Source organism: Rhizobacter sp. Root1221 (assembly GCF_001425785.1).
In the GTDB taxonomy this organism is placed as follows: Bacteria; Pseudomonadota; Gammaproteobacteria; order Burkholderiales; family Burkholderiaceae_C; genus Rhizobacter.
This window is the reverse complement of the sequence record NZ_LMDI01000030.1, coordinates 1-54,661: the sequence shown is the minus strand read 5'-3', so window position 1 is coordinate 54,661 and position 54,661 is coordinate 1. Positions and strand designations below refer to the sequence as shown.

58 protein-coding genes, 1 tRNA gene and 2 pseudogenes are annotated in these 54,661 nt (G+C 66.2%); 20 read left to right on the top strand and 41 right to left on the bottom strand.

Annotation, left to right across the window (positions count from 1 at the left end):
- Positions 1–48: 48 nt before the first annotated feature.
- The 8 genes from ASC87_RS20230 to ASC87_RS32025 form a co-directional block, all read right to left on the bottom strand.
- On the bottom strand, positions 49–795 hold the full coding sequence (locus ASC87_RS20230) for an ankyrin repeat domain-containing protein (RefSeq protein ID WP_162255184.1): 747 nt from the start codon (positions 793–795) through the stop codon (positions 49–51).
- 908 nt (positions 796–1,703) lie between these two features.
- Positions 1,704–2,072, bottom strand: coding sequence for a VOC family protein (locus tag ASC87_RS30900; RefSeq protein ID WP_082568792.1), 369 nt, complete (start codon positions 2,070–2,072; stop codon positions 1,704–1,706).
- Between the two features lie 841 nt (positions 2,073–2,913).
- Positions 2,914–3,432, bottom strand: coding sequence for an O-acetyl-ADP-ribose deacetylase (locus ASC87_RS20225; RefSeq protein ID WP_056666383.1), 519 nt, complete (start codon positions 3,430–3,432; stop codon positions 2,914–2,916).
- Between the two features lie 184 nt (positions 3,433–3,616).
- Positions 3,617–4,135, bottom strand: a complete 519-nt coding sequence (locus ASC87_RS20220) for a DUF3658 domain-containing protein (protein ID WP_056666379.1) — start codon at positions 4,133–4,135, stop codon at positions 3,617–3,619.
- 97 nt (positions 4,136–4,232) lie between these two features.
- Positions 4,233–4,580 carry a hypothetical protein gene (locus tag ASC87_RS20215; RefSeq protein ID WP_157604157.1) on the bottom strand — a complete coding sequence of 116 codons (348 nt, stop codon included), beginning with the start codon at positions 4,578–4,580 and terminating at the stop codon, positions 4,233–4,235.
- A gap of 727 nt (positions 4,581–5,307) precedes the next feature.
- Positions 5,308–6,018, bottom strand: coding sequence for a hypothetical protein (locus tag ASC87_RS20210; protein ID WP_157604156.1), 711 nt, complete (start codon positions 6,016–6,018; stop codon positions 5,308–5,310).
- A gap of 120 nt (positions 6,019–6,138) precedes the next feature.
- Entirely contained in the window at positions 6,139–6,600 is a 462-nt protein-coding gene (locus ASC87_RS20205) for a hypothetical protein (RefSeq protein WP_056666374.1), read from the bottom strand.
- A gap of 323 nt (positions 6,601–6,923) precedes the next feature.
- Complete coding sequence (locus tag ASC87_RS32025; RefSeq protein WP_200954438.1) at positions 6,924–7,160, bottom strand: hypothetical protein; 237 nt, start codon at positions 7,158–7,160, stop codon at positions 6,924–6,926.
- 1,066 nt (positions 7,161–8,226) lie between these two features.
- On the opposite strand from ASC87_RS32025, the gene ASC87_RS20200 reads away from it, so the two are divergent.
- Together ASC87_RS20200 and ASC87_RS20195 are read left to right on the top strand one after the other, a co-directional pair.
- Positions 8,227–9,234: an integron integrase gene (locus ASC87_RS20200; protein WP_056666405.1), complete on the top strand. Its 1,008-nt coding sequence runs from the start codon at positions 8,227–8,229 to the stop codon at positions 9,232–9,234.
- A 114-nt stretch (positions 9,235–9,348) separates the two neighbouring features.
- Positions 9,349–9,612 carry a DUF1488 family protein gene (locus tag ASC87_RS20195; RefSeq protein WP_235582225.1) on the top strand — a complete coding sequence of 88 codons (264 nt, stop codon included), beginning with the start codon at positions 9,349–9,351 and terminating at the stop codon, positions 9,610–9,612.
- Between the two features lie 5 nt (positions 9,613–9,617).
- On the opposite strand, the gene ASC87_RS20190 is transcribed toward ASC87_RS20195, so the two are convergent.
- The 4 genes from ASC87_RS20190 to ASC87_RS20175 all read right to left on the bottom strand — a co-directional run bounded on the left by ASC87_RS20190 (position 9,618) and on the right by ASC87_RS20175 (position 15,797).
- Positions 9,618–10,499: a pirin family protein gene (locus ASC87_RS20190; protein ID WP_056666369.1), complete on the bottom strand. Its 882-nt coding sequence runs from the start codon at positions 10,497–10,499 to the stop codon at positions 9,618–9,620.
- A gap of 22 nt (positions 10,500–10,521) precedes the next feature.
- Positions 10,522–11,751, bottom strand: coding sequence for a bifunctional glutamate N-acetyltransferase/amino-acid acetyltransferase ArgJ (gene argJ / locus ASC87_RS20185; RefSeq protein ID WP_056666367.1), 1,230 nt, complete (start codon positions 11,749–11,751; stop codon positions 10,522–10,524).
- A gap of 150 nt (positions 11,752–11,901) precedes the next feature.
- A complete protein-coding gene (secA, locus tag ASC87_RS20180) occupies positions 11,902–14,649 on the bottom strand; it encodes a preprotein translocase subunit SecA (protein WP_056666361.1) in 2,748 nt (915 codons plus the stop codon).
- A gap of 176 nt (positions 14,650–14,825) precedes the next feature.
- Positions 14,826–15,797 (bottom strand): M23 family metallopeptidase, encoded by a 972-nt coding sequence (locus ASC87_RS20175; protein ID WP_056666358.1) that lies wholly within the window; start codon positions 15,795–15,797, stop codon positions 14,826–14,828.
- Here ASC87_RS20175 and ASC87_RS20170 point away from each other — a divergent pair.
- A complete protein-coding gene (locus ASC87_RS20170) occupies positions 15,781–16,125 on the top strand; it encodes a DciA family protein (RefSeq protein ID WP_235582224.1) in 345 nt (114 codons plus the stop codon). The genes ASC87_RS20175 and ASC87_RS20170 overlap by 17 nt on opposite strands.
- Before the next feature lie 272 nt (positions 16,126–16,397).
- Here ASC87_RS20170 and ASC87_RS20165 read toward each other — a convergent pair.
- The 6 genes from ASC87_RS20165 to petA form a co-directional block, all read right to left on the bottom strand.
- Positions 16,398–16,473 (bottom strand) — tRNA-Thr (locus ASC87_RS20165).
- A 31-nt stretch (positions 16,474–16,504) separates the two neighbouring features.
- Complete coding sequence (locus tag ASC87_RS20160) at positions 16,505–17,062, bottom strand: ClpXP protease specificity-enhancing factor (protein ID WP_056666353.1); 558 nt, start codon at positions 17,060–17,062, stop codon at positions 16,505–16,507.
- Positions 17,063–17,095: 33 nt separating this feature from the next.
- Complete coding sequence (locus ASC87_RS20155) at positions 17,096–17,707, bottom strand: glutathione S-transferase N-terminal domain-containing protein (RefSeq protein ID WP_056666350.1); 612 nt, start codon at positions 17,705–17,707, stop codon at positions 17,096–17,098.
- 144 nt (positions 17,708–17,851) lie between these two features.
- Positions 17,852–18,622 carry a cytochrome c1 gene (locus ASC87_RS20150; protein WP_056666348.1) on the bottom strand — a complete coding sequence of 257 codons (771 nt, stop codon included), beginning with the start codon at positions 18,620–18,622 and terminating at the stop codon, positions 17,852–17,854.
- A 26-nt stretch (positions 18,623–18,648) separates the two neighbouring features.
- Complete coding sequence (locus tag ASC87_RS20145) at positions 18,649–20,049, bottom strand: cytochrome bc complex cytochrome b subunit (RefSeq protein WP_056666344.1); 1,401 nt, start codon at positions 20,047–20,049, stop codon at positions 18,649–18,651.
- Positions 20,050–20,085: 36 nt separating this feature from the next.
- Positions 20,086–20,685 (bottom strand): ubiquinol-cytochrome c reductase iron-sulfur subunit, encoded by a 600-nt coding sequence (gene petA, locus ASC87_RS20140; protein ID WP_056666341.1) that lies wholly within the window; start codon positions 20,683–20,685, stop codon positions 20,086–20,088.
- Between the two features lie 223 nt (positions 20,686–20,908).
- On the opposite strand from petA, the gene mscL reads away from it, so the two are divergent.
- Together mscL and ASC87_RS20130 are read left to right on the top strand one after the other, a co-directional pair.
- Positions 20,909–21,334 (top strand): large conductance mechanosensitive channel protein MscL, encoded by a 426-nt coding sequence (gene mscL, locus ASC87_RS20135; RefSeq protein ID WP_056666337.1) that lies wholly within the window; start codon positions 20,909–20,911, stop codon positions 21,332–21,334.
- 166 nt (positions 21,335–21,500) lie between these two features.
- Positions 21,501–24,101 carry a DUF1631 family protein gene (locus tag ASC87_RS20130; RefSeq protein WP_082568797.1) on the top strand — a complete coding sequence of 867 codons (2,601 nt, stop codon included), beginning with the start codon at positions 21,501–21,503 and terminating at the stop codon, positions 24,099–24,101.
- A 42-nt stretch (positions 24,102–24,143) separates the two neighbouring features.
- On the opposite strand, the gene pdxA is transcribed toward ASC87_RS20130, so the two are convergent.
- The gene (gene pdxA / locus ASC87_RS20125) at positions 24,144–25,163 is read right to left on the bottom strand and encodes a 4-hydroxythreonine-4-phosphate dehydrogenase PdxA (RefSeq protein ID WP_235582223.1); all 1,020 of its coding nucleotides are present in this window, start codon (positions 25,161–25,163) and stop codon (positions 24,144–24,146) included.
- On the bottom strand, positions 25,160–25,912 hold the full coding sequence (locus tag ASC87_RS20120; protein ID WP_056666328.1) for a Nif3-like dinuclear metal center hexameric protein: 753 nt from the start codon (positions 25,910–25,912) through the stop codon (positions 25,160–25,162). Before ASC87_RS20120 ends, pdxA begins: the two co-directional genes overlap by 4 nt.
- Positions 25,913–25,929: 17 nt before the next feature.
- Here ASC87_RS20120 and ASC87_RS20115 point away from each other — a divergent pair, with 17 nt between their 5' ends.
- Positions 25,930–27,105 carry a Do family serine endopeptidase gene (locus ASC87_RS20115; protein WP_056666396.1) on the top strand — a complete coding sequence of 392 codons (1,176 nt, stop codon included), beginning with the start codon at positions 25,930–25,932 and terminating at the stop codon, positions 27,103–27,105.
- Between the two features lie 603 nt (positions 27,106–27,708).
- Here the strand turns inward: ASC87_RS20115 and tatC are convergent.
- The 10 genes and pseudogenes from tatC to ASC87_RS20070 form a co-directional block, all read right to left on the bottom strand.
- Positions 27,709–28,482: a twin-arginine translocase subunit TatC gene (tatC, locus tag ASC87_RS20110; protein ID WP_056666324.1), complete on the bottom strand. Its 774-nt coding sequence runs from the start codon at positions 28,480–28,482 to the stop codon at positions 27,709–27,711.
- Positions 28,483–28,581: 99 nt separating this feature from the next.
- Positions 28,582–28,749: pseudogene (tatB, locus tag ASC87_RS33825) on the bottom strand (twin-arginine translocase subunit TatB); the annotation flags it as partial.
- An 89-nt stretch (positions 28,750–28,838) separates the two neighbouring features.
- A pseudogene (gene tatB, locus ASC87_RS33820) lies at positions 28,839–29,061 on the bottom strand (Sec-independent protein translocase protein TatB); the annotation flags it as partial.
- A 40-nt stretch (positions 29,062–29,101) separates the two neighbouring features.
- Positions 29,102–29,332 (bottom strand): Sec-independent protein translocase subunit TatA, encoded by a 231-nt coding sequence (gene tatA / locus ASC87_RS20100; protein ID WP_056666319.1) that lies wholly within the window; start codon positions 29,330–29,332, stop codon positions 29,102–29,104.
- 67 nt (positions 29,333–29,399) lie between these two features.
- A complete protein-coding gene (locus tag ASC87_RS20095; protein WP_056666315.1) occupies positions 29,400–29,750 on the bottom strand; it encodes a histidine triad nucleotide-binding protein in 351 nt (116 codons plus the stop codon).
- 15 nt (positions 29,751–29,765) lie between these two features.
- Positions 29,766–30,143 (bottom strand): hypothetical protein, encoded by a 378-nt coding sequence (locus ASC87_RS20090; RefSeq protein WP_056666312.1) that lies wholly within the window; start codon positions 30,141–30,143, stop codon positions 29,766–29,768.
- Positions 30,140–30,496 (bottom strand): phosphoribosyl-ATP diphosphatase, encoded by a 357-nt coding sequence (locus tag ASC87_RS20085; RefSeq protein ID WP_056666308.1) that lies wholly within the window; start codon positions 30,494–30,496, stop codon positions 30,140–30,142. The genes ASC87_RS20090 and ASC87_RS20085 overlap by 4 nt, the downstream gene beginning before the upstream one ends.
- Positions 30,493–30,882, bottom strand: coding sequence for a phosphoribosyl-AMP cyclohydrolase (gene hisI / locus ASC87_RS20080; RefSeq protein WP_056666305.1), 390 nt, complete (start codon positions 30,880–30,882; stop codon positions 30,493–30,495). Before hisI ends, ASC87_RS20085 begins: the two co-directional genes overlap by 4 nt.
- Positions 30,883–30,908: 26 nt before the next feature.
- The gene (locus ASC87_RS20075; RefSeq protein ID WP_056666301.1) at positions 30,909–31,343 is read right to left on the bottom strand and encodes an NUDIX domain-containing protein; all 435 of its coding nucleotides are present in this window, start codon (positions 31,341–31,343) and stop codon (positions 30,909–30,911) included.
- On the bottom strand, positions 31,340–32,215 hold the full coding sequence (locus tag ASC87_RS20070) for an ATP-binding protein (protein WP_056666296.1): 876 nt from the start codon (positions 32,213–32,215) through the stop codon (positions 31,340–31,342). Before ASC87_RS20070 ends, ASC87_RS20075 begins: the two co-directional genes overlap by 4 nt.
- A gap of 196 nt (positions 32,216–32,411) precedes the next feature.
- On the opposite strand from ASC87_RS20070, the gene ASC87_RS20065 reads away from it, so the two are divergent.
- The 3 genes from ASC87_RS20065 to ASC87_RS20055 all read left to right on the top strand — a co-directional run bounded on the left by ASC87_RS20065 (position 32,412) and on the right by ASC87_RS20055 (position 35,478).
- Positions 32,412–33,041, top strand: a complete 630-nt coding sequence (locus ASC87_RS20065; protein ID WP_056666292.1) for a triacylglycerol lipase — start codon at positions 32,412–32,414, stop codon at positions 33,039–33,041.
- A gap of 143 nt (positions 33,042–33,184) precedes the next feature.
- On the top strand, positions 33,185–34,501 hold the full coding sequence (locus ASC87_RS20060; RefSeq protein ID WP_056666289.1) for a peptidyl-prolyl cis-trans isomerase: 1,317 nt from the start codon (positions 33,185–33,187) through the stop codon (positions 34,499–34,501).
- Complete coding sequence (locus tag ASC87_RS20055; protein ID WP_056666286.1) at positions 34,498–35,478, top strand: lipase secretion chaperone; 981 nt, start codon at positions 34,498–34,500, stop codon at positions 35,476–35,478. The genes ASC87_RS20060 and ASC87_RS20055 overlap by 4 nt, the downstream gene beginning before the upstream one ends.
- On the opposite strand, the gene slmA is transcribed toward ASC87_RS20055, so the two are convergent.
- From slmA to argB, 3 genes are all read right to left on the bottom strand, one after another.
- Positions 35,475–36,128, bottom strand: a complete 654-nt coding sequence (gene slmA / locus ASC87_RS20050) for a nucleoid occlusion factor SlmA (RefSeq protein WP_056666283.1) — start codon at positions 36,126–36,128, stop codon at positions 35,475–35,477. The two genes, ASC87_RS20055 and slmA, sit on opposite strands and share 4 nt — an antisense overlap.
- Before the next feature lie 30 nt (positions 36,129–36,158).
- The gene (locus ASC87_RS20045) at positions 36,159–36,845 is read right to left on the bottom strand and encodes a pyrimidine 5'-nucleotidase (RefSeq protein WP_056666280.1); all 687 of its coding nucleotides are present in this window, start codon (positions 36,843–36,845) and stop codon (positions 36,159–36,161) included.
- 143 nt (positions 36,846–36,988) lie between these two features.
- Positions 36,989–37,930: an acetylglutamate kinase gene (gene argB / locus ASC87_RS20040; RefSeq protein WP_056666277.1), complete on the bottom strand. Its 942-nt coding sequence runs from the start codon at positions 37,928–37,930 to the stop codon at positions 36,989–36,991.
- Positions 37,931–38,039: 109 nt separating this feature from the next.
- Between argB and ASC87_RS20035 the strand changes: the two genes are divergently transcribed.
- Positions 38,040–38,528, top strand: a complete 489-nt coding sequence (locus ASC87_RS20035) for a phasin family protein (RefSeq protein ID WP_056666274.1) — start codon at positions 38,040–38,042, stop codon at positions 38,526–38,528.
- Positions 38,529–38,539: 11 nt separating this feature from the next.
- Here the strand turns inward: ASC87_RS20035 and ASC87_RS20030 are convergent, their stop codons facing one another.
- The gene (locus ASC87_RS20030) at positions 38,540–39,124 is read right to left on the bottom strand and encodes a hypothetical protein (RefSeq protein ID WP_056666271.1); all 585 of its coding nucleotides are present in this window, start codon (positions 39,122–39,124) and stop codon (positions 38,540–38,542) included.
- A gap of 76 nt (positions 39,125–39,200) precedes the next feature.
- Complete coding sequence (locus ASC87_RS20025; RefSeq protein ID WP_056666268.1) at positions 39,201–39,665, bottom strand: YqaA family protein; 465 nt, start codon at positions 39,663–39,665, stop codon at positions 39,201–39,203.
- A gap of 110 nt (positions 39,666–39,775) precedes the next feature.
- Here ASC87_RS20025 and dusB point away from each other — a divergent pair, with 110 nt between their 5' ends.
- The 6 genes from dusB to ruvC all read left to right on the top strand — a co-directional run bounded on the left by dusB (position 39,776) and on the right by ruvC (position 44,973).
- The gene (gene dusB, locus ASC87_RS20020; protein WP_056666265.1) at positions 39,776–40,822 is read left to right on the top strand and encodes a tRNA dihydrouridine synthase DusB; all 1,047 of its coding nucleotides are present in this window, start codon (positions 39,776–39,778) and stop codon (positions 40,820–40,822) included.
- 31 nt (positions 40,823–40,853) lie between these two features.
- Complete coding sequence (locus ASC87_RS20015) at positions 40,854–41,090, top strand: helix-turn-helix domain-containing protein (protein ID WP_056666262.1); 237 nt, start codon at positions 40,854–40,856, stop codon at positions 41,088–41,090.
- Positions 41,091–41,237: 147 nt separating this feature from the next.
- Entirely contained in the window at positions 41,238–42,821 is a 1,584-nt protein-coding gene (gene purH / locus ASC87_RS20010; RefSeq protein ID WP_056666259.1) for a bifunctional phosphoribosylaminoimidazolecarboxamide formyltransferase/IMP cyclohydrolase, read from the top strand.
- A gap of 21 nt (positions 42,822–42,842) precedes the next feature.
- Positions 42,843–43,463, top strand: a complete 621-nt coding sequence (locus ASC87_RS20005; protein WP_056666255.1) for a lysophospholipid acyltransferase family protein — start codon at positions 42,843–42,845, stop codon at positions 43,461–43,463.
- Complete coding sequence (locus tag ASC87_RS20000; protein WP_056666252.1) at positions 43,463–44,428, top strand: phosphatidate cytidylyltransferase; 966 nt, start codon at positions 43,463–43,465, stop codon at positions 44,426–44,428. The genes ASC87_RS20005 and ASC87_RS20000 overlap by 1 nt, the downstream gene beginning before the upstream one ends.
- Complete coding sequence (gene ruvC, locus ASC87_RS19995) at positions 44,425–44,973, top strand: crossover junction endodeoxyribonuclease RuvC (protein WP_056666249.1); 549 nt, start codon at positions 44,425–44,427, stop codon at positions 44,971–44,973. The genes ASC87_RS20000 and ruvC overlap by 4 nt, the downstream gene beginning before the upstream one ends.
- A gap of 53 nt (positions 44,974–45,026) precedes the next feature.
- Here the strand turns inward: ruvC and ASC87_RS19990 are convergent, their stop codons facing one another.
- From ASC87_RS19990 to ASC87_RS19965, 6 genes are all read right to left on the bottom strand, one after another.
- Positions 45,027–45,575, bottom strand: coding sequence for a hypothetical protein (locus tag ASC87_RS19990; RefSeq protein WP_056666246.1), 549 nt, complete (start codon positions 45,573–45,575; stop codon positions 45,027–45,029).
- Between the two features lie 143 nt (positions 45,576–45,718).
- Positions 45,719–46,396, bottom strand: coding sequence for an ABC transporter ATP-binding protein (locus tag ASC87_RS19985; protein WP_056666244.1), 678 nt, complete (start codon positions 46,394–46,396; stop codon positions 45,719–45,721).
- Positions 46,389–47,645, bottom strand: coding sequence for a lipoprotein-releasing ABC transporter permease subunit (locus ASC87_RS19980; protein ID WP_056666241.1), 1,257 nt, complete (start codon positions 47,643–47,645; stop codon positions 46,389–46,391). Before ASC87_RS19980 ends, ASC87_RS19985 begins: the two co-directional genes overlap by 8 nt.
- 67 nt (positions 47,646–47,712) lie before the next feature.
- Positions 47,713–49,596, bottom strand: coding sequence for a 1-deoxy-D-xylulose-5-phosphate synthase (gene dxs / locus ASC87_RS19975; protein WP_056666239.1), 1,884 nt, complete (start codon positions 49,594–49,596; stop codon positions 47,713–47,715).
- Positions 49,596–50,516 (bottom strand): polyprenyl synthetase family protein, encoded by a 921-nt coding sequence (locus ASC87_RS19970; protein ID WP_056666235.1) that lies wholly within the window; start codon positions 50,514–50,516, stop codon positions 49,596–49,598. The genes dxs and ASC87_RS19970 overlap by 1 nt, the downstream gene beginning before the upstream one ends.
- Positions 50,513–50,755 carry an exodeoxyribonuclease VII small subunit gene (locus ASC87_RS19965; protein ID WP_056666233.1) on the bottom strand — a complete coding sequence of 81 codons (243 nt, stop codon included), beginning with the start codon at positions 50,753–50,755 and terminating at the stop codon, positions 50,513–50,515. Before ASC87_RS19965 ends, ASC87_RS19970 begins: the two co-directional genes overlap by 4 nt.
- A gap of 239 nt (positions 50,756–50,994) precedes the next feature.
- Here ASC87_RS19965 and ASC87_RS19960 point away from each other — a divergent pair, with 239 nt between their 5' ends.
- The 4 genes from ASC87_RS19960 (at position 50,995) to ASC87_RS19945 (ending at position 54,360) form a co-directional block, all read left to right on the top strand.
- Entirely contained in the window at positions 50,995–52,107 is a 1,113-nt protein-coding gene (locus ASC87_RS19960) for an aromatic ring-hydroxylating dioxygenase subunit alpha (protein ID WP_056666230.1), read from the top strand.
- A 7-nt stretch (positions 52,108–52,114) separates the two neighbouring features.
- Positions 52,115–53,008 (top strand): DMT family transporter, encoded by an 894-nt coding sequence (locus ASC87_RS19955; RefSeq protein ID WP_056666227.1) that lies wholly within the window; start codon positions 52,115–52,117, stop codon positions 53,006–53,008.
- Between the two features lie 5 nt (positions 53,009–53,013).
- Positions 53,014–53,850: a sulfurtransferase gene (locus ASC87_RS19950; protein ID WP_056666224.1), complete on the top strand. Its 837-nt coding sequence runs from the start codon at positions 53,014–53,016 to the stop codon at positions 53,848–53,850.
- Between the two features lie 75 nt (positions 53,851–53,925).
- On the top strand, positions 53,926–54,360 hold the full coding sequence (locus tag ASC87_RS19945) for a universal stress protein (RefSeq protein WP_056666221.1): 435 nt from the start codon (positions 53,926–53,928) through the stop codon (positions 54,358–54,360).
- The last annotated feature ends 301 nt before the right edge of the window (positions 54,361–54,661 follow it).

Sequence of the window (54,661 nt, the reverse complement as noted above, 5' to 3'; positions counted from 1 at the left end):
GCTTTGGGACGTCCGCTCGATGGATGGGTTAGAACTCTCTGTCGCTTCTCAATTCATTTCGGTGGCGCCGAGCTCTACAAGAACTCTCTTCGCCTGCGGGCGATCCTTTGCGAACCACAACACCGGTGCACCGCGCTCTGTTCGAGAGTTGACGTCGGCTCCGCACTTGACGAGGTACCGAATGACCTCCGGTGTGCCTTGGATCGCCGCGACATGAAGTGGTGATATGCCATCAGCGATTTGCTCGTTGATATCGAGCGTGGCGCGGACATACAGCTCCAGCCTCCTCATATCGCCCCGAGCGATTGAGTCAACGAAACCGTCCGGGATGCTCTTGAAGCCGAACTTTATGACGGTGAAGAATGCGTTGTCAAAGTCGGACAATTCGGCACCTGCCTTCACCAGCTTCGCAATTCTCCGAAGGCCGCTTGCTTTGTTGTCACCGCCAGCAGACGTGCGAGCAAGGGACAAAGGGCTAGACCCCATGAATGGTTGATTGACATCTACACCCCACTTGAGCAGGAGATCCAGGATCGCATCTTGGTTCTCCGTGATCGCAGCATGCAGAAGGGAAAAGCCTTCGGAATCCGTAGAGTTCGGACTCACACCCGCCTGCAGTGCCCCCAGCACCCGCGCTACGTCACCGGAGGATGCGGCCTCGACTATCGAGGGGTCAACCTGTTGGACAAGTGTTTGCTGCGTTCTCGAGCAGAGATTGAGCTTGTTTATCGGCTCACTGGCTAACGCAGTGAGCGAGAGCGTCGAAAGCAATAGAGCAAGTAAGTTCCGTTTCATGAGAGCTCTAAGAGTTCTAACGTTTGACATGAGCGGCGGCTTGACGACCGCGAAGCGGTTGGCAAGACGTCCGCTCGATGGATGGGTTAGGCCGCATTGCCGAGCGCTAACGTTCTAGCCATATGGAGCTAAGCCCTCAGTGTGCCCCACACAAGGATAAGCCAGAGCGGGAGACCCGTCAGGAAGCCAATGACAAGAAGCCTACGCGTCACTGGCCCCGATCTGGCTTGAGAAATTCCGTGCGCGAACAGCCCAGTCATCACCAGCGAAACGCAACCGAGCACGCTGAAGAGAAAGCCTCGGGAACTGACAGTCGAACCTGCGCTCACCAGTTCGAACAGTTGATGGCCAGAATGCAGGAGTCCACCGACGGACGCCAGCCCACAGATGACACACCAGATGCTAAAAATGAATCGAGTAATCAGAGTCTTTCGCCTTCGAGAACCTAACGATTTCCATTAGCGGCGGAGCGTGGTCGAAAGTTTCGGGATGTCCGGTCGATGAATGGGGTAGGCGACCGGACTGACGCACCAAGCAACAGCATCTGTGACGACGCGCAGTGTTGCGCTCGGATCGCCGACGCCAACCGCCGCATGTGAGTACAACCTTCGACCACGCGACCTCTCAAAGGTGCATTGCGTTCCTGCTCAGGCTCTACTCTACGGCACGGTTCGAACACACTCGGAAGACGTTCCTTTCAGCGAGCAGCCGTACGTTTATCGCACCACCTCGGCCGCCCGCTGACCGCCGAAGGACGGGCAGCCCACACGTGATTGCCAACAACCAAACCACAGAAACGATACAGCGCAAGCGCACGAACGTCGGCATGACTTGTTCCGCGAGCCTAACGTTTGACATGAGCGGCGGCACAAAGCCGAAGGCTTTGGGACGTCCGCTCGATGGATGGGTTAGGCCGAGCCAGGCTCAAAGAAGGTGACGAGATTGCCATCGGGGTCCAAGATCCCAAATTCCTTATTCCCCCATGGGGCTGTAGCGAGGGAGGCGTTGGGGTGAACTATTCCGTGGCCGCTACAACGCTCAAATAATTCCTCGATTCCCTGGACACCGATCCTGCATCCTGTTGCTTCTGCGATGCGCCTATCAGAGCACGCCCAGAAATGAATGCTGACCAGCCCACTAGACACAATGCCATAACTTCCTTGCTCAGCATATATTTCTGAAAAGCCGAGCTTAGAACAGAAAAACTCGACGCTTTTCTCGATGTCCAATGAAGCAAGCACAGGCGTTGCGATCACATAGCTGACAGTCTTCGGCATGTAGCAGTTCCGTTATCTGGACGCCTAACGTTTGACATGGGCGGCGCCAAAGTGGCGAAGCCGCTTTGGTGACGTCCGCTCGATGGATGGGTTAGGCCTAGCAGCCTTGTTTCAGTTGCGCAACTGCGCCACCCGATCTGGATTCTCACGCAACTCCCGCCTAGACAACGAGGAGCGGCGCATGACCTCAACGGGAACCAAGCGGACGAACGCCTGCCAATGCTCCCAAGAGGCAAGGGATTTGCCAAGCGCGAGGTAGATGTGCGACAGGGTCACGCGCTGCCTGCGTGTCGGCAGAAGATCGTCATTGCCTATGTAGAGAAAAAGGTCCCGATGTCGACGGCGGGACCCATCGAACCAAGGGTGCAACCCACATTCCATCATCCGGCGTGCGTCAGCATGGCGTCCAACCAAGTACAGGAGCGGGCCGTAGAGGTGAAGCGCTCGCCATGTCTCATCCAGCGACCAAGGGCCCCTGGATTTGTCCAATCGTCGGTAGTTCAAGCTGCTGTCCATGCGCAGTAACTGCCGCCAAGCAGTCTCATACAAGCCCTGGTCAACGAGCGCATTGAGCTCGAAGAGAAACGTAAAGCTCGTCCCCTCAGGGCCAAGCTGCCGTCTGAAGCTTTCTCTGATTCTTCGGCACTCGACTACGACTGCAGCTGGATCCAGACCAACGCTACACAGATGCCTTTGTAGAAGAATCTGCTGCTCATGCAGTCCCCGTCCTTCCGCGAAGGCATAGCGCCGCGAACCTTGCATCGTCGAAGCCTAACGTTTGACATGAGCGGCGGCTTGACGACCGCGAAGCGGTTGGCAAGACGTCCGCTCGATGGATGGGTTAGGCCGCTGGTTCACCAAGGATTCTTTCGTAGTGAGACAGGTCTTCGGCGGAGAAGCAGCAGAAGATGACCTCTTGAATGGAAACGCTCTGTGCAACGCTCTCCCGCACAGCCGCGATGGCAACCCTTGCAGCCAGCTCGATGGGATAGCCGTRGATGCCAGTGCTGATACTGGGGAACGCGAGAGAAGAGACGCCTTTCTCAGCAGCCAACTCAACGGAACGGAAATAGCAACTGGCAAGCAGCGCGGGCTCCTCATTGGTACCGCCGCGCCAGACGGGTCCGACGGTATGAATGATGAACTTCGCTGGCAGACGATAGCCCTTGGTGATCTTTGCGTCACCAGTCTTGCAGCCTCCGAGAAGGCGGCACTCATGCACAAGCTCGGGTCCTGCCGCCCGATGAATGGCTCCATCGACCCCACCGCCACCGAGCAACGACGAATTGGCGGCGTTGACGATGGCGTCAACCTCAAGCTTCGTGATGTCAGATCGAAGYGCGCGAAGTGTTGTGGCCATGTGGGAGCCTAACGTTTGACATGAGCGGCGGCGCCAAAGTGGCGAAGCCACTTTGGTGACGTCCGCTCGATGGATGGGTTAGGCCGACCGAGTTCCGTTGTCAACTCGTCCCGAACCGCAACGAAGAACAAAAGGCCGCCCGTGGCCTGTTTGATCCGATCGAGACGAGCATCGAAGACAGAAGTCATGCCACGCCTGCCCCCGGCTGCAAGAGTCGAATTTCAGAGTAACGCATCGACCAAACATTCCCTGCAACCTCCAGCTTACCGAGGTCTTCGAGTTCGTCCATCCTCGCCAGCATGTAGACAAACGGCAGATGCGGAAACGACTGCTCGAACTCAGGGATCAGATTTCCAACAATCTTCGCTACCTTCTCCCAGCGATTCGTGCACTCGCGGAGGACCAATTGGTCAACGGCATCCCCTTGCGCATCTGTTGCAGCGCGCATGAGTTCAATCTCTTCTTGGTCGGGCTCGTATGGCGCCGCGTCCTGATCGTCAAACGGCTGAATCTCCGGATACTGAAGCACGACCGGGGCTCGAACACCCGCGAGGATCTCAGCTATCGCCACAGACAACACGTGCATGAGCTTGGCTCTCTCTTCCGAATCGGAGATCTTAGCGATCGCCACTTCGACATCAGTGAGCCTTGCCAGGGCGTTCTCGCAGGCGGCGAAGACCTCTTCAGCGATCTCTCGTTCCATAGACATCGGTCCCAAGTGGCCTAACGTTTGACATGAGCGGCGGCTTGACGACCGCGAAGCGGTTGGCAAGACGTCCGCTCGATGGATGGGTTAGGCATCACCTCGCCTCCAAGCGCGAAATGTAGCGACGCAGTTGAGCGACAACTTCGCCGCCGTTTTCATCGGCTTCGCTGAGCTTCCGATAGCGACGAAGCGCCTCTCGACAGTAGCCTAGCGCCAGCTTCGGGTTCGCATCGGCGTATGCATGACACAGGTGGTATGCGGCTTCTTCATGCCCAGCCTCTTCAGCTGGAAGCCAGTACTGCTGTATGGCCAGCTCTGAATTCTTCTGAACACCCAGCCCCATGTAGTAGAGATAGCCCACGTTGTTCTGGGCACTGAGCCGTAGATACTCAAGTTCCTTGGGCAAGTCTTTTGTACCCACAACGGCCAGCCACTCCTGCAAGGCAGCTGAGTACTCCGTTTCACGGAAGTGCCTCGTCCCCTTGTAGAACCGACACTCCGGATGGTCGCTCGCTACCGACTCCAACTTGGGCTCCTGGCACGGATCGGCGTTCGCAGACGACGCAATGGCAAGCGAGACGAGTAGGATGGATATGACCGGACGCATTTGATGTCTAACGTTTGACACGGGCGGCGGCACAAAGCCGAAGGCTTTGGGACGTCCGCGCGATGGATGGCTTAGGCCAACTCAGCCGCCCGGACCTCTGCAACAAGCAAGCGCCGCCGACTTTGATTCGCGCGGGACGGCTACTCATTGTGCGAGCCGATTCGAACAGCAGACGGCCTCGACAGTTCGGCAAGGAACTCCTTGCATCTGCGGCTTCGATCATCCTCAGGCATAGATTCCAAGAGTCCGGCCGTGAGCTTTGCGGCGTGTCGCATGCTGGGTGGGTTCGGTCCATCCATACCTCCGTCCACTGCAAACTTCTCGCCCGCTGCGAGCGTCGCCGCGTTCAATGCTCTCCAAGCGGCATAGCGTCGCTCGAACTCCTGCCGATATCCGGGGACGGCTGCTGCGCATACCTGCGCCGACGACTCCAGCTGCTGAGCGAACAAATATGCGGAGAGCGCTTGATCCTGTGGGTTGTCCATTGCGAGCCTAACGTTTGACATGAGCGGCGGGACACGGCAAGCGAAGCTTGCTGTGGCACGTCCGCTCGATGGATGGGTTAGGCATTTGCTTCGAGGGCGCGGCGCTTATACAACTTCGCTGCCAACTGAAGCTTGGCAGCCTGCAGCAACTCCTCGGACGGAGCGGGGTCGGCCTTTGGGCTAAGCATCTCGGCGATGTTCGCAAAGATCTGGCTGGGCGTCATGATGAGCCCCCACGGAACTCCCCACCAGCCAAACAGTGCGCAGAAGACCACAGAACCGAAGTTCGTCTTCCTGGCGCATGAATGACAACAGATGTGAGTTCGCTTTGTCCATTCGGTGAGAACAACCGCTGACCACACGCGGTAGTACTTTCGAACTTCCGTCTTCGATGAGGATTGCTGGCATTCAGGACACGGGCTGTTCTTGATGCGGCAAGCGTGGCTGAGGACTTCTTCCGGTGAGATCTCTTCCGCGACCTCGAGCAGCCGCGCGTTTCTCAAGCAGGCCTTGCTGCAGAAGCGTTGACCTTCATCCAAGAGCGCGGAGAACTTTGCCGAGCTCCCACAGAAGTCGCACTCCTTCGTCCCATTGCTCTTTCGATACACGGCCTTTCTTGCCTGCAGCACCAGCGGCTGAAGGGTTGCCCCCTCAATGCCCCGAGCAGCCAGGAGACTGTGGATCGCTTCCCTTGCTTCGTCCGAAAGATCTGCGGTGGCGTACCGGTGAAGCAAGTCGTCAGTGGCGTCGCTCTTGAATCGATCTAGGAAGTACTCTTTCGGATACATGAACAACCCCCGCTCGTTTTTCTGAGTATGCCTAACGTTTGACATGAGCGGCGGCACAAAGCCGAAGGCTTTGGGACGTCCGCTCGATGGATGGGTTAGGCTTTGGGCAATCGAAGAAGCTCATTTGACTCGAACGAAGTACTCGCGGATGTGCAAGTTCGGCATTGCTGTTCCTGCGACGTAGATCCACATGGTGTCGCTGTCAACGAAGTGGTGAACAACGATTGAATCGCGCCCCGTAAAAGGCTCCTTCGTCAACACAGCGATCTCGGTCTGCGTGCCACCCAGCCGCTTGTACGGATGACTTTCGACCGATCCGACGAAGTTTGATTTCACGCCATCGGCAGATTCGATCGGCACATCTGGCATTCGGCTCGTAATCGTGTCTTTGGAGATCGTGAGTGTCATCTGACCCATGATCTGTTCGAGGAACAAGAATGTCTTGTGCTCGAGCTTTGTCCGCGCCTGAGCGAACGCCAGGGTCCTTTGCTTGTCCGACTTCCAGGTGCCGAGCAGCACCGGCTCGGCGTGCGAAACGCATGAGACCGCGAGCATCAGCAAGGTAGCGATGAGCCTAAGCATGTGCGCCTAACGTTTGACATGAGCGGCGGCACAAAGCCGAAGGCTTTGGGGCGTCCGCTCGATGGATGGGTTAGGCGCGTGGCGCATAGTTCCAAGGCTTGCCAGCGTACGACTCACGGTGGCTCTTTCCGTTGACGGGGCCTACGTAGAGTATTTCCTGACCGTTCTTCACGCAGACTTCCAAGCCATGCTCTTCTTCCCACGAGCAGTTACCCATGACTTGGATGAAGCGGCCGTGGAGAGAAAGTTCTGGGACTCGGAGCGATTGAAGCATTGCGAACTCCCACACGCGATCCCCTGAGGCAATGTGCGGGCCGCACTCCTCAACCTCGGCCCGCGTTGCGACGTAGTACGCAAAGACCGCTACTCTCAGCCTCGTCTCGACGGCTGGGCCATGCCGCAAGAAACTCGGCAATTGCAACCCGCTCTTGACGCTCCTGCGCCAGCGAAGCGCAGGAGGACACCGTGACCACGATGGGCGCGAGCAGGTTGGCCAGTTCAACCTCGGCGACCAAACTGCCACCGTTCTCCTCAAACTCGATCTCATCAAGGTTCATCATCACGAAACCTAACGTTTGACATGAGCGGCGGCGCCAAAGGGGCGAAGCCGCTTTGGTGACGTCCGCTCGATGGATGGGTTAGGCGGCAGGTTCGATGCGCAAGGAAACTGCAGCGATGCCAACGCGCGCAGGTGCTCGCCCTGCTCCGCTCGCAACTGACTTTGACCTGCACGACCTTCGACCACGCGACCTCCCCGGGTGCTGTTTCGGCAAGGCTACCAAGGTGCGGTTGATGTGCGGCACATGCCGCTGCTCTCCCGCTGCCTCCCGCCACACTGAACCGCCGACCGGATGCACCGGCCAGCTGCCGCTTCACTCTCTTGCTCGGGCTCTACTTTACGGCACCGGCCGAACATTCTCCGANCCTCCCGCCACACTGAACCGCCGACCGGATGCACCGGCCAGCTGCCGCTTCACTCTCTTGCTCGGGCTCTACTTTACGGCACCGGCCGAACATTCTCCGACCGGCTTATCCGCACGAGCGACCGCACGTGCATCGAGCCACACCGGCCGTCCGCTGACCGCCGAAGGACGGGCAGCCCGCGCCAATGCACGCACGCAGAGCCTGGCCCAAGCAGGTTCACAAGCAACCGCTGAACGAAGATCAGAAAGCCGAACTTCACCCAGCGGGTTCCAGAGCGCCACGCAAACGCCCCAACCAATCCACCTTCAAATCAAACCGGACTTCGCTGACGCGCGAGCGCTCGCATTGGTCTTCCCCGAAGGCCTAACGTTAAATAGCTCCCCCAATGCTAGCCCCCGCTTGCGCCTAATTCAACGGGTCCGCCGGCATTGGGCGACGGGAGTCTGGTTAGGACGTGCGGTGATCAGGGCGGCGGGCTAAACAACAGCCACTCGAGAAACGCCCAACCAGCCAACCAACCGCACGCCCGCATCGCCGGATTGTGCAGCACTCATCGCGTGCAGGTACTGCCTAAACCAGCCTGCGATAAAGCCGCCTTCGGGAAGGTGGTGGCTGCTTGGGACGTCTAAGAATGGGCGGATGAACATCCCCGTTGATGCTGGTGTCGAAGAGCCGGGCGAAGGCCTTGGTGATGAGGGCGGCATGCCCGCGGACGCCGGCCTCGCCCCCTTCATCGGCCCACCCCGCCCCCCACGCCTGCTGGACCAGTTGCGCACCCACCTGCGCACGCGGCACTACAGCATCCGCACGGAACAGGTCTACGTGGATTGGGTGCGGCGGTTCATCAAGTTTCACGGGTTCCAGCACCCGAAGGACCTGGGGCCGGCGGCGGTGGAGGCGTTTCTGTCTCACCTGGCTGTGGAGCGGAACGTGTCGGCGTCGACGCAGAACCAGGCGAAGGCAGCGCTGCTCTACCTGTACAAGCAGGTGCTGGCACTCAGCCTGCCCTGGCTTGACGACGTGGTGCAGGCGAAGGTGCCTCGTCGTCTCCCCGTGGTGCTGACGGAACGCGAGGTGCGCGAGTTGCTGCTGGCCCTGCACGGGCCGATGTGGCTGATCGCAAGCCTGCTCTATGGCACCGGGATGCGGCTGCTGGAATGCCTGCGGCTGCGCGTGAAGGACGTGGAATTCAGCCGCCGCGAAATCGTCATCCGGGAGGGCAAGGGCAACAAGGACCGGGTGACGGTGCTGCCGGAAGGCCTGGTGCCCGCGCTCAGGACGCAACTCTCACGCGCACACGCCGTGCACCAGAAGGACCTGGCCGCCGGCTTCGGTGACGTGTTCCTGCCCGACGCGCTGGCCACGAAGTTCCCGAATGCCGGACGGGCATGGGGCTGGCAATACATGTTTCCCGCGACGAACCGGGCGCTTGATCCCCGCGGCCAGCCACCGGTCGAGCGCCGGCACCACGTGTTCCCTGAATCCGTGCAGCGGGCCGTGCGCGAGGCGGCCAAACGCACCTCGTGTGCGAAGCCGGTGTCGCCCCACGTGCTGCGCCATTCATTCGCCACGCACCTGCTGCAGGCGGGCTACGACATCCGCACGGTGCAGGAACTGCTGGGCCACGCGGACGTCAGCACGACGATGATCTACACCCACGTGCTCAACCGGGGCGGCCGCGGTGTTCGCAGCCCACTGGACGCGCTTTAGCACGTTGTAGCCGGAAGGAGTACCCTGTACCTGCCCCGCCCGATGCGGCAACTGCGCCGACATCCTTCGCCTCAGCCCGGTCGTTCGGCCCGTTTGTTCACCCGGAGCCTTGCCATGACCACCCCCTTTCCCGCCTTTTTCCACCCCGATTCCAAAGCCGTGCGCTTTTCGGTGCTGATCGACGACCAGCCGGTGGGCGCGAGCATCACGCAGTCCACGCTGCACTACCGCTTCCGCCCCACGTCGGTCAACGAGGACCCGCTCGAGACGTACACCGCAAACGCCAAGCAGATCGAGGACGCCGTGCGCCGGCGTGTGGCCGAAGGGTCGCTCGAGCCGGTGATGGTGCGTGAGTTCGACCTGCGCCAGGGGGTCTGAGGAGGTCAGGCGCGCAGGGCCGGCGCCGGGATGAACTCGGTCTCGCCCGCCACGTGTCCGAGGCGCTGCGCCTCCCAGTCGGCCGCCGCCTGGGCAATGCGCTCCTTGCGGCTCGACACGAAGTTCCACCACATGTAGCGGTGCCCCAATGGTGCACCGCCGATCATCACGACGCGTGCGGCCGTGGCCGCGGAAAGCCGCGGCATGGCCCCCGCGGGAATGACCACCATGGCCTGCGCCGGCACCTCGTGCCCGTCCAGGTCGAACGGCTGGTCCACGGCGTAGAGCGCACGTTCTTCGGCCACGTCGGGCACGTCGAGCGACGCCCCGGCTTCCAGCGCCAGGTCGATGTAGACCGTGGGGGACAACGTGGGCGTGGGCGACGTGACCCCGAACGCGCTGCCAATCAGCACACGCACGCGCACGCCCGGCAGGTTGACTGCGGGGATGTCGGCGGCCGCGGTGTGCGAGAAACTGGCCGTGTCTTCCTCGTGTTCCACCGGCAAGGCCGCCCACAGCTGCAGCCCGTGGCTGCGGCGTGTCACGCCGCGCAGGTCGTCCGGGGTGCGTTCGGAATGCACGATGCCACGGCCGGCCGTCATCCAGTTGATGGCGCCGGGCTCGATGCGCTGGACCACACCGGTGCTGTCGCGGTGCATCATCGCGCCCTCGAACAGGTAGGTCACCGTGGCCAGGCCGATGTGCGGGTGCGGCCGCACGTCGTGGTTGTCGGCAGGCTGCGCCGTGATGGGACCGAAGTGGTCGAAGAAGAGGAACGGCCCCACAGCTTGGCGTTGCACCGCCGGCAGTGTTCGGCGCACCAGGAAACCCCCGCCGAGGTCCTTGCTGTGGGGCTTCAGGATCAGGGGGACGGGGGTGTCGGTCATCGGGGCTCCGGGAAAGATGTGATCAGCTACGGTAGTCGGCGTTGATCTTGACGTAGTCGTAGCTCAGGTCACAGGTCCAGACGGTGGAGGTGGCGCTGCCTCGTTTGAGGTCCACGCGCACGGTGATCTCGGCCTGTTTCATCACCCGCGCGCCGTCTTCCTCGCGGTAGGCGGGGTTGCGGCCGCCGTCGACGGCCACGGACACGTCGTCGAGGAACAGATCGATCTTCGTCTGGTCGAGGTCGGTGATGCCGGCATAGCCCACGGCAGCGAGGATGCGGCCGAGGTTCGGGTCGCTGGCAAAGAACGCGGTCTTCACGAGGGGCGAATGCGCGATGGCGTAGGCCACCTGGCGGCACTCGTCCTCGGTGCGGCCACCGTCGATCTGCACGGCAATGAACTTGGTGGCACCTTCGCCGTCGCGCACGATGGCCTGGGCCAGGCGCTCGGCCACGTCGATGACGGCAGCCTTCAGCAGGGCACCATCACCGCTGTCGAACGAGGCGATGGGTGTGTTGCCGGCCTGGCCGGTGGCCACGACCACAAACGAGTCGTTCGTGGAGGTGTCGCCGTCGATCGTGATGCGGTTGAAGGAACGGTTGGCCGCCTCGGTGACCAGCGACTGCACGAGGCCCGGGGCGATGGCCGCGTCGGTGGCGAGGAAACCGAGCATGGTGGCCATGTTCGGGCGGATCATGCCGGCGCCCTTGCTGATGCCGGTGATGGTGACGGTGCGCCCGCCGATCGTGATGCGCTTCGACACAGCCTTCGGCACGGTGTCGGTGGTCATGATGGCCTCGGCGGCCGCGGCCCAGTTGTCTTCCTTCAGGTCATCGAGCGCGGCCGGCAGGCCGGCGGCGATGCGGTCGGTAGGCAGCGGCTCCATGATGACGCCGGTGGAAAACGGGAGCACCTGTTCCGGGGCCAGCTCGAGGTGGCGGGCCAGCGCGACACAGGTGGAAAACGCGCGCACGAGGCCATCTTCACCGGTGCCTGCGTTCGCGTTGCCGGTGTTGATCACGAGCGCACGGGTACCCACGCCCGCGGCCAGGTGCTTCTGGCACAGCTGCACGGGAGCGGCGCAGAAGCGGTTGGTGGTGAACACGCCGGCCACCTGGGCACCCTCGGGCACGGTGATGACCGTCAGGTCGCGTCGGTTCGCCTTGCGCACCCCGGCCATCGCGATGCCGAGCTTGACGCCAGGCACGGGGAACAGGTCACTGGGATTCGGGGCTTGCAGGTTGACGGGCATCTCGGGGCTCGGGGTTGGAAAAGGAGGATGGCGGCACGGTGTGTCGCGCGCTGGTCAGCGTAACGCCAACGGCCCGCGAACGCAAAGGGATCGCCCATCGAAAACGGAGCCCGAGGGCTCCGTCTGGTCACACACGCTGGCGCAGGTGGTTCAGCTCAGCTTGCCGTGGCACTGCTTGTACTTCTTGCCACTGCCACAAGGGCACGGGTCGTTGCGGCCCACCTTGGGCAGCCCGCCGTCGGGCATCGTGCTGGGATCGGTTTCCTGCGCGATGCTGCCGTCTTCGTTCGGGTGCGTGTAGGTGATGTTGCTGATGGCGTCGGCACGGTCCTCGATGGCCTCGGCCGCCTCGGCCACCTGCTCCTGGCTCTGGATGCGCACGGTCAGCAGGATGCGGGTGACGTCCATCTTCACCACGTCGAGCAGCTGGCTGAAGAGTTCGAAGGCCTCGCGCTTGTATTCCTGCTTCGGGTTCTTCTGGGCGTAGCCGCGCAGGTGGATACCCTGGCGCAGGTAGTCGAGCGCGGCCAGGTGCTCGCGCCAGTGCTGGTCGATCGACTGCAGGAAGATCATGCGTTCGAACGGCAGGAACTGCTCGGCACCCACACGCTGGAGCTTGTCGTTGAAGACGTCGTGGCCGGCCTTGACCACCAACTCGCGGATGTCGTCGTCGGTGATGGTGTTGCTCTTCTCGACGGTGGCCTTCAGCGGCACGTCGAGCTGCCATTCGTCACGCAACACCTTCTCGAGACCGTCCAGGTCCCACTGCTCCTCGAGGCTTTCGGCGGGCACATACGTGCGCACCACGTCGATCAGCGTGCTGGCGCGCAGGTTGGTGACCTGCTCTTCGAGCGATGCCGCCTCCAGGATTTCGTTGCGCTGCTGGTAGATGACCTTGCGCTGGTCGTTCGAGACGTCGTCGTACTCGAGCAGCTGCTTGCGCACGTCGAAGTTGCGGGCCTCGACCTTGCGCTGGGCGCTTTCGATGCTGCGCGAGACGATGCCGGCCTCGATGGCCTCGCCTTCGGGCATCTTCAGGCGCTCCATGATGGCGCGCACACGGTCGCCCGCGAAAATGCGCATCAGCGAGTCTTCGAGGGACAGGTAGAAGCGCGACGAGCCCGGGTCGCCCTGGCGGCCCGAACGGCCACGCAGCTGGTTGTCGATGCGGCGCGATTCGTGGCGTTCGGTGGCGATGATGCGCAAGCCACCGGCAGCCTTGACCTGGTCGTGCAGGCCCTGCCATTCGTCGTGCAGCTGCTTGGCGCGTGCCGCCTTCTCCTCGTCGGGCAGCGCCGGGTCGGCTTCGATCAGTTGCACCTGGCGCTCGACGTTGCCGCCGAGCACGATGTCGGTGCCGCGGCCGGCCATGTTGGTGGCGATGGTGATCACGCCAGGGCGCCCGGCCTGCGCGACGATCTCGGCTTCCTTCGCATGCTGCTTGGCGTTGAGCACCTGGTGCGGCAGGTCAGCCTTTTTCAGCAGGCCCGAGATCAGTTCGGAGTTCTCGATGGAGGTGGTACCCACCAGCACCGGCTGGCCCCGCTCGTGGCAGTCCCGGATGTCGAGGATGACGGCGTTGAACTTTTCCTTGTCGGTCTTGTAGACCAGGTCGAGTTCGTCCTTGCGGGCCGTGGGCTTGTTCGGCGGCACGATCACGGTTTCCAGGCTGTAGATTTCCTGGAATTCGTACGCCTCGGTGTCGGCCGTGCCGGTCATGCCACCGAGCTTGCCGTACATGCGGAAGTAGTTCTGGAACGTGATGGACGCGAGCGTCTGGTTCTCGCTCTGGATCTTCACGCCTTCCTTGGCCTCGACGGCCTGGTGCAGGCCGTCCGACCAGCGGCGGCCCGTCATCAGGCGGCCGGTGAATTCGTCGACGATCACCACTTCGCCTTCCTGGACGACGTAGTGCTGGTCGCGGTTGTACAGGTGGCGTGCGCGCAGTGCCGCGTACACGTGGTGCATCAGCGAGATGTTGGCCGCGTCGTACAGGCTGGCGCCTTCGGCCAGCAGGCCGGCCTCGGACAGGATGCGCTCGGCGTTCTCGTGGCCGTCTTCGGTGAGGAAGACCTGGTGCGATTTTTCATCGACGGTGAAGTCGCCCGGATCGATCACGCCTTCGCCGGTGCGCAGGTCGAGTTCGCCGATCTGCTTTTTCAGCTTGGGCACCACGGCGTTGATGCGCACGTAGAGCTCGGTGTGGTCTTCGGCCTGGCCGCTGATGATCAGCGGCGTGCGGGCTTCGTCGATCAGGATGGAGTCGACCTCGTCGACGATGGCGTAGGTGAGGCCGCGCTGCACGCGGTCGGCCGTCTCGTAGACCATGTTGTCGCGCAGGTAGTCGAAGCCGAACTCGTTGTTCGTGCCGTAGGTGACGTCGGCGGCGTAAGCGGCCTGCTTCTGCTCGCGCGGCATCTGCGGCAGGTTCACGCCCACCGACAGGCCGAGGAAGTTGTACAGCTTGCCCATCCACTCGGCATCGCGCCGGGCGAGGTAGTCGTTGACCGTGACGACGTGAACGCCCAACCCCGTCAGGGCGTTCAGGTACACGGGCAGCGTGGCCATCAGCGTCTTGCCTTCGCCGGTGCGCATCTCGGCGATCTTGCCGCCGGTGAGGGCCATGCCGCCGATCAGCTGCACGTCGAAGTGGCGCATCTTCAGCACGCGCTTGCCGGCCTCGCGCACGACGGCGAAGGCTTCGGGCAGCAGTTGGTCGAGCGTCTCGCCGTTGGCCACGCGTTGCCTGAATTCGGCGGTCTTGGCCTGCAGCGCGGCGTCGTCCAGAACCTCGAACTGCGGCTCCAGTGCGTTGACTCGCTGCACCACCTGACGGTACTGCTTGAGCAGCCGGTCGTTGCGGCTACCGAAAATCTGGGTGAGAAGCTTGGGCAACATGCAGCGTCGGGGAAGTTGGAGGGGCAAACATGCAAATGGGCCGGGCATTGCCCGACCCACACGCGAAGAGACTACGCCCAGATGGGACCACGCCTGCCGATTGCAAGGCGCGTCACATCGGGTCGGCGGCGAAAGCCGCGGATTTTAGCACCGGGGTTCAGCAGTCCCCGGGAGGGTCAATGACTCTTGGCAGGTGTCGCGTCCGCCTGCTGCGTGGGCACGGCCCCCTTGCCCGCCAGGAACTTGGCGGGGTCCTGCTGGACGCCCTCCACCATCACCTCGAAATGCAGGTGCGGCCCGGTGGACCGCCCCGTGGTGCCCACCTCGGCCACCACCTGGCCGCGCTTGACCAGGTCGCCGGCCTTCACGAGGATCTTCGACGTGTGTGCGTAGCGGGTCACGAGGCCGTTGCCATGGTCCACCTCGAGCAGGTTGCCGTAGGCGGGATGGTAGTCGGTGGAGCGCACCACGCCGCCGGCGGCGGCCATGATGGCAGTACCGGAATCGGCAGGGAAGTCGAGGCCCGTGTGCAGCGCGGCGCGGCCGGTGAACGGGTCGCTGCGGAAACCGAAGCCGGACCCGATGGGACCGTTCAGCGGGCGGGAGTTGGGCACCATCAGCGACGACAGGCGGCGCTCGAACAGGCGCGACTCCACCAGCGTGAAGAGGTCGGAGCTCTGCTCGGCCGACGCGTCGAGCGAAGACACCAGGTCGTTGAGCTGCTGCATGGACGACGACTTGGCCGGCACGAACGGACCACCCTGGCCGCCGCCCTTCACGGGCGCGGGTTCGACCAGCTGGCGCAATTCCTCGGGCTTGACCCCGGCCAGGCCCGACACCCGCTCGCCCATGGCCTCCAGGCGCACGAGCTTGGCTTGCATCTCGCCCACCTTCTGGGCCATGGCGTCGAGGTTCTCGCGCATGAAGCGGTCGCGTTGGGCGAACTCGTCGCGCACCACCAGCCGCACCACCTGGCTCACCACCGGCCAGCCTTCGCGGGCGGCCTTCAGGAAGACCGCGTGATAGATGGTGCCAGACAGGCCCATCAGCACCACCATGAGGAACACGAGCGCCGCCGCCAGCTGCAGCCGGTTGAAGCTGAGCACGCGCGTTTTTGCCAATGTCCCGTGGGTGATCAAGATCTGCATCGTCGTTAAACTCCTCGCGGTGAAACCTCGTCGCCCCATGACCCCTGACGCCCTTCGAATCGAAGAGGCCATCAGCCGCAGCACGCCCCTGGCGCGCCTGCAGCACCTGCTGAAAGAATCACAAGCTCGCCTGGCGGTGGTGCGGTCCGTGGTGCCCCCGGCCCTGGGCCCCCACCTGAAACCCGGCCCCATCGACGAAGCGGGCTGGACGCTGCTGGTGGCCAATGCCGCGGTGGGCGCGAAAGTGCGCCAACTGCTGCCCCGCCTCGAAGACGCATTACGGGCCCGAGGGATGCAGGTTACTGCAATCAGAATACGGGTTCAATGAGGCCCCCTACGGCGCTTCGCGCCGGTCCCCCCGAGGGGGAGCCCGCGGTCGCCCGGGGGACCCGGGCTCGGCGGTGGCTTGATTTGGCGCTTCGCGTTGCTCGCTTGACGCTTCGCGTTCGCGTTCCCGGGCTTCGCTTCGCTCGCCCTGTTGCTACTCGCGTCATCCCGGCGTAGGCCGGGATCTTCAGCATTGGTGCGGGTTGTGGGCGCTTTGAACGCCCTGGGCCTTCGTTCGATCCGGTGGATGAACGTGGCCCCTTGTCTTGAAAATGGTGCCCCCGGCAGGAATCGAACCCGCGACCTTCGGTTTACAAAACCGCTGCTCTACCAACTGAGCTACAAGGGCTGAATCTGTGATTCTAGCGACGCAACTGTCACTATTTGATGCGCTTGAGCGACGGGCGGCCGCCACCGGGTGCCGGGGGTTCCGGCGTGGTGGGGCTGTCGCCCGGTTCGCCTTCGGGCGCATCGGGGGTGGTGGCCTGCTGCGGCTGGCCGTCGGTGCTGGCCAGGCGCAGCCCGCCGCCTGAGGCCGGCGCCGGACGTTCAGCGGCGGCCGGGGAGGCCTCCGCCACATCGCCCGCGGCCGGCGTGTGCACTTCGGTGGGTGCCGGGAACGCCATGCCCTGCCCGTTTTCACGGGCGTAGATGGCGATCACGTGGTCCACCGGCACGATGATGTCGCGCGATGTGCCGCCGAAGCGGGCCTTGAACTCGATGTACTCGTTGCCGAGTTTCATGCCCGTCGTGGCCTCGAAGCCCACGTTCAGCACGATCTCGTTGTTCTTCACGTATTCCATCGGCACCTTGACGCTGGCATCGACGAACACCGCGATGTACGGCGTGAAGCCGTTGTCGGTGCACCAGTCGTGCAGGGCACGGATCAGGTACGGGCGCGTCGACGTGCCGTTGTTGCCGGGTGCGGTTGGAATCATGAAACGAGGCTCTCGTGCTGTGCCGTGATCAACTTACTTGCGCATGACCTTTTCGGACGGCGTCAGTGCCTCGATGTACGCCGGGCGCGAGAAGATGCGTTCCGCGTACTTCAGCAGCGGCACGGCATTCTTCGACATGTCGATGCCGTAGTAGTCGAGGCGCCACAGCAGCGGGGCGATCGCGACATCGAGCATCGAGAAGTCGTCACCGAGCATGAACTTGTTCTTCAGGAAGATCGGGGCGAGCTGGGTCAGGCGATCGCGGATCTGGGCGCGGGCCTTCTCGAGCTGCTTGTCGTTCGGCTTGATGTTGCGCGACTCGAGCACGTTGACGTGGGCGAACAGCTCCTTCTCGAAGTTGAGCAGGAACAGGCGCACGCGGGCGCGGGCCACCGGGTCCCCGGGCATCAGCTGCGGGTGCGGGAAGCGCTCGTCGATGTACTCGTTGATGATGTGCGACTCGTACAGGATCAGGTCGCGTTCGACCAAGATCGGCACTTCGTTGTACGGGTTCATCAACTGGATGTCTTCGGGCTTCGCGAAGAGATCGACGTCGCGAATTTCGAAGTCCATGCCCTTTTCGAACAGAACGAAGCGGCAACGGTGCGAGTAAGGGCAGGTCGTTCCGGAGTAAAGCACCATCATGGTGGCGGCTCCTTTTGGGCTGGAGAGGTAGCGGGAAAAGTGCAAACGGAGCAGACGAACCGCCAGGGCGGCGTCCACTCCGTTGGCGCACGGGATCGTGCCGCACGGGGGATCACCAAGCGGCGACCCGTCCGCACGGACTGGTTATTTGATGTCTTTCCAGTACGCGGCGTTCAGTCGCCACGCAATGACGGTGAACACCGACAGGAAGAGCAGCACCCACACGCCGAGGCGCACGCGGTGGTTCTGGGCCGGCTCGCCCATCCACTGCATGTAGCCCACGAGGTCGGCGACGGCGTCGTCGTACTGCACCTGGGTCAGTTGGCCCGGGGTGAGCTGCTCGAAGCCGGCGAACCGGTGGGTGGTCTTGCCTTCGTGGTGCGGGTCGGCCTCTTCGACGTACTTGGCGGTGCGCTGGCCCTGCAATTCCCACAGCACGTGCGGCATGCCGACGCTCGGGAACGCGAGGTTGTTCCAGCCCGTGGCCTTCGTGTCGTCGCGGTAGTAGGAACGCAGGTAGGTGTAGAGGTAGTCGGCGCCGGAGCCCTTGCCGATGTCGGCACGCGAGCGGGCGATGACGGTCAGGTCGGGCGGGGTGCCGCCGAACCAGTCCTTGGCCTGCTTCGGATCGAGCGCCACCTTCATGGTGTCACCGACCTTCTCGGTGGTGAACATCAGGTTCTGCTTGATCTGGTCCTCGGTGAGGTTCAGGTCGCGCAGGCGGTTGTAGCGCATGAACGCGGCCGAGTGGCAGTTCAGGCAGTAGTTGACGAACAGCTTGGCGCCGTTCTGGAGCGACGCCACGTCGGTCAGCTTGGCCGTGGGGAACTTGTCCCAGGCCACGCCGCCTTCGGACGCCGACACCTGCGACGTCAGGCACAGCGACGTCAGGAGGATGAGGATCAGTTTCTTCATGGTGTGGATTTCCGTCAGGCGTCGGCTCAATGGGCGTGGAAGACCACGCGATCGGGGACGGGCTTGGATTGGCCGATGCGGCTCCACCAGGGCATCAGGATGAAGAAGCCGAAGTAGAACAGCGTGCCGATCTGGGAGACACGCTCGCCCACCGGGGACGGCGGCTGCACACCCAGGTAGCCGAGCACCACGAACACCAACACGAAGACCGCGTACATCCACTTGTGCCACGTGGGGCGGTAGCGGATGGACTTGGCTTCGGCGTAGTCGAGCCAGGGCAGGAAGAACATGATGATGACGGCACCGCCCATCACGACCACACCCCAGAACTTCGGCTCGAACGTCAGCAGCAGCGCGGCGGCCACCAGCGCGACGACGGCAATGGCTGCCTTCACCGCGGCCGGGAAGCGGCCCTTGACGATGGCGAGCACGGCGCCGAGGCCGATCAGGGCAACGAACACGTAGACCAGCTCGGTGGTGGTGGCACGCAGCATCGAGTAGTACGGCGTGAAGTACCAGACCGGGGCGATGTGCGCCGGGGTCTTCAGCGGGTCGGCCGGGATGAAGTTGTTGTACTCGAGGAAGTAGCCGCCGAACTCGGGCGCGAAGAACAGGATGGCCGAGAAGGCGATCAGGAACACGCTCACGCCGAAGATGTCGTGGACGGTGTAGTACGGGTGGAATGGGATGCCGTCGAGCGGGCGGCCCAGGGCGTCCTTCCTGGACTTGATTTCCACGCCGTCGGGGTTGTTGGAACCCACTTCGTGCAGCGCGATGATGTGCGCGACGACCAGGCCCAGCAGCACGAGCGGCACGGCGATCACGTGGAAGCTGAAGAAGCGGTTCAGGGTGGCGTCGGACACCACGTAGTCGCCACGGATCAGCAGCGCCAGGTCAGGGCCCACGAACGGCACCGACGCGAACAGGTTCACGATCACCTGGGCGCCCCAGTACGACATCTGGCCCCACGGCAGCAGGTAGCCCATGAAGGCCTCGGCCATCAGGCAGAGGAAGATGGCGCAGCCGAAGATCCAGACGAGTTCACGCGGCTTGCGGTAGCTGCCGTAGATCATGCCGCGGAACATGTGCAGGTACACCACCACGAAGAACGCCGAGGCGCCGGTGGAGTGCATGTAGCGGATGAGCCAGCCCCACGGCACGTCGCGCATGATGTACTCGACCGATGCGAATGCCAGCGTGGCATCGGGCTTGTAGTGCATCACGAGGAAGATGCCGGTGACGATCTGGATCACGAGGACCAGGAGCGCCAGCGAACCGAAGATGTACCAGAAGTTGAAGTTCTTCGGAGCGTAGTACTCGCTCATGTGCTCTTTGTAGAGCTTGCTGGCGGGGAAGCGGTTGTCGACCCAGTTCAACAGCTTCTCGGCCACGGGGGCGTTGGCGGCGACTTGTTTGAATTCAGCCATGGGGGAAATCTCCTGGAATGCCGTGACTGACTGCCGTCAGGCCTTTTTGTCTTCGCCGATGACCAAGCGCGTGTCGGACAGGTACATGTGCGGCGGCACCTCGAGGTTGTCGGGTGCGGGCTTGTTCTTGAAGACGCGGCCGGCCATGTCGAAGGTGGAGCCGTGGCACGGGCACAGGAAACCGCCTTGCCAGTCGTCCGGGAGCGAGGCTTGCGGGCCCGGGACGAACTTGTCGGACGGGGAGCAGCCGAGGTGGGTGCAGATGCCGACGGTGACCAGGAATTCGGGCTTGATGGACCGGTACTCGTTGCGGGCGTACTCGGGCGTGAGTTCCGAGGGCTTGCGCTCCGACTTCGGGTCGGCCAGCTGGCCGTCGAGCTTGGCGAGGGCGTCGAGTTGGGCCTTCGTGCGGCGCACGATCCAGACGGGCTTGCCGCGCCATTCGACGGTGAGCTTCTCGCCTTCTTTCAGGCCACCGATGTCGACCTCGACGGCGGCGCCGGCGGCGCGGGCGCGCTCGGACGGCTGGAAGGTGCTGACAAAGGGAACGGCGACGGCCACGCCACCCACCACACCGGCACAACTGGAGGCGATGAGCCAGGTGCGTTTGCCGCTGTCGACTTGCTGGTCACTCATGGGATTCCTCGAACGAAGACTTCTGATCTTGGGTAACCCGGCATTCTAACGGGTGTGTCAAGGGGTCAGAGCATCACCTGCCGTCCGAGTTGCGCAACGCAGACAAGGCAGCACCCGCGCCGGGTGTGAACGGCCGTGGAAAATCACCAGACGGCCATCCCAGGAAGCGTGTGAACGTTGACAATAGCCGCCAACAACAGCTCGACCAATCTGGAGAGAGACCATGGGATTCGTGACCGAGTTCAAGCAGTTCGCGATGAAGGGCAACGTCGTCGACCTCGCCGTGGGCGTGATCATCGGCGCCGCGTTCGGCAAGATCGTCGACTCGATCGTCAAGGACCTGATCATGCCGCTCGTGGGCAAGGTGATCGGCGGCCTGGATTTCTCGAGTTATTTCATCATGCTGTCGCCCCCGCCCGCGGGCTATGCCGGCCCCATGACGTACGAGGGGCTCAGCAAGGCCGGGGTGCCGCTCTTCGCCTACGGCAACTTCCTGACCGTGGCGTTGAACTTCGTCATCCTCGCGTTGATCATCTTCGTGATGGTCAAGCAGATCAACCGGCTCAAGAAGGAGGAACCCGAGGCGCCCGCGGCCACGCCGGAAGACGTGGTGCTGCTCCGCGAAATCCGCGACGCGCTGAAGAAGTGATTTCCAGCCGGGGTGGCCGCACCGTCGTGAACTGCTGCGCACCGGCCGGCGCCGGCTTGCTGCAGTGCGGAACAGCCCGTTTTCGTTTGGGGCCATACTTGCGTGACTTGCACGCCGGTTTCGCCCTCCTGCGCGTGTCCCGGCCGGACCCGCGGTGTTGTTCGACATGAACCTGACCGATCCACGCTCACAAGCCGCCTTCGACGCGGCGATCAACCACATGCGAACGACCACGGCGGCCGTGGCGGATCGCGTGGCCACCCACCTGGGCATCCTGGCCTCGGGGGCCCAGCGGGTGTTCGAACGCGACCTCCTCATCAACGCCCAGCTCGACCTGCGCCGCAACATGAGCAACTACGTGCTCACGCTGGGCGACACGCTCAGCAAGCGGGTGGCCCGCGAGGTGAGTCCGCAGCACGAACCCAGCCGCAAGCTGGCCGAGACCGACTGGCAATCGCTCAGCCTCGTCAATGACGACGAGGTCGAGGAGCGCATGTTCGCCGACCGCATCAGCCAGGCCATCGCCCTCGGCTGCGAATGGGAACTCCGTGACCTGGCCGCCTTCACCGGCGCGATGCTCGGCATCGGCCGGGCCGACCACGACCGCAACCCGCTTCGCCCCGAGGTGCTAGGTGCCGCCGTGTACCGCGCCATCTGCAGCATCACCAACGACATCGAGAGCCGCAAGGTGCTCGCCCGCGAGCTGGGCGCCGCCCTGTCGAAGGTGATGCCCGAGTGCTACCGCGACATCGCGGGCGACTTCCGGGCCCGCGGCATCCAGCCGGTGAGCCTGTCCGTGCGGGGCGTCGAGGGGCCGGGCAACGACTTCGGCCGCGACCGGGTCATCTCCGGCTACGACACGCTGCGCCACGACACCGGTTCGTCCACCCGGGCCGGCGGCTTCGACACCACCACCACCGCCTCGGAATTCGACGGCGCCCTGCCCCACCACTCCGGGCCGGGGGGCCACCCCACGGGCAGCGGGCGCACGGCATCCGGCGCCTGGGGCTCCTCCGGTTCCGGCCGCGGCCCGGGCCAGGCCGGCGCCGGCCGCTTCACGCCGCGCCCGGGCGTTTCGCCCCAGGCCGACGCCGAGCTGATGACGCTGATCCGCCGGCTCACGTTCCTCGCCAGCCGGCCCGCCGAGCTGAGCGACCTGGGCGGACTGGGCCACGGCGGCGGCGCCACCACCGGGTCGGGCGCCGGCCTCGGCGGCGCCAGCGCACCCATGCCGTTCTCGGCCAGCCGGCCGGGGCAGCCGGCCATGATGGCCGTCAACATGATCCGGGCGCACCGCGACGAGTTGCGCCAGGCCTCCACGGGCACGCTCGACCACATGGTCATCGACGTGGTGGGCAGCCTGTTCGACCAGATCCTGTCGGACCCGCGGGTGCCGCCTCAGATGGCGCGCCAGATTGCCCGGCTGCAGCTGCCCGTGCTGCGCGTGGCCCTGAGTGACCAGACCTTCTTCTCGTCGCGCAAGCACCCTGTGCGGCGTTTCGTGAACCGCATCGCCTCGCTCGCGCTCGCCTTCGAGGAATTCGACAGCGGCCCGGGCCAGCAGTTCCTGGCCCGCGTGCGCGAACTGGTCCAGGAGATCGTCGAGGGCGATTTCGACCAGATGGAGGTGTACACCGCCAAGGTCGCGTCGCTCGAGAACTTCATCGCCCAACAGGCCAAGGAAGACGTGTCGCAGGCGTCCGAGGCAGTCTCGGTCGTCAACAACAAGGAATCCGACCTGCGGGTGCAGCAGCGCTACATGCTGCAACTGCAGACCGCCCTGGCCCCGCTGGCCCTGCAGGACTACCTGCGTGACTTCCTGTCCCAGGTGTGGAGCCAGGCGCTGGCGCTCGGCACGCGCAAGGAAGGCCCGCAGTCCGAGATCGTGCAGCGGCTGCGCCGCGCGGGCCGCGACCTGGTGATGAGCGTGCAGCCGAAGGGTTCGCCGGCGCTGCGCAAGAAGTTCCTGATGCAGCTGCCGCCGCTGATGAAGGACCTCAACGAGGGCCTGCGGCTGATCGGTTGGCCCGAGGCGGCGCAGAAGGAATTCTTCAGCCGCCTGCTGCCCGCGCATGCGGAGTCGCTCAAGGGCCAGCCCATGACGGAGCTGGAATACAACCTCCTGGCCAAGCAGCTGGAGGGGGTGTTCAACACACCGGTGCCGGAAACCGACGCGCTGCTGCGCGACGTGCCGATGACCTCCACCGGTGCGTCACCCATCGAGCCGCAGTTCACGCCCGAAGAAGCCAAGCGCATCGGCCTCGTCGAGGAAAATGCCGTCAACTGGGCGGGCGAGATCGACATCGACCTGTCGGCCGGCCCCGAAGCCGAGCCGGTGTCGAGCGACCAGAGCACCACGCCCGGCGAGCTGGACCTCGACCTGTCGGCCGTGGGCCTCGACATCAACCTCGACGCCCCACCCGACCCGTCCGAGCCGCCCACCCAGGGCGCCCACCTCATCGACCACGTGCGCCTGGGGTTCGCGTACCAGATGAACCTGAACGACGAATGGCAGAAGGTGCGGTTGAGCTACGTCAGCCCGGGCCGCGCGTTTTTCGTGTTCACGCGAGGCAAGCGCCACACCGAGACGGTGTCGCTCACGTCGCGCATGCTGTCGCGCATGTGCGAGACCGGCCGTTTCCGCGCCTTCGAGAGCGCGTACCTGATGGAACGGGCCACGGCCCGCGCCCGCAAGCAGCTGGCGGCGTTGTCGAAGGGCAAGGGCGACAAGGGCGCCACCGACCGGGCACCGCTCGGGAAGCGCTGACCTCGGTCATCCCGGCCGGGATGGCAGCCCCCTCTCAGCCTCTCAGCCCGCCAGCACCCGCGCCATCCGCACCGCTGCCATCAGGCTGGCGGGGTCGGCGCGCCCGGTGCCGGCCAGGTCGAACGCCGTGCCATGGTCGGGGCTGGTGCGCACGAACGGCAGCCCCAGTGTCACGTTGACGCCCTGCTCCACACCCAGGTACTTCACCGGGATCAGCCCATGGTCGTGGGTCATGGCCACCACCACGTCGAACTCGCCTGGGTGACCCGGCACGTTCCGGGCGCGCATGAACACGGTGTCGGGCGCAAACGGGCCGCTGGCGTCGATGCCCTGGGCCCGGGCCGCCTCCACCGCGGGGCCGATCACGCGCAGTTCCTCGTCGCCGAACAACCCGCCCTCCCCTGCGTGCGGGTTCAACCCGGCCACGGCGATGCGCGGGCGCACCACGCCGAACTGGCGCACCGACGCGTCGGCGATGCGGATGGTCTCGCACACGGCGTCGAACGTCACGGCATCGATGGCCCGCCGCAAGGACAGGTGGATGGTGACGAGCACCGTGCGGAGTTCGTCGTTGGCCAGCATCATGCGCACCGGCGGCAGCGGCTGCCCGGGATCGACCGACAGCGCCTGCAACATCTCCGTGTGCCCGGGAAACGCCACACCGGCCGCCGACAGCGCTTCCTTGTGGATGGGCGCGGTGACGATGGCCCTTCCGTCACCGGCACGGACCCGCCGCACCGCCTCGCGGATGCACGCCGCCGCCGCGGCGCCGGCCCGCGCGTCGATGTGCCCGAACGGCACCTGCGACAGGTTGGCCGGCAGGCCGGTCACCTGCAGCACCGGCACCGCACCGGCGGGCAAGGCGGCCAAGCCGTCGAACCCGTCGACGGGCACCACGACGGCCCCGCCGCCCACGACGTCGGCGGCACGGCGCATCGCGGGCACGTCGCCCAGCACGACGGCGCCTTGCGCCTGCCCGGACACGAACGCCTGCACGAGGATCTCGGGGCCGACACCGGCCACGTCGCCCATCGTCAGCAGCAGCGGTGCAGGCGCGCTCATGCCGGGTTGTCGATCTCGATGAACTCGTGGACCAGCCCGAACTTCTCGGCGATGTGGGCGCCGAGCGCAGGGGCGCCGTAGCGTTCGCTCGCATGGTGGCCGCAGGCAAAAAAGGCCACGCCGGTTTCCCGCGCGAGATGGGCCTGGGGCTCGGAGATCTCGCCGGTGATGTAGGCGTCCGCCCCGGCGGCGATGGCCCCCTCGAAGTAGCCCTGCGCGCCTCCGGTGCACCAGGCCACGCGGCGGATCTGCCGGCCGGGCGCGCCATCCACCACGACCGGGTCGCGGTTGAGGCGGAACTTCAGCAAGGCCCCCAGCCCGGCCGTGGTCAGCGGCTGCGACGGCGTGCCGATGAAGCCGAGGTCCTGGTCGCCGAACCGGGCATCGGCGGAAAACTTCAGGCGGTGGCCGAACTGGGCGTTATTGCCCAGGTGCGGGTGGGCATCGAGCGGCAGGTGGTAGGCGAACAGGTTGATCTGGTGCGTGAGCAGCAGCTCGATGCGCTTTTTCATCCAGCCCGTGATGCGGCCCTCATACCCCTTCCAGAAGAGGCCGTGGTGCACCAGCACGGCATCGGCCTGCTGGGCGACCGCCGCCTCGATGAACGCGAGGCTGGCCGTGACACCGGAGACGACCTTGCCAACCCCGTCCTTGCCCTCGACCTGAAGTCCATTCGGACCATAATCCCTGAACTTCCCCACCTCGAGCAAGGTGTTCAGATAGGACTCGATTTCGGTGCGTGGGGTCATGGAACAGGATGTCGGTGATGCGCAAGACGTGGCTCATTTTCTCCCAAGCGGTCACCGTATCGGTGGCAGTGTTGTTTGTCGTCGCCACCTTGAAGCCCGATTGGCTCCGGGGAGGCAACCACACGGGCATGTTGCCCAACATCGTCTCGATCATCGAGGCCGCCCCCACGGCCGAAGGGTCAGCCAGCGGGGTGCAGCGGGTGCTCAGCTACAGCAGTGCGGCCAAACGGGCCACCCCGGCGGTCGTCAGCATCACGGCCAGCAAGGCGCCAGCCCGCAACCCGCACGAAAACGACCCGTGGTTCCGTTTCTTCTTCGGTGAGGAAGGCCAGAACCGGCAGCAGCAACCGCAGGTGGGGCTGGGCTCGGGCGTGATCGTTTCGGCCGAGGGCTACCTGCTCACCAACAACCACGTGATCGAGGGCGCCGACGACATCGAAGTGCAATTGCCCGACCGCCGCCAGGTGCGCGCCGAAGTGGTGGGCACCGACCCCGAGACCGACGTGGCCGTGCTCAAGATCAAGCTCGACAAGCTGCCGGTCATCGCGTTTGGCAGCGCCGACACGCTGGAGGTGGGTGACGTGGTGCTGGCCATCGGCAACCCCTTCGGCGTGGGCCAGACGGTGACGTCGGGCATCGTCAGCGCGCTCGGGCGCAACCAGCTCGGCATCAACACGTTCGAGAACTTCATCCAGACCGATGCGGCCATCAACCCCGGCAACTCGGGTGGCGCCCTCGTCGACCCGAACGGCAACCTGCTGGGCATCAACACCGCCATCTACTCGCGCAGCGGCGGCAGCCTGGGCATCGGCTTCGCGATCCCTGTCTCCACGGCCCGCCAGGTGATGGAAGGCCTGATCAAGGATGGCCAGGTCACCCGCGGCTGGATCGGCGTGGAACCCCGCGACCTCACGCCCGAGATCGCGGAAACCTTCAACCTGCCCATCCAGCAGGGTGTGCTGATCACCGGGGTGCTGCAAAACGGCCCCGCCAGCGCCGGCGGTGTGCGGCCGGGCGACGTGGTCACCAAGGTGGGCGACAAGCCCGTCGTCAACGTCTCGCAGCTGCTGACGGCCGTGGCGGCGCTCAAGCCGCAGGACAAGACGGTGATCGGCGTGCAGCGCGGGGAAAAAGCGCTGGAGCTGAAAGTGACGGTGGCCCAGCGGCCGAAGGTCTCGGCAAAACGGGAGTGATTGCGCCCCCCACGTCGCTTCGCTCCTGCCCCCCCGAGGGGGGCGCCCCGGGTCGCCCGGGAGACCCGGGCTCGCGGGTAGCTTGATCTGTCGCTCGCTGCGCTTGGCTCCCCTGGCGCACGCGCTTCGGGGCTTTGCCGCTTCGCTCGCTCGCCCGATGCTTGTCGTTCCAGCGGAAGCCCGGACCCATTGGGCCGGTGGGCCACGACTTTCGTCGGGGTGACCAGAGAACCAGCCGATGCGCAGCGAGGCGAAGCGAGCCGGCACCCTTGATGCGCGGGATAGGTAACGGTGCCGCTGGAGNCGACTTTCGTCGGGGTGACCAGAGAACCAGCCGATGCGCAGCGAGGCGAAGCGAGCCGGCACCCTTGATGCGCGGGATAGGTAACGGTGCCGCTGGAGACAGTGGTCGCGCGGGGGATTGGCCACTCGAAGCGCCCGAGCAAAGTTCCGGGAAGCTGGTGTTCGAGCGCATCTTTGGGTTACCTTTCTGGGCGCGACCAGAAAGGTAACTCGGCTGCCGGGCCGAGTCCCGGCGCGGCCTCGCCAGAGAAAAACCACATCCCGCAGCAAACAGGGGGAGACGGGGCAGCCCCCCGTCGATCAACCCGTCGGCGGGGTAGACCCTTCCGCAGGCGCCTGCGTGTGCCGTATGAACACCACCGCAGCCCAGATACCACACTCGTACAGCAGGCACATGGGGATGGCCAGGGCCAGCTGCGACACCACGTCGGGCGGGGTGATGACCGCGGCGATGATGAACGCGATGACGATGAAGTAGCCGCGGAAGGCCTTCAACTTGTCGATGGTGACGAGGCCCATGCGGGCCAGCAGCACCACCACTACGGGCACCTCGAACGCGGCGCCGAACGCGATGAACATGCTCATCACGAAGCTCAGGTACGCCTCGACATCCGGCGCGGCGGTGATGGTCTTGGGTGCAAAGCTCTGGATGAACCGGAACACCTGCCCGAACACGAAAAAGTAGCAGAACGCCACGCCCAGCAGGAACAGGATGGTGCTGGAGATCACGAGCGGCAGCACGAGCTTCTTCTCGTGCATGTAGAGGCCGGGGGCCACGAAGGCCCACACCTGGTACAGCACGATGGGCAGCGCCAGCAGGAAGGCGGCCATCAGGGTCACCTTCAGCGGCACCATGAACGGCGAGATCACGCTGGTGGCGATCATGGCACCACCCGACGGCAGCGTGGCGATCATGGGGTGGGCGAGCAACTCGAAGAGCCCGGCCGGCCCCGGCCACAGCGCGAGCGCGCCAAAACACACGCCGATGGCCACCACGGACCGGATGAGCCGGTCGCGCAGTTCGATCAGGTGGGAAACGAAGGGCTGTTCAGTCCCTTCCAGTTCGTCGTTCATGTGTGTCCGGCCGGTGTTGACCGGGCCCTGGTGCGGTGGTGTCGGGAGTCAGGAGGGCCTGGAGCCCCAAGAATCCGGTCGAAAAATCGGACCGGAGCATCAGGCCGAAGAACCGGGCGGCCGGAAGCGCGCCACCCGCGCGGCACCCGACTGCGCCTTGCCGCGCACGCCGTGGCGCTGCTTGTACCACTGCGGCATGGCCGACTGGCGCAGGCGCCAGCGCTTCTTGGGGTGCTTGTACTCAGGCACCGGCGTGAGGCCTTCGTGGAGGCCGCCGCTGAACGAGGGCGGTTCCGCATCGTTCCACGCGGCATTCAGGTCGCCAGTGGTTTGGTGGATCTGCTCGGAGACAGACTTCTCGACGTTGCGCGCGGCGTCCTCGACCTCGCTCTTCATCTTCTTGAGCTCGTCGAGCTCGATGGAGCGGTTCACCTCGGCCTTCACATCGGCCACGTAACGCTGCGCCTTGCCGATCAGGTGGCCCACGGTGCGGGCCACGCGCGGCAGCTTTTCAGGCCCGATCACGATCAGCGCAACGGCGCTGATCAGGGCGATCTTGTCGAAGCCGAAGTCGATCATGAGGCGGGGCGCCCGACGTTGGCCGAGTGCGCGTTGGACATCACGACTTGGACTTCGCTTCCACGTCCACCGTGTTGGGGTCGGCTGCCTTGTTGGCGGCGACCTGCTGCGACGGGTCGGCCGGCGCTGCGCCGCCGTCCTTCACGCCGTCCTTGAAGCCCTTGACGGCGCCACCGAGGTCGGAGCCGATGTTCTTCAGCTTTTTCGTGCCGAACACCAACACCACGATCACCAGCACGATGAGCCAGTGCCAAATGCTGAACGAACCCATGATCTGTCTCCTGAAGGAATGTGAGGATTTTAGGCGAAGCGCGGGAAGTGGCCCGAAGTGGCCGGCTTCACCCCTTCGCCCAGGGGCGGGGACCGCCGATCACGTGCATGTGGAGGTGATAAACCTCCTGCCCGCCGTCGGACCCGGTGTTGATGACGGTGCGGAACCCGTTGGTGGCGCCCTGCTCGCGTGCGAGGCGCGGCGCCAGTGCCAGCATGCGCCCGAGCATGCCAGCGTGCTGTGACGCGTCGGTGTCGTACAGGGTGGCGATGTGGTTTTTCGGGACGACGAGCACGTGCACCGGCGCCCACGGCGCGATGTCGTGGAACGCGAGGAATTCGTCGTCCTCGTAGGCCTTGCGGCTCGGGATCTGGCCGGCAACGATCTTGCAGAAGATGCAGCTGTGGTCAACGTTCATGGTGGGCGGGCCGTGTCATTGCGGCATCGGGGTGTTGGAGTTGAGGTTCACCCAGCCGCGCACGACACGGTAGAGGAACCACAGCGAGATCAGTGCCCAGGCGATCCAGCCCGGGAAGAACAGCAGCAGCCACAACGGCAACGTGACGACGTAGAGGATGCCGGCCCACAGCACCGACCGGATGCGCCACGCGAAGTGGCTTTGCTGCCAGTTGCCGGTGGCTTCGTCCTTCTTCACCAGGTCGAGGATGAAGGCGATGAGCAGCAGCACGATGCTGGCCTGGGCGCCCGGCAGCACGGCGGCCACGGCCACGATGGCATGCAGCGCGTAGCTGATGTGCCCGATGGTCTTGAGGCCCTGCTCTTTCTCGCTGAGTGTCACGAGGTCGTTCATGTGCCGTCACCCTCCCGTGCCTTGAGATTGCGTGCCGCGAACTCTTCCAGGCCTGAGAGCCCTTCACGGCGTTCCAGTTCCGCCAGCACGTCGGCAGGCGACATCCCGAAGGCTTCCAGCGCCAGCATGGAGTGGAACCACAGGTCGGCCACCTCGTAGACGAGCTTTTTCGGGTCGCCGTCCTTCGCGGCCATGACCGTTTCGGTGGCTTCTTCACCGATCTTCTTGAGGATGGCGTCGGTGCCCTTGTGGAAAAGCCGCGCGACGTAGCTCTTGTCGGGGTCGCCGCCACGCCGCTGGGCGATCACCTCGGCGAGGCGGGCGAGCGTGTCGTTGCCGTTCGGGGTGCTCATTTGTAGATGCGCTCCGGGTCTTTCAGCACCGGCTCCACGGTGTGCCAGGCGCCGTCCTTGTATTGCTGGAAAAAGCAGCTGTGCCGGCCGGTGTGGCAGGCGATGCCGGGCGCGTGCCCGTTCTGCGTGACCTTCAGCAGCACCACGTCGTTGTCGCAGTCCATGCGGATCTCGTGCACGGTTTGCGTGTGGCCGGATTCCTCGCCCTTGTGCCACAGGCGCCCGCGCGAGCGGCTCCAGTACACGGCTTCGCCCAGCTCGGCCGTCTGGGCAAGCGCTTCACGGTTCATGAACGCGAACATCAGCACGTCGTTCGTGCCGACTTCCTGCGCGATCACGGGGACGAGGCCGTTGCTGTCCCATTGGATGTCGTTGAGCCAGTTCATCGGATGAGTGTAACCATCGGGGAAGGTCAGTTGCCGTGGGTGGCCCCCGAGAAACCACGTTCTTCGGCGAACCATTCCAGCACGGGGATCGTGCCAGGCAGCACCGGGCCCACGGCCACCGGCAGCGTCTGCCAGGCCATCGACTGCTGCTCGCGCATCTCGAACTCGCCCCGCCAGTCGTACACCTTGCAGAAATGCAGGCGCACGCGGGCGTGCGGGTAGTCCATGAGTTCGATGCGCCACGGGTGGGCTTCGCCGATCGTGATGCCCAGTTCCTCGTGCAACTCGCGCCGAAGCGCCTGCTCCACCGATTCGCCCACCTCCAGCTTGCCGCCCGGGTACTCCCAGTAGCCGGCGTACACCTTGCCCTCGGGGCGGGACGTGAGCAGGAAACGGCCGTCGGCATCGATCAGCACGCCCACGGCCACGTCGACCGGGGTGCGTTCGGTCGCCTCGCTCATGCGAGCCTCCCGCTGAAATCCTTCGCGAACTGGAAGGCCACCCGGCCGGACCGGGAGCCGCGTTCCAGGGCCCACACGAGGCTTTCCTGGCGGCAGGCGGCGATGTCGGCCTCGGACACCCCGAAGCCGCGCAGCCACTGGCCCACGATGGCGAGGTACTCGTCCTGGCTGAACGGGTAGAAGCTCACCCAGAGGCCGAACCGTTCGCTGAGGGAAATCTTTTCCTCGACGCCTTCGCCCGGGTGCACCTCGCCGTCCTCGGTGTGCTTGTACGTGAGGTTCTCCTTCATGTACTCGGGCAGCAGGTGGCGGCGGTTGCTGGTGGCGTAGACCAGCACGTTGTCGGCCGATTGCGAGACCGTGCCGTCGAGGATGGACTTCAACTCCTTGTAGCCGGGTTCGCCGTCGTCGAAGCTCAGGTCGTCGCAGAACACGATGAACTTCTCGGGGAGGTCGGTGACGAGGTCGAGGATGTCGGGCAGGTCCACCAGGTCGGCCTTGTCCACCTCGATCAAGCGCAAGCCCTGGCCGGCGAACTCGTTCAGGCAGGCCTTCACGAGCGAACTCTTGCCCGTGCCACGGGCGCCGGTGAGGAGCACGTTGTTGGCGGCGTGGCCCGCCACGAACTGGGCGGTGTTGCGCAGCAGGCGCTCTTTCTGGGCGTCCACCTCGACGATGTGGGCCAGCCGGATGTGCGCCACGTGGCGCACCGGCTCCAGGCGGCTCGACCCCGACCGCTTGCGGTAGCGGAAGGCCACCGACGCGGACCAGTCGGGCGCTTCCAGCGGGTGGGGCAGCACCGCCTCGAGGCGGGTGATCAGCGACTCGGCGCGCGAGATCAGGTGTTGGAGGGCGTCGGGGGCGATGGGCATGGCGTGGGCGATGACGGGGAAACCGCAGGCAGTTTACCGGGGCCCGGTCCACCAGGGATTTCTCTATGTCGCCCGCAATTTACTTTGCGCAACATGTCGGCAGCGCGCGGCAGCTTCAAGCCGTTCGCCCTCGGTGACTGCCCGGCCATGCCGGCACGGGCGGCACTTTCCAAGTCAAAGAACTGGAGACAAGACCATGAAGACCAACGCAAAGTGGATTGCAGCTGCGGCCCTGGCCGCGTGTTCCGTGGGGCCCGCGATGGCCCAGGGCGAACCAGTCGTGTTCGTGCACGGCTACGGCGGCAACTCGGGCAATTTCAGCTCGATCATGTCCCGCATGACCGCAAGCGGTTACCCCGCCGGCAAGCTGTACGGGTTCAACTACAACTCGCTGCTGGTGAGCGATACCGCCAGCGGCCGTGAACTGGCCTCGTACGTGCGCAACGTGCGGGCGCAGAACGGCAACGCGAAGGTCGCCATCGTGGCGCACTCGAACGGGGGACTCGTGACCCGCTCGTTCCTCGTCAACGAAGGCGGCCAGGCCGCCACCCGCCGGTTCGTGAGCCTCGGCTCGCCTCACTCGGGCACCACGTCGGCCTGGGCCTGTTTCAGCCCGGCCTGCTTCGACATGCGCGCCGGCTCGCTGTTCCTGCTGGCCCTGGCCGGGCGCGGTTGCGACCGGTCGTTGTGGTCGCCCGTGGACGGCGTGATCCTGCCGGCCGCCAGCGCCCGCTGCGGCAGCAGCACGCAGGTGGCCAGCGTGGACCACCTGACGCTCCTGACCAACCAGAGCGTCTACAACAGCGTGCGCGCCGCACTGCAGTAGTCGCCTCGCGCACCCGTTCCAGCCCCGGGCGGGTGTTCCCCTTCAAGGGAAATGTCCGCTTGCCCAGGCTTCGGGGTTCGGTGCAAAGTGCCGGACTCCGGGGCGGCGCCCCGGCACACACAAGAACGGACGGAGACCATCCGATGCAGAAGAACCGCACCTGCACCCGCGCCCGCACGCTGCACCTGGGCCTGCTGGCATGCGCGTTGGCCCTGGGCGCAGCCGCCCGGGCCGCCCACCCGGCGCAGGGCACACCGGTCGCCTGGGTCAACGGCCAACCCATCCAGCGCACCACGCTCGTCGAACTGCTGGACCTGCGCCAGGCTGGCGGCGGCACCCCAGCCACCGCCGCCGACCGCCAGCGTGCGCTCGACGACATCATCCGCATGGAACTGATCGCCCAGGAGGCCCAGGCGGAGGGCCTCACCCGCACCCCCGAGGCGGCCAGCGAACTCGAATTCCAGCGCGACCAGGTGCTCGGCCAGCGGCTGCTGCGCCTGATGGCCGAGGAGATCGTGGTGGACGAGGCCGAACTGCGCGCCCGCCATGCGACCATCCCCGCCGGCCAGCTCGTGGACCGCAAGACGGTGGCGCCCCCACCGTTCGACGAGGCCCGCACCTGGCTCGAACCGCAGATGCGCCTCGAGAAGGTGGAAGCCCAGGTGGCCGCGTGGCGCCAGGCCGCGGAGGTGAAGGTGCTGCAGCCGCTCGGCGACGCATCGCTGGCAGACACCGGCGGCACCGTGGCCACCGTCAACGGCCAGGCCATCTCGCGCGTGAAACTCGAGCAGATCGTCAAGGCGCGCAACGGCATCGGGAACCCGTACGACCCGGTGGACACCGCCCAGCCCCCCCGCCCCTTGGCGGGCCGCGAATCCACGCTGGAGGAACTCGTCACCGTCGAGCTGCTCGTGCAGCAGGCCCGCGCTCGCCAGCTCGACGACAACCCGTCCGTGCAAGCCGAGGCCGAGCTTCAGACCAAGACGATCGCGGGGCGCATGTACGTGCGTCACCTGATCTCGCGGACACCGGTGCGCGCCGAGGAACTGAAGGCCCTGTACCGGGCCGAGGTGCCGGCGGTCGATTTCAAGGTGAGCCAGATCCGGGTGGCCGACGAAGCCGTGGCCCGTGCGCTGGTCGCGCGCCTCGACCGGGGCGCCCGCTTCGCCCATCTCGCCCGCGAACACGCCGGCGGTTCGCAGGGCTGGCTGCTGAACAACCAAATGCCGCCGGAGGTGGCGTCGATGGTGCGGCGGCTCAAGCCGGGCCAGCACGCGAAACAACCGATCGCCACCGGTGAGGACTGGCTCGTGGTGCGGCTCGATGCGGTGCGGCCCACGGCCCGCCGCCCTGCCTTGAGCGAGGCCACCGCCTGGCTCTACCCGAAACTGATGCACGACAAGGTGGAGGCCCGGCTGGCCCGGCTGCGCGCCGATGCCCGTGTGGAGCTCGCCCCATGAACGCACCAAGCCGCAACGCCATCATGCTGGGCGCCGCCGCCCTGGCGCTGGCCGCCACGCTCGTGTGGCTGGGATGGCCCGCCGACTCGCCCATCGACGCTGCCTCCGGCGTGGCCGTGTTGTCGGGCCCGGCGCCTGGCCATGCCGGCCGGGCGGCCGGCATGGCCGCGGGCGACGGCACGGTCGAGCCGGCGCGCCTCTTCGAACTCGGCGCCTCGGGTGACCTGCGCATCGACCTCGACACCAAGGCCGCCCTCGACATGATCGTGGCCGACCTGGGCAGCCACCCGTCAGCCGACGCGCTGGCCCGGCTGGAACACTCGCTGCGATCCGGCCTGCCGCGCGAGGCGGCCGAACAGGCCCTCGCCCTCGTGCACGGGTACCGGGCCTATGCCGCGGCGCTGGCCAAGTCGGCCGCGTCCCAGGCCCCGCCCCGCGACGCCAGCGACATGCGCGCACTGCTCGCCCAGGACAGCGCCCTCCAGCGCGCCCATTTCGACCCCGACACCGCCCAGGCCCTCTTCGGCGTGCAGGAGGCGTACTCCCGCTATGCCGTCGAGGCCCAGGCCATCGACAGCGACCCGCGGCTGTCCGCACTGGACAAGGCCCGGCAGCGGCACGCCCTGCGCGCCGCACTGCCGCCGGAGGTGGTGGCGCTGGAACCCGGCCTGTCGCCCCGGACGAGCGAGATGGAGTTGCGGGTGGCCGAGGCGCGCGACCAGGGCGGCACCGCCGCGCAGGTGCAGGCCATCCGCGCCCAGTACCTCGGCAAAGAGGCGGCCGTCAGCATGGGCGAGATGGAAGCGCAGACCACGCAGTGGGCCGAGCGTTACGCCGCGTTCAGGAAACAGAAGAACGAACTGCTGGCGTCATCGCCCGCGAACCCGGCGGCCGTGGTGGACAAGCTGCTGGCGCAGCATTTTTCTGCCGAGGAACTGCCCGGGGTGCGGGCGTACGACCGGCAGGCTGGCCGTTAGGGCCTGACCAGGAGGTTCAAGGCCGCATCGAGGTGTTCCACCGGGCTGCGCTTGAACCCGGAGCGGGCATAACGCTGCAGGCGGCCCACCACGAAGCCGGTGAGCACCGAGGCCTGCGCGTTGGCGTCCACCGTGGGGGTGCCGGAGCCGGCCGATTCCGCCGCGACGCGCAGGCTCTGGCGCAGTTGCGACTCGATGCGGTCGAAGAACTGGTTCATGCGCGTGACGAGACGCTCGTTCTCGAACACCAGCGCATCGCCCACCATCACGCGGGTCATGCCGGGGTTCTTTTCGCTGAACTGCAGCACCACCGTGAGGATCTGCCGCGCCTGGGAGGCGCCCGACACCTCGCGTTCGGTGATCTGGTTGACGAGCGTGAACACGCTCTGCTCGATGAATTCGATCAGGCCCTCGAACATCTGGGCCTTGCTGGCGAAATGGCGGTACAGCGCCGCTTCCGACACCTCCAGCCGGCCGGCGAGCGCGGCCGTGGTGATGCGTTCGGCCCCCGGCTGCTCGAGCATGGCGGCGAGGGTCTGGAGGATCTGGACGCGGCGCTCCCCCGGCTTCGGCCGCTTGCGCGGCGCGGGTTCGGCCTCCACTGCAGGCGCGACGACCGAGTCTTCGGGGGTGGGCGTGATGTCGGTCATTGCAGTCTCAGGGCCATTTCCTAGGGATTGTCAGAGCCTGTAAAGCATCCTCAGCGTCCGGATTCTTGCACAGACATAGGGGGGCGTCGGGCAAGGGTGAACACCGACTTCCGTGCTGGATTGCGCACCCTTGAGGTAGCGCTGCATCCACACCGTGCGCATGCCGAGCCCGCGCGCAGACCGCTGGTGCTGCAAGGTGTCCTCCACGAGCACGCAACGGCTGGGCCGGGTTTTCAGCCGGGCGGCCACCGCGCGGAACATGCGGGCGTCGGGCTTCGGGCGAGGATGCCCGAACATGTGCATGTCCTCGATGCACAGGATGCCGTCGAAACAGTCGGCCAGGCGCAGGGTGTTCAGCACCCGCATCGCGTAGGCCCGCGGCGCGTTCGTGAGGATGTACTTGCGCCCCGGCAGGCGGCGCAATGCCGCGCGGTCGTGGGCGTTGGTGCGCAGCCGATCCTCCAGCCCCGGCAGGCGGTGTGTTTCCTCGAGGAAATGGGCCGACCGTACCCCGTGGTGGCGCACCAGCCCCAGCAGCGTGGCGCCGTAGCGGTCCCAGTAGTGCTGGCGCAGTGCCGCTGCCTCCAGCGGCGAGACCTTCACGTGCTGGACGATGTAATCGTTCATCGCCTGGTTGGTGGGGCCGAACGCCGCGAACGAGGCATCGTGCAGCGTGTTGTCGAGGTCGAACAGCCACACGGGGCGCGGTCGGGTCATGCGTCAGCGAAGCTCAAGTCAAGGAGCAAGCAAAGCAAGCGAAGCGAGGCGCCCGATCAAGCCACCCGCGAGGACCGGCTCCGCCGGCCGACCCGGGGTCGCCCCTCGGGGGCAGGAGGCGATAGCCGACTGGGGGGCCAATGTCAATGACTACGGATCATCGTGCCGTAGGCCTGTTCAGACAGGATTTCGAGCAGCATCGAGTGTGGCACCCGCCCGTCGATGATGTGCACCGCGTTGACGCCGTTCTTGGCGGCATCCAGCGCCGACGCGATCTTCGGCAGCATGCCGCCGCTGATGGTGCCGTCCTCGAACAGGTCGTCGATCTCGCGGGCCGACAGGTTGGTCAGCAATTCGCCGGCCTTGTTCAGCACACCCGGGATGTTGGTGAGCATCATCAGCTTCTCGGCCTTGAGCACCTCGGCCAGCTTGCCCGCCACCACGTCGGCGTTGATGTTGTAGTTCTCGTTGTTCGCGCCAAAACCGAGCGGCGAGATCACCGGGATGAACTGGTCGTCCTGCAGGGCCTTGACCACCGACGGGTCGATGGATTCGATCTCGCCCACCTGGCCCACGTCGTGCACGACGGAGGGGTCCTTGTGGTCCACCATGCGCAGCTTGCGCGCGCGGATCAGCCCGCCGTCACGGCCGGTCAGGCCCACGGCCTTGCCGCCGGCCACGTTGATGAGGCCCACGATGTCCTGCTGCACCTGGCCGGCGAGCACCCATTCGACGACTTCCATCGTCTCTTCGTCGGTGACCCGCATGCCCTGGATGAACGTGCCCTTCTTGCCGATCTTGGCGAGCGCGTCCTCGATCTGCGGGCCGCCGCCGTGCACCACCACCGGGTTCATGCCCACCAGCTTGAGCAGCACGACGTCTTCGGCGAAGTCCTGCTGCAGCGCCGGATCGGTCATGGCGTTGCCGCCGTACTTGATGACGATCGTCTTGCCGTGGAACTTGCGGATGTACGGCAAGGCCTGGGCCAGGATCTCCGCCTTGTCGCGGGGTGCGATGTGCGAGAGGTCGTGGTTGCCGTCGACGTGGGAGACAGCAGGCTTGCCGCCGGGGGGCTCGTTGCTCATGGAGGGCTTTCCGGGAAAGTGAATGCGGCAAATTGTAGGGGCGCGGACCACCTTCCGTAGGCAGCCGCCCCTAAAAGCGGCGCACACGGGCCCTTATAGTGAACCGTCAATGACACGGAAGGGCATCGAGATGGTCAAGAAATCGGACAACGGCGACTTCGTCAACACCGTGCGGGAATCCGCCCAGCAGATCTGGCTGGCCGGGCTGGGTGCGTTCGCCAAGGCCCAGGCCGAAGGCGGCAAGGTGTTCGAGAACCTGGTGCAGGAAGGCACCACCATCCAGCGCAAGACCCAGGCGGCAGCCGAGGAAAAGTTCGGCGACGTGGGCGCCCGCATGAGCGACATGTCGGCCAAGGCCGGCCAGCAGTGGGACAAGTTCGAATCCATCTTCGAGGACCGCACGGCCCGCGCGCTGTCTCGCCTCGGGGTGCCGAGCGCGAAGCAGGTGGAGGCGCTCGAGGCGCGCATCGACGCGCTGGCGGCCCAGTTGGCCAAGCTCGAGAAGGCGGTGGCACCGGCCCGGCCGGCGGCCAAGCGGTCGGCGGCACGGTCGGCCACGCCGGCCGCCAAGTCGGGGGCGCGCAAACGCGCGGTGTAACGGCCCGCCGTTCAGCTGCGCGGCTTGTCCGGGTCGGTGGTAGTGTCGTGCAGCGGGGTGGGCGCGCTGTTGGTGAACGAGCGTTCCCACTCTTCGTTGGCCTGCATGAAGGTGGTCACGCTGGCCTCTTCCACCTCGACGTCGGTTTCGTTCGACGCCCGTCGCTCCGCACGTTCGGCTTCCACGCGCTCGCGGCCGGCAATGGCCACCGCGGCCTTGGACCGCAGCGTGCTGAGGCCCTCGACCGACCAGTCGGTGACCAGTGGGTCGAGTTGTTCCAACGCGCGGCGGATCACGTCCACCGGCAGGTCGTCGAGCGCGAAGCGGCCCTTTTTCTGCAGGCCGTGTTCCAGCGCCCGCACGTACTTCATGACCTCGCGGGCCTGCGGGTGCTGGTCGAGCACCTCGGACAGGTGAAGGCGCACTTTTTCCAGCTCGGCCTTGTCGAGCGTGGACGTGCGGCCGGTCTTGCGCGCGGGCTGTGCCGCCGGGCGGCCGAGCAGCCGCCCAAACCATTGGCGCGCACGGCTCCACGAGCCGGAGGCGGGTGCCGCGGCGGAACGGGCTTCTTTGTCGGGAGTGGATCGCGTCAGCACAGGCGTCAGGTTTGGCAGAGCAGGCTCGGAAGGTGCCATCGTGCCACAGGTGGGGCGCGATAACCGCATCGCGGGTTCACGAGCCCGCCAGGAACATGGTGATGATCGTCAGATAACGGAGAAACTTGCCCGCTGCCATGTAGAACACGCATGGCCAGAATGGCAACCGGAGCCAGCCGGCCACAGCGCACAGCGGGTCGCCCACGATCGGCACCCACGCGAGCAGGCACGCCGGCGGGCCGAAGCGCGTGAGCCAGCGCTTGGCCCCACCGTGGTGCGGCGACGTGGCCACACGCTCGTAGACCTCTTCCGCGCCCCGCCCCATCCACCAGGTGACGGCGCCGCCCAGCGTGTTGCCCACCGTGGCCGTCAGCAGCGCCGGCCACAGCAACGACGGGTTGAGTTTCAGCACGCCGTACAGCACCGCCTCGGACCCGAGGGGCAGCAGCGTGGCCGACAGGAACGAGGCCGCGAACAAGCTGCCGAGGCCGTATCCGGGCAAGGCCAGCACCGCCTTCACCGACTCGATCCAGGCATCCATCGAATGCATTATGCGCAGTGAAAAAAGTCGCGAGGCGGGGCACTCGCCAGCAGCTATACTCTGCCTCTTTTTTCGGCAGCCCTCTGCACGTCCCCACCCTCTCGCGCGCCATGAACATCGGCCCCATTTCCCTGCCGAACCGGTTGTTCGCCGCCCCGATGGCCGGTGTCACGGACCGCCCGTTCCGCCAGCTGTGCAAGCGGCTCGGAGCCGGTTATGCCGTGAGCGAGATGGTCACGTCGCGCCGCGAGTTGTGGAAGAGCCTCAAGACCTCGCGCCGCGCCAACCACGACGGTGAAGTGAACCCCATTTCGGTGCAGATCGCCGGCACCGAGCCCGGCATGATGGCCGAGGCCGCCGCGTACAACATCGACAACGGCGCGCAGATCATCGACATCAACATGGGGTGCCCCGCCAAGAAGGTGTGCACCAAGTGGGCCGGCTCCGCGCTGATGCAGGACGAACCGCTCGCGCTGCAGATCATCGAGGCCGTGGTGGCCGCCTGCGCGCCGCGCGGCGTGCCCGTCACGCTGAAGATGCGCACCGGCTGGTGCAACACCGAACGCAACGCCGTTGCCATCGCCCGCGCGGCCGAAGAGGCCGGCGTGGCCATGGTGACCGTGCACGGCCGCACGCGCGAGCAGGGGTACACCGGTTTTGCGGAGTACGACACCATCGCCGCGGTGAAGGCCGCGCTGCGCATCCCCGTGGTGGCCAACGGCGACATCGACTCCCCCGAGAAGGCACGCGACGTGCTCGCCCGCACCGGCGCCGACGCGCTGATGATCGGCCGCGCCGCGCAGGGCCGCCCGTGGATCTTCCGTGAGATCGGCCACTTCCTCGACACGGGAGAACACCTGCCGCCGCCCGAGACCGCCGAGGCCAAGGCCTGGCTGCTCGAACACCTGCTCGACCACTACGGCCTCTACGGCGAATACGCCGGCGTGCGCACCGCGCGCAAGCACATCGGCTGGGCCGTTCGGTCGCTGCCCGGCGGCGACACGTTCCGCCAGTTCATGAACACGCTCGAGACCTGCGACACGCAGATCCGCGCCGTGACCGACTGGTTCGACGAACTGGCCGGTCGACACCAGCGCCTGCCCGCCCCCGTGGTTACGGGCGAAGACGAATCCAACGAAGAAGAAACCACCCCATGAACAACAAGATGACGATGCGCCGAGGGACACGATGAGCAAGAAGCACATCGAGGAATGCATCCGCGACAGCCTCGAGGTCTATTTCAAGGACCTGCGTGGCGTCGAACCCGCCGCCATGTACGACATGATGCTCAAGGTCACCGAACGCCCGCTGCTCGACGTGGTGATGAAACACGCCGACGGCAACCAGAGCAAGGCCGCCGAGTGGCTCGGCATCAACCGCAACACCCTGCGCCGCAAGCTCCTCGACCACAAGATGATCAAGTGACGCCGAGGGGGCCACAGGCCCCGACGGCGTCACCCCTTCCCAGCCGTCATCCCGGCGAAAGCCGGGACCCACCGTCCCTCCGGCGCACCTGCTCCCAGTGGGTCCCGGCCTTCGCCGGGATGACACGACAGACCCGAAAGCCCCACCATGCAAGCCCTCCTTTCCGTCTCCGACAAGACCGGCGTCCTCGACTTCGCCCGTGAACTGCACCACCTCGGCATCAAGCTGCTGTCCACCGGCGGCACCGCGAAGCTGCTGGCCGACGCCGGCCTGCCGGTGGTGGAAGTGGCTGACCACACCGGATTTCCCGAGATGCTGGACGGCCGCGTGAAGACGCTGCACCCCACGATCCACGGCGGCCTGCTCGCGCGCCGCGACGTGCCGGAACACATGGCCGCGCTGACCACCCACGGCATCGCCACGATCGACCTGCTGGTAGTGAACCTGTACCCGTTCGAAGCCACCGTGGCCAAGGCCGGCTGCACGCTCGAAGACGCCATCGAGAACATCGACATCGGTGGCCCGGCCATGGTGCGTTCGGCGGCCAAGAACTGGAAGGACGTGGCGGTGCTGACCGACGCGTCGCAATACGCCGGCGTGCTCGCCGAACTGAAGGCCTCGAAGGCCGTCAGCACGGCCACGAAGTTCGCGCTGTCGGTGGCCGCGTTCAACCGCATCTCGAACTACGACGCCGCCATCAGCGACTACCTGTCGTCACTGCAGCTCGGCGCCGACGGTGGCCACACCCGCAGCGAGTTCCCCGCACAATCGAACGCCCGCTTCGTCAAGTTGCAGGACCTGCGCTACGGCGAGAACCCGCACCAGAGCGCTGCGTTCTACCGCGACCTGCACCCGGCCCCCGGCTCGCTCGTCACGGCCACGCAACTGCAAGGCAAGGAACTTTCGTACAACAACATCGCCGACGCGGATGCGGCGTGGGAATGCGTGAAGAGCTTTGATACGCCGGCCTGCGTGATCGTCAAGCACGCCAACCCGTGTGGCGTGGCCATCGGCGCCCATGCGGCCGAAGCCTACGGCAAGGCCTTCAAGACCGACTCCACGTCGGCCTTCGGCGGCATCATCGCCTTCAACACCGAGGTCGATGCAGCCGCGGCGGCGCTCGTGGCGAAGCAGTTCGTCGAAGTGCTGATCGCCCCGGGCTTCTCGGCCGAGGCACTGGCCGTGTTCGCCGGCAAACCCAACACCCGCGTGCTGCAGATCGCATTGCCGAAGGGCGGCGCCACCGCCTGGGACCAGGGCCGCAACCTGCAGGACGTGAAACGCGTGGGCTCGGGCCTGCTGATCCAGACGGCCGACAACCGTGAACTCGACGTGTCCGAGCTGAAGGTGGTGAGCGCCAAGCAACCCACGCCCGCCGAACTGACCGACCTGCTGTTCGCGTGGAAGGTCGCCAAGTACGTGAAAAGCAACGCCATCGTGTTCTGCGGTGGTGGCATGACCCTGGGCGTGGGTGCCGGCCAGATGAGCCGCATCGACTCGGCCCGCATCGCCAGCATCAAGGCCGAGAACGCCGGGCTCACGCTGCAGGGTTCTGCCGTGGCGAGCGACGCCTTCTTCCCGTTCCGCGACGGCCTCGACGTGGTGGTCGACGCGGGCGCCACCGCGGTGATCCAGCCGGGCGGCAGCATGCGCGACGACGAGGTCATCGCGGCCGCCAACGAACGCGGCATCGTGATGGTGCTCACGGGCGTGCGCCACTTCCGGCACTGATCGCCCGGTACCATCGGCCACATGACACGCCCCGAGGCCGTTGGACTCTTCCTGTCGTCGCTTGCCCGGCTGATCACCGGGGCGCAAGGCCATTGGATTGGCTGCGCCCCGAAAGCCGAGCAGCGCATCTACTTCGCCAACCACCAGAGCCACTTCGACTGGGTGCTGATCTGGGCGGCGCTGCCGCGTGACCTGCGCGCGCAGACCCGCCCCATCGCCGCCCGTGACTACTGGACGGCCACGAAGCTCAAGCACTGGATCACCCGCGAGGTGTTCAACGCCGTCTACGTGAGCCGCGTGCGCACGGAAGACGAAGACCCGCTGGAGCCATTGGCCGATGCACTGCGCAGTGGCGACTCGCTGGTCATCTTCCCCGAGGGCACCCGCGGCCACAAAGGTGACCCGGCCGCGTTCAAGGCGGGCCTCTTCCACCTGGCCGAGCAGTTCCCCAACGTGGAACTCATCCCCACGTGGATCGACAACGTGCACCGCGTGATGCCCAAGGGCGAGGTGGTGCCGGTGCCCATCTTGTGCTCGGTGACGTTCGGCGCGCCCATGCAGATTGCCGAAAACGAGGACAAGCGCGTGTTCCTCGCCCGCGCCCGTGACGCCGTGATGGCCCTCAAGAAGATGGCCGCCTGATGGGCAACCTGCGCCAACTCACCGACTCCCAGCAGGTGGGCCTGCTGTTCGTGATGGTCTTCGGGGTGCTGATCGTCGCGAGCCTGGCCGCGTTCTGGCGTTCGCTGCGCGAGATGACGCCCGAACAGGCCGCGCGGTACCGCCGTTTCTCGCGGGACCTGCGGGCCGTGTGGATCGGCGCCGTGCTGTTCTGGATCTCATGGTCGCTCGGTGCCGTGGTGGCCACGGTGCTGTTCGCCGTGGTCTCGTTCCTGGCGCTGCGCGAGTTCATCACCCTCACCCACACCCGGCGCGGCGACCACCGTGCGCTGCTGGCCGCGTTTTTCGTGGTGCTGCCGATGCAGTACGTGCTGGCCGGGGGCCGCGCATTCAACCTGTTTTCGGTGTTCATCCCGGTCTACGCGTTTGCGGTGCTGCCCATCCTCTCCGCGCTCGGCAACGACGCCACCCGGTTCCTGGAACGCACCGCGAAGATCCAGTGGGGCACGATGGTGTGTGTGTACGGCATGAGCCACGCACCGGCCCTGCTGCTGCTGAGTTTCAAGGGGTACGAGCAACGCGGCGCGTTCCTCGTGCTCTACATCGTGCTCGTGGTCGCCGTCTCGCAGATCACCCAGGAAGCTGCCAGCCGCCGGCTGCGGCGCCGCCCGGTGGCCCGCCACATCAGCCGCAGCTTCTCGTGGCGCACCTGGCTGCTGGGGGCCGCGGCCGGCGGCATCGTCGGTGGGCTGCTCTACTGGATCACGCCGTTCAAGCCCGCGCAGTCCATCCTGATCGGCCTGATCGCCGCCGGCTGCGGCACACTCGGCGACCTCGTCATGAAGGCGCTCAAGCGCGACGCCGGGGTCGAGAGCTGGGGGCGGGGCTCCGTCACCGGCGCCGTGGGGCTGCTCGACCGCGTGGCGCCGCTTTGTTTCGCGGCACCCGTCTTTTTCCATTCCGTTCGCTGGTACTTTGGCGCATGAGAGTCCTCGGCATCGACCCCGCATTGCGCACCACCGGCTTCGGTGTCATCGACGTGGAGGGCACGCACCTGCACTACGTGGCCAGCGGCACCATCAAGACCGAGGCGGTGGATGCGGGCCACCTGCCCGCACGGCTGAAGGTCATCTTCGACGGCATCCGCGAGATCATCACGCGGTACCAGCCCACCTGCGCGTCGGTGGAGATCGTGTTCGTCAACGTCAACCCGCAGAGCACGCTGCTGCTGGGCCAGGCGCGGGGCGCCGCCCTCACCGGCCTGGTGTCGGGCGGGCTGGACGTGTCCGAGTACACCGCGCTGCAGATGAAAAAGGCCATCGTGGGCCACGGCCACGCCAGGAAGGAGCAGGTGCAGGAAATGGTGATGCGCCTGCTGAGCCTGCCCGGCCTGCCGGGCAAGGACGCCGCCGACGCGCTGGGCCTCGCCATCACCCACGCCCACGCGGCCCGGTCGTTCGCAGCCATCGAGAAGGCCACGCAGCGGGTGCGCACGACGACGGCGCAGTTCAAGGGGGGGCGGTCGTACTGATGACCCGACGGAGATGCCGATGAACCGGGTCGCAGCCGGCTGGATCGGCCTGTTCAGGGCGCCGCGGCGCGCACGAGGGCAGACTTCGGTGTCACCAGCCCCACCACGGCCAATGCGGGCGCTAACCATGAAAAAACAAGCGCGACCTCGAACACGCCAGGGCGGACGAAGCCTCCTCCGCCAGGCCCGCCCCAACCCGTGAGGAACTGGTGCACGAGGATGCCGATCAACAGGGCGAGCGCCAGGCCCATGGCGGCGCCGAGCCCCATGCGCTGCGTCCACCGGGCGTCCGCCTTGCCGAACCTCGCCAGCAGCGCGAAACACAGGCCGTACAGCCCGCCCAGCACGAAGGCCACCGGGACGATGACCGCGATCTCCAACGCGTCGTTGATGTGGCGGAACGTCGGCAACAGCGCCAACCACGCCATCGCACACGGGATGACCCAGACGGTGGCGGTGAGCAGCGGCCGTGGGAGGGTGTTGCCGAACCGCGAACGGACCCACTTCCGGCGGATGAACACCGATGCGGCAACCGCGAGAAGCAGCAATGCGAACTCGAGCAGGATCACGATGCCGCGTGGCATCCAGTCGTAGAGGGACATGGCAGAGGTAGGGTGGCGCAGGCTTGGCCTGCGGCAGAAGGCGTCAGGCCGGTTTGTGGGGTACCAGCTTGACCTGAAGGAAATCAGCGCCGGGAATCGCGGGGTGCCCGCACCCAGTCTCCAAGCGCCCGGCCCCAGATCGCCTAGGCCAAATGCCCCAACGTCAGGTGCTGTACGCGATGACACCGCGCCGCGAGCGATTCGTCGTGCGTCACCATGACGAACGCCGTGCCGTGGTCGCGCGCCAGGTCCATCATCAGGCCGAACACGGTGTCGGCCGTCTTGCGGTCGAGGTTGCCGGTGGGTTCGTCCGCCAGCACACACGCGGGTTCGCCCGCCAGCGCGCGGGCGATGGCCACGCGCTGGCGTTCACCGCCGGAGAGTTGCGCGGGCCGGTGTTCCACACGCCCCGCCAAGCCCACCTGGGCCAGCACCTTGGCCGCTCGCGCGCGAGCCTCGGCCATGGGCATGCGGCGCACCCGCAGCGGCATGGCCACGTTGTCGAGGGCGCTGAATTCAGGCAGCAGGTGATGGAACTGGTAGACGAAGCCGAGCTGCCGGTTGCGCCAGGCGCCCTGCTCGGCCGCGTTCATGTGGGAGAAGTCGCGGCCGGCCAGGCGCACCGTGCCCTTGCTGGGCGCCTCGAGCCCGCCCAGCAGGTGCAGCAGCGTGCTTTTGCCGGAACCTGATGCGCCCACGATGGCCAGCGCTTCGCCGCGGCCCACGCGCAGGTCCACGCCCTGCAGCACGGGCACGTCGAGCCCGCCTTCGGAAAAGCGCTTGTGGAGGCCGTTGGCCTCGATGACGTTCACGTCACTCATAACGCAGGGCCTCCGCCGGTTGCACGCGGCTTGCGCGCCAGCTGGGGTACAGCGTGGCCAGGAACGCCAGCACCAGCGAGATCACGGTGATGGGCAGGATGTCGGCCCACTGCGGGTCGCTGGGCATGCGGCTGATCAGGTAGATGCTGCCGGGCAGGAAACTCGTGTTCAGCAGGCGCTCGATGAACGGCACGATGGTGCCGATGTTGAACGACACCAGCAGGCCGAAGGCCACGCCGGCGAGCGTGCCGATCACCCCGGACAGCGCGCCCTGCACCATGAAGATGCCCATGATGGAACGCGGCGTGGCACCCAGGGTGCGCAGGATCGCGATGTCGGCGCGTTTGTCGGTCACGGTCATCACGAGGGTGGACACGAGGTTGAACGCGGCCACGGCCACGATGAGCGTGAGGATGATGAACATCAGCCGCTTCTCGAGCTGCACCGCGGAGAACCAGTTGCGGTTGGTGCGGGTCCAGTCGCGCACGGTGACGTCGGGGCCCAGGCGCTGGGCCAGTTCGGCCGCCACGTCGCGGGCCTGGTGCAGGTCTTTCAGGCGCAACTGCACGCCGCTCGGGCCTTCGAGGCGGAAGAGCCTGGCGGCGTCGTCCAGGTGGATGAGCGCCAGCGTGCTGTCGTACTCGTAGTGCCCCGAATCGAAGGTGCCCACCACCGTCACCTGCTTCAGGCGCGGCACCACGCCGGCCGGGGTCACCTGCCCGCCAGGGGCCACGATGGTGACGTTGTCGCCCTCGTGCACCCCGAGCGACCGGGCCAGCTCGACGCCGAGCACGATGCCCCAGCTGCCGGGCGTGAGTTTCGTGAGCGTGGTGTCCTTGAGCTTGGCGGCCACCTCGGTGACCGTGGCCTCCTCGTCGGGCGAGATGCCACGCACGATGGCGCCACGCATGTCTTCACCACGGGCCACCAGCGCCTGCATGGCGATGAAAGGAGCGGCTCCCACCACCTGCGGGTTCTCGCGCGCCTTGGCGGCGGTGGCCCGCCAGTCGGGCAGCGCCGAGCCGTAGGTGTCGACCACTTCGACGTGCGCGATGGCCGCCAGCATGCGGTCGCGCACCTCTTTCTGGAAACCGTTCATCACCGACAGCACGATGATCAGCGCGGCCACGCCGAGCCCGATGCCGAGCATGGACACGCCGGAGATGAAGGAGATGAAACCGTTGCGCCGGCCGGCGCGCCCCGCGCGCGTGTAGCGCCAGCCGATCTGCAGTTCGTAGGGCCAGTTCATGCGCGACCGATGAAAAAATGGCCCGGTGAGACCGGGCCGGGGGCGGAATGTTCCGCGTGAGGGGCGATCAATGGTTGGCCGCAGGACGCAGCAACGCGGGCCGCGCGCCGAACCGCTTGATGATGGACGCTTCGATGCCCGCGGCGTCGAGGCCGTTCAGGCTCATCAGCTTGGCCGGGTCACCGTGTTCGATGAACTGGTCGGGCAGGCCCAGCACCAGCACCGGCACGTTGAGGCCGGCCGCCTGGAGCGCTTCGAGCACCGCGCTGCCGGCACCGCCCATGGTGCAGCCGTCTTCCACCGTGACGATGGCCTCGTGCGTGCGGGCCAGCTCGGCCACGAGTGCGGCGTCGAGCGGCTTGGCATAGCGCATGTTGGCGACGGTGGCGTCGAGCTTCTCGGCCGCTTCGAGGGCCGGGTACAGCAGCGTGCCGAACGCAAGGATGGCCACGCGGTCGCCGCGGCGGCGCACCTCGCCCTTGCCCCACGGGAGGGTGTCGAGGCCGGAGCCCGCGGCCACGCCCACGCCGCTGCCGCGCGGGTAACGCACGGCCACCGGGTGGTTCTGCGCGAACGCGGTGCTCAGCAGCTGGCGGCATTCCTTTTCATCGGCCGGCGTGAGCACGCTGACGTTCGGGATGCACCGCAGGAACGCGATGTCGTAGTTGCCGGCGTGCGTGGCACCGTCGGCGCCCACGAGGCCGGCGCGGTCGAGCGCGAACACGACCGGGAGGTTCTGGATGGCCACGTCGTGCACGAGCTGGTCATACGCGCGCTGCAGGAACGTGGAGTAGATGGCCACGACGGGCTTCAGGCCCTCGCAGGCCAGGCCGCCCGCGAACGTGACGGCGTGCTGTTCGGCGATGCCCACGTCGTGGTACCGCTTCGGGAACCGCTGCTCGAACTCGACCATGCCCGACCCTTCGCGCATGGCGGGCGTGATGCCCACGAGGCGTTCGTCAGCCTCGGCCATGTCGCACAGCCACTGGCCGAACACCTGGGTGAAGGTGGTCTTGGGCACGGTGCTGGGCTTCTTGAGGCCCTCGGCCGGATTGAACTTGCCCGGGCCGTGGTAGGCCACCGGGTCGGCCTCGGCCAGCTTGTAGCCGTAACCCTTTTTGGTGACGACGTGCAGGAACAACGGACCCTTCATGCCACGCAGGTTCTCGAGCGTGGGCACGAGGGAGTCGAGGTCGTGGCCGTCGATGGGGCCGAAGTACGTGAAGCCGAATTCCTCGAAGATCGTGCACGGCACGACCATGCCCTTCGCATGCTCCTCGAGGCGGCGGGCCAGCTCGAACAGCGGGGGGGCGTTTTTCAGCACGGTCTTGGCGGTGTCGCGGGCCGTGGCGTAGAACTTGCCGCTCATCAGGCGGGCGAAGTAGCGGTTCAGTGCGCCCACCGGGGGCGAGATGGACATGTCGTTGTCGTTCAGCACCACGAGCATGTTGGCACCCGCCACGCCCGCATTGTTCAGCGCCTCGAAGGCCATGCCGGCCGTCATGGCGCCGTCGCCGATCACGGCGACGGAACGGCGGTCCTCTCCCTTGAGCTTGGCGGCCACGGCCATGCCCAGCGCCGCCGAGATGGACGTGGACGAGTGGGCGGTGCCGAAGGTGTCGTATTCGCTTTCGTCGCGGCGCGGGAAGCCCGAGAGCCCCCCCATCTGCCGGAGCGTGGCCATGCGGTCGCGCCGGCCGGTGAGGATCTTGTGCGGGTAGGTCTGGTGGCCCACGTCCCAGACGATGCGGTCGTGCGGGGTGTTGAAGACGTGGTGCAGCGCCACGGTGAGTTCGACCGTGCCGAGGTTGGACGACAGGTGCCCCCCGGTTTGCGAAACGCTTTGCAGCAGGAATTCGCGCAACTCGGCGGAGAGCTGCTTGAGTTCCAGCCGCGACAGGCCTCGCAGGTCCGCGGGTGCGCCGATGGATTGCAGAAGGGTTTGGTTCATCAGCAGTCTCTTTCCACGACCTTGTCGGCCAGCACCCGAAGGCGCTCGACGTTCGCCAGCCCGCTCCGGGCCAGCGCCGCATGCGCCTTGTGACGCAGTTCCTCCGCATGCGCACGCGCGGCCGGCAGGCCGAGGATGCTCACATAGGTGGGCTTGTTGTTGTCCATGTCCTTGCCGGCGGTCTTGCCGAGCGTTTCCGAGGCCTGCGTGACGTCGAGGATGTCGTCGACGACCTGGAACGCCAGGCCCACCGCATCACCATACTCCGACAACGCCTGCCACGCACCGGCATCGACCCCGCCACAGGCCGCGCCCATCAGCACGCTGGCCTGGAGCAGTGCGCCCGTCTTGCGGTGGTGCATGTCGCGCAGGGCCTGTTCGTTGAGTGGCACGCCGACGCTTGCCAGGTCGATGGCCTGGCCACCGGCCATGCCGGCGTGGCCGGCCGACCGGGCCAGCAGCGAGCACAGCTTGGCCTGCAGCACGGGAGGCACGCCGGTGTCGGGCGTCAGCACCTCGAAGGCCAGCGCCTGCATGGCATCGCCCGCGAGCATGGCCTGGGCTTCGCCGAACTGCACGTGCACCGTGGGCTTGCCGCGCCGCAGGATGTCGTCGTCCATGCAGGGCATGTCGTCGTGGATCAGCGAGTAGGCGTGGATCAGCTCCACGGCGCAGGCGGCGCGCAACGCGGCCTCGCGGTGGCCGGCCGCGGCCTGTGCGGCCGCCAGCACCAGCAGGGGGCGCAGGCGCTTGCCGCCGTCGAGCACGCCGTAGCGCATGGCCTGACCGAGGCCGGCGGGCGCACTGCCCGGCACCCAGGCCGACAGGGCCGATTCAACGGTGTCGAGTTCGGCCTGCTGCCACGCTTCGAACGGGATGCGCGGCGATACGGCTGCTGCAGCTTCGGGAAACAGGCTCATGACTCACCCCAGGGTTTCAACTGACCGTCTTCGAGCAACCGGACCTGGGTTTCCACGGCCTCCAGTCGCGAACGGCAGAAATTCAACAGCTCGGCCCCGCGCCGATAGCTGCCCAGCAGCGCGTCGAGCGGGAGCTGCCCGCCCTCCATCGCTGCCACCAGGCGCTCGAGTTCGGCCAGGGCTTCTTCATAGCTGTCGGGCAGCTGTGCGGCAGTCGGGGCGAGAGGAGCTTTGGCCATCGTGTGAGGTAAATGCGGGATTGTAGTCACCCGCCGAGGGCCGGGACAGGCCAGACGTCGGGCTGTGGCGTCCCCGCAAAGGGGGTCTTGCGCAAAAGGCCTCTGCGCCCTTCGGAGTCGCACCGGGTACAATCCCTGCCTCGCTGGAAAAAACGCGCCGTGCGCAGCGAGACATCCCACTCCTGCGGTCACCCCAGAGGGGTGGCCGTGAACATCGGTTATAGGAGATCCTCGGGATCATGTCGGACCTGAGCCTCACCTTCGAAGCTCTCGAGCAGAATTGCTCACAACTCCCCGTAGCAGCCTATTTCGACGACGACTTGCATCGCCGCGAGATGGAACTCATCTTCCAGCATGGCCCGAGGTACCTCGGGCACGAGCTGGCGATCCCCGAGGTTGGCGACCACTACGCCCTGCCTCAGGAAGGTGAAGGCCGCGCACTCGTGCGCACGCCACAGGGCATCCAGCTCATGTCGAACGTCTGCCGCCACCGGCAGGCGGTGATGCTGCGCGGGCGCGGCAACACCGGCAAGAACATCGTGTGCCCGCTGCACCGCTGGACGTACGACCTGGGAGGCGAGCTCGTCGGGGCCCCGCATTTCGCGGAGGACCCCTGCCTGCACCTGAACACCTACAAGACGCGCAACTGGAACGGCCTCCTCTTCGAGGACAACGGCCGCGACATCGCCGCCGAGCTGCGCGGCCTGGGCCCGGGCGCCGACCTGAGCTTCGACGGCTACGTGCTCGACCGGGTGCACGTGCACGAGTGCAACTACAACTGGAAGACCTTCATCGAGGTGTACCTCGAGGACTACCACGTGGGACCGTTCCACCCGGGCCTGAGCCAGTTCGTCACCTGCAACGACCTGAAGTGGGAATTCGGCAAGCACCATTCGGTGCAGACAGTGGGCGCCAACAACGCTCTCGCGAAGGCCGGCTCCGACGTGTACCGCAAGTGGCACGATGCCGTGCTCGCGTTCCGCAACGGCGTGCCGCCCGACAACGGGGCCATCTGGCTCACGTACTACCCGAACATCATGGTCGAGTGGTACCCGCACGTGCTGGTGGTGTCCGCGCTGTACCCGAAGGGCCCCCAGAAGACCGTCAACGTGGTGGAGTTCTTCTACCCCGAGGAAATCCACGCCTTCGAACGCGACTTCGTCACCGCCCAGCAGGCGGCCTACCTGGAGACCTGCGTCGAGGACGACGAGATCGCGCTGCGCATGGATGCCGGCCGCCGCGCGCTGCACGAGCGTGGCGACAACGAGGTGGGCCCCTACCAGTCGCCCATGGAAGACGGCATGCAGCAATTCCACGAGTGGTACCGTCGCACGATGAAATTCCGAGCCTGACCCGCTGATGCCCGCTTCCGCGTTGATGGTCCTGGCGACCTTCCTGTTCGCCTCGATGGGCGTGTGTGTCAAGCTGGCATCCGACCTGTACGGCACCGGCGAGATCGTGTTCTACCGGGGCCTGATCGGCGCCTCCATGCTGTTCGTCGTGAGCCGCGTGCGCCGCGGCACGCTGGCCACCCCGGTGCCCAGCATGCACTTCTGGCGCTCGCTCACCGGCGTCACGGCGCTGTGCATGTGGTTCTACTCCATCGGCAACCTGCCGCTGGCCACCGCGATGACGCTGAACTACATGTCGTCGGTGTGGATGGCGCTGTTCCTGATCGGTGGCGCCGTGGCGCTGGGCACCACGCGGGTGGACGGCAAGGTGGTAGCCACCGTGCTGCTCGGGTTCGGCGGGGTGGCGCTGGTGCTGCGCCCCACGATGGACCAGAACCAGCTGTGGCACGGCGTGGTGGGCCTCATCTCCGGCATGATCTCCGCCACCGCGTACCTGCAGGTCACCGCGCTCGGCCGCATCGGCGAACCCGAGTACCGCACGGTCTTCTACTTCTCGCTCGGAGGCCTCATCGCCGGCGCCCTCATCACGCTGCTGACCGGTGGTTTCCACGCCCACTCCTGGAAGGGTGCGGCACTGCTCGTGGCCGTGGGGCTGCTGGCCACCACCGCCCAGTTGCTGATGACCCGGGCCTACGCCACCGGCCGCACCCTCGTGAACGCGAGCCTGCAGTACCTCGGCATCGCGTTTTCCTTCGGCTACGGCGTGCTGCTGTTCGACGATCCGGTCACGGCGATGGCGCTGGCCGGCATGGTCCTCATCGTCGGGGCCGGCGTGGCCGCGACGCTGCTGCGCACCAAGGTCACGCACTCGACCGATACCACCACGATGACGGAGTCCTGAACGCGATGAACACCCCGCTGATCTCTGCCGCCAACCTGCGCGCCACCACCCCGGCCCCGCTCCTGCTCGACTGCAGCTTCGACCTGGCCGGCCCTTCCCTCGGAGAACAGGCCTACGCCGCGGGGCACCTGCCCGGCGCGCTCTACGTGCACCTTGACCGCGACCTGTCCGGCCCGAAGACCGGGCTGAACGGCCGGCACCCGCTGCGCACGCGCGAGGCGTATGCCGGCTGGATGGCCTCCATCGGCATCACGCCCGACCGCGACGTGGTCGTGTACGACCGGCAGGCGGGCATGTTCGCAGTGCGGGCCTGGTGGGTGCTGCGCTGGCTGGGGCACCCTCGCGTGGCGCTGCTCGACGGCGGGCTCGACGCCTGGGTGCGCAGCGGCGGTGAACTGTCCACCCAGGTGCCGGTGCCCTCCCCCGTGGCGGCCTCCCCGGCCCCGGCGCCCGCCATGCCCACCATCGACGCCACCACGCTGCTCGGCCGCCTGCCCGGTGTGCGTGTCCTCGACGCCCGGGCGCCGGAACGTTACCGCGGCGACGTGGAACCCCTCGACCGCGTGGCGGGCCACATCCCCGGCGCCCGGAACCGCTTCTTCAAGGACAACCTGCAGGCCGACGGCACCTTCAAGCCGGCCGCGATGTTGCGGGCCGAATACGAGGCGCTCACCGCCGGCGCCACCGACGTGGTGCTGCAGTGCGGCTCCGGTGTCACCGCGTGCCATGACCTGATCGCGATGGAAGTGGCCGGCCTCGGCATCGCCACGCTGTACCCGGGGTCGTGGAGCGAATGGTCGGCCGACCCGGCGCGCCCGGTGGAACGCGGCACCGCGGTGTAGGACAACCGTCATTGACCGCGCCGGTGTGCGCGGTCTACCCTCTGGACGTGTGCTCCCCCCGACAGGAGGTTCATCATGTTCCAACGCATCCTCATTCCCACGGACGGCTCCGACATCACGCAGAAGTCCGTGGCCACGGCGCTGTCCCTGGCGGCGTCGGTCGGTGCGCGGGTGTACGTGCTGAGCGTGAAGGAACCCTTCCCGTACAGCGCCATCTCCGAGATGCAGCCCACGCCGCCGCAGGAGTTCTTCGACGCGCAGGAACGCATCGCCGCCAGCCGCGTGCAGGCGGTGGCCGCGCTGGCCGAGGCGCAGGGGGTGGTGTGCGAGACCCACACCCTCGAGGCCTTGCACCCGTGGGAAGCCATCATCGAACACGCGCAGCAGAAGGCCTGCGACCTGATCGTGATGGCGTCGCACGGCCGGCGCGGGGTCACGGCCCTGCTGTTGGGCAGTGAAACGCAGAAGGTGCTCACGCACAGCAAGATTCCGGTGCTCGTGGTGAGGTAGGCCCCCTACGGCGCTTCGCGCCGGTCCCCCATGGGGGAGCCCGCGGTCGCCCGGGAGACCCGGGCTCGGCGGTAGCTTGATCTGCGGCGTCGCTTCGCTCGCCTTCCTGGCGTTCGCGCTTCGGGGCATTGCTCGCTTCGCTCGCTCGCCCAAAACACCTTGTCGTTCCGGCGAAAGCCGGAATCCATTGGGCCGGTGGGCCCCGACTTTCGTCGGGGTGACCAGAGAACCAGCCGATGCGCAGCGAGGCGAAGCGAGCCGGCACCCTTGATGCGCGGGATAGGTAACGGTGCCGCTGGAG

Bases quoted from the DNA above. Each gene is read 5' to 3' on its own strand.
- ASC87_RS20230 (WP_162255184.1), bottom strand. From the start codon at position 795: ATGAAACGGAACTTACTTGCTCTATTGCTTTCGACGCTCTCGCTCACT.
- ASC87_RS30900 (WP_082568792.1), bottom strand. From the start codon at position 2,072: ATGCCGAAGACTGTCAGCTATGTGATCGCAACGCCTGTGCTTGCTTCA.
- ASC87_RS20220 (WP_056666379.1), bottom strand. From the start codon at position 4,135: ATGGAACGAGAGATCGCTGAAGAGGTCTTCGCCGCCTGCGAGAACGCC.
- ASC87_RS20210 (WP_157604156.1), bottom strand. From the start codon at position 6,018: ATGTATCCGAAAGAGTACTTCCTAGATCGATTCAAGAGCGACGCCACT.
- ASC87_RS20205 (WP_056666374.1), bottom strand. From the start codon at position 6,600: ATGCTTAGGCTCATCGCTACCTTGCTGATGCTCGCGGTCTCATGCGTT.
- ASC87_RS32025 (WP_200954438.1), bottom strand. From the start codon at position 7,160: ATGATGAACCTTGATGAGATCGAGTTTGAGGAGAACGGTGGCAGTTTG.
- ASC87_RS20200 (WP_056666405.1), top strand. From the start codon at position 8,227: ATGCCCGCGGACGCCGGCCTCGCCCCCTTCATCGGCCCACCCCGCCCC.
- ASC87_RS20195 (WP_235582225.1), top strand. From the start codon at position 9,349: ATGACCACCCCCTTTCCCGCCTTTTTCCACCCCGATTCCAAAGCCGTG.
- ASC87_RS20190 (WP_056666369.1), bottom strand. From the start codon at position 10,499: ATGACCGACACCCCCGTCCCCCTGATCCTGAAGCCCCACAGCAAGGAC.
- argJ (WP_056666367.1), bottom strand. From the start codon at position 11,751: ATGCCCGTCAACCTGCAAGCCCCGAATCCCAGTGACCTGTTCCCCGTG.
- secA (WP_056666361.1), bottom strand. From the start codon at position 14,649: ATGTTGCCCAAGCTTCTCACCCAGATTTTCGGTAGCCGCAACGACCGG.
- ASC87_RS20175 (WP_056666358.1), bottom strand. From the start codon at position 15,797: ATGCAGATCTTGATCACCCACGGGACATTGGCAAAAACGCGCGTGCTC.
- ASC87_RS20160 (WP_056666353.1), bottom strand. From the start codon at position 17,062: ATGATTCCAACCGCACCCGGCAACAACGGCACGTCGACGCGCCCGTAC.
- ASC87_RS20155 (WP_056666350.1), bottom strand. From the start codon at position 17,707: ATGATGGTGCTTTACTCCGGAACGACCTGCCCTTACTCGCACCGTTGC.
- ASC87_RS20150 (WP_056666348.1), bottom strand. From the start codon at position 18,622: ATGAAGAAACTGATCCTCATCCTCCTGACGTCGCTGTGCCTGACGTCG.
- ASC87_RS20145 (WP_056666344.1), bottom strand. From the start codon at position 20,049: ATGGCTGAATTCAAACAAGTCGCCGCCAACGCCCCCGTGGCCGAGAAG.
- petA (WP_056666341.1), bottom strand. From the start codon at position 20,685: ATGAGTGACCAGCAAGTCGACAGCGGCAAACGCACCTGGCTCATCGCC.
- mscL (WP_056666337.1), top strand. From the start codon at position 20,909: ATGGGATTCGTGACCGAGTTCAAGCAGTTCGCGATGAAGGGCAACGTC.
- ASC87_RS20130 (WP_082568797.1), top strand. From the start codon at position 21,501: ATGAACCTGACCGATCCACGCTCACAAGCCGCCTTCGACGCGGCGATC.
- pdxA (WP_235582223.1), bottom strand. From the start codon at position 25,163: ATGAGCGCGCCTGCACCGCTGCTGCTGACGATGGGCGACGTGGCCGGT.
- ASC87_RS20120 (WP_056666328.1), bottom strand. From the start codon at position 25,912: ATGACCCCACGCACCGAAATCGAGTCCTATCTGAACACCTTGCTCGAG.
- ASC87_RS20115 (WP_056666396.1), top strand. From the start codon at position 25,930: ATGCGCAAGACGTGGCTCATTTTCTCCCAAGCGGTCACCGTATCGGTG.
- tatC (WP_056666324.1), bottom strand. From the start codon at position 28,482: ATGAACGACGAACTGGAAGGGACTGAACAGCCCTTCGTTTCCCACCTG.
- tatA (WP_056666319.1), bottom strand. From the start codon at position 29,332: ATGGGTTCGTTCAGCATTTGGCACTGGCTCATCGTGCTGGTGATCGTG.
- ASC87_RS20095 (WP_056666315.1), bottom strand. From the start codon at position 29,750: ATGAACGTTGACCACAGCTGCATCTTCTGCAAGATCGTTGCCGGCCAG.
- ASC87_RS20090 (WP_056666312.1), bottom strand. From the start codon at position 30,143: ATGAACGACCTCGTGACACTCAGCGAGAAAGAGCAGGGCCTCAAGACC.
- ASC87_RS20085 (WP_056666308.1), bottom strand. From the start codon at position 30,496: ATGAGCACCCCGAACGGCAACGACACGCTCGCCCGCCTCGCCGAGGTG.
- hisI (WP_056666305.1), bottom strand. From the start codon at position 30,882: ATGAACTGGCTCAACGACATCCAATGGGACAGCAACGGCCTCGTCCCC.
- ASC87_RS20075 (WP_056666301.1), bottom strand. From the start codon at position 31,343: ATGAGCGAGGCGACCGAACGCACCCCGGTCGACGTGGCCGTGGGCGTG.
- ASC87_RS20070 (WP_056666296.1), bottom strand. From the start codon at position 32,215: ATGCCCATCGCCCCCGACGCCCTCCAACACCTGATCTCGCGCGCCGAG.
- ASC87_RS20065 (WP_056666292.1), top strand. From the start codon at position 32,412: ATGAAGACCAACGCAAAGTGGATTGCAGCTGCGGCCCTGGCCGCGTGT.
- ASC87_RS20060 (WP_056666289.1), top strand. From the start codon at position 33,185: ATGCAGAAGAACCGCACCTGCACCCGCGCCCGCACGCTGCACCTGGGC.
- ASC87_RS20055 (WP_056666286.1), top strand. From the start codon at position 34,498: ATGAACGCACCAAGCCGCAACGCCATCATGCTGGGCGCCGCCGCCCTG.
- slmA (WP_056666283.1), bottom strand. From the start codon at position 36,128: ATGACCGACATCACGCCCACCCCCGAAGACTCGGTCGTCGCGCCTGCA.
- ASC87_RS20045 (WP_056666280.1), bottom strand. From the start codon at position 36,845: ATGACCCGACCGCGCCCCGTGTGGCTGTTCGACCTCGACAACACGCTG.
- argB (WP_056666277.1), bottom strand. From the start codon at position 37,930: ATGAGCAACGAGCCCCCCGGCGGCAAGCCTGCTGTCTCCCACGTCGAC.
- ASC87_RS20035 (WP_056666274.1), top strand. From the start codon at position 38,040: ATGACACGGAAGGGCATCGAGATGGTCAAGAAATCGGACAACGGCGAC.
- ASC87_RS20025 (WP_056666268.1), bottom strand. From the start codon at position 39,665: ATGGATGCCTGGATCGAGTCGGTGAAGGCGGTGCTGGCCTTGCCCGGA.
- dusB (WP_056666265.1), top strand. From the start codon at position 39,776: ATGAACATCGGCCCCATTTCCCTGCCGAACCGGTTGTTCGCCGCCCCG.
- ASC87_RS20015 (WP_056666262.1), top strand. From the start codon at position 40,854: ATGAGCAAGAAGCACATCGAGGAATGCATCCGCGACAGCCTCGAGGTC.
- purH (WP_056666259.1), top strand. From the start codon at position 41,238: ATGCAAGCCCTCCTTTCCGTCTCCGACAAGACCGGCGTCCTCGACTTC.
- ASC87_RS20005 (WP_056666255.1), top strand. From the start codon at position 42,843: ATGACACGCCCCGAGGCCGTTGGACTCTTCCTGTCGTCGCTTGCCCGG.
- ASC87_RS20000 (WP_056666252.1), top strand. From the start codon at position 43,463: ATGGGCAACCTGCGCCAACTCACCGACTCCCAGCAGGTGGGCCTGCTG.
- ruvC (WP_056666249.1), top strand. From the start codon at position 44,425: ATGAGAGTCCTCGGCATCGACCCCGCATTGCGCACCACCGGCTTCGGT.
- ASC87_RS19990 (WP_056666246.1), bottom strand. From the start codon at position 45,575: ATGTCCCTCTACGACTGGATGCCACGCGGCATCGTGATCCTGCTCGAG.
- ASC87_RS19985 (WP_056666244.1), bottom strand. From the start codon at position 46,396: ATGAGTGACGTGAACGTCATCGAGGCCAACGGCCTCCACAAGCGCTTT.
- ASC87_RS19980 (WP_056666241.1), bottom strand. From the start codon at position 47,645: ATGAACTGGCCCTACGAACTGCAGATCGGCTGGCGCTACACGCGCGCG.
- dxs (WP_056666239.1), bottom strand. From the start codon at position 49,596: ATGAACCAAACCCTTCTGCAATCCATCGGCGCACCCGCGGACCTGCGA.
- ASC87_RS19970 (WP_056666235.1), bottom strand. From the start codon at position 50,516: ATGAGCCTGTTTCCCGAAGCTGCAGCAGCCGTATCGCCGCGCATCCCG.
- ASC87_RS19965 (WP_056666233.1), bottom strand. From the start codon at position 50,755: ATGGCCAAAGCTCCTCTCGCCCCGACTGCCGCACAGCTGCCCGACAGC.
- ASC87_RS19960 (WP_056666230.1), top strand. From the start codon at position 50,995: ATGTCGGACCTGAGCCTCACCTTCGAAGCTCTCGAGCAGAATTGCTCA.
- ASC87_RS19955 (WP_056666227.1), top strand. From the start codon at position 52,115: ATGCCCGCTTCCGCGTTGATGGTCCTGGCGACCTTCCTGTTCGCCTCG.
- ASC87_RS19950 (WP_056666224.1), top strand. From the start codon at position 53,014: ATGAACACCCCGCTGATCTCTGCCGCCAACCTGCGCGCCACCACCCCG.
- ASC87_RS19945 (WP_056666221.1), top strand. From the start codon at position 53,926: ATGTTCCAACGCATCCTCATTCCCACGGACGGCTCCGACATCACGCAG.